The organism is Streptomyces sp. DT190 (genome assembly GCF_049846985.1).
GTDB lineage: Bacteria > Actinomycetota > Actinomycetes > Streptomycetales > Streptomycetaceae > Streptomyces.
Window position 1 is genome coordinate 111,808 of sequence record NZ_JBNCNM010000012.1, and the last position, 57,671, is coordinate 169,478.

Genomic DNA, 57,671 nt, shown 5'->3' on the forward strand with positions numbered 1-57,671 from the left:
GGGCCCGCGACCTGCTCATCGAGGCCGGCCTGCCCGCCGAGGTCTTCCAGGTCGTCCTCGGCGAGGGTCCGGTCGTCGGCCCCGAGGTGGTCCGCCACGCCGACTACGTCTCCTTCACCGGCTCCACCCGCACCGGCCGCGAGGTCGCCCAGGGCGCCGCCGCCCGGCTGGTCGGGGTCTCCCTCGAACTCGGCGGCAAGAACGCCATGCTGGTGCTGGAGGACGCCGACGTGGAGAAGGCCGCGGCCGGTGCCGTCCGCGCCTGCTTCTCCTCCGCCGGCCAGCTGTGCATCTCCATCGAACGGCTCTTCGTCCACGAGTCGATCGCGGACGCCTTCCTGGAGCGCTTCGCCGCCCGGACCAGGGCGATGCGCCTCGGCACGTCCCTGGCGTACGGGGCCGACATGGGCTCCCTGGTCGGCGAGCGCCAACTGGAGACCGTCACGCGGCACGTGGCGGAGGCCGTCGCGAAGGGCGCGAAGGTGGTGGCGGGCGGTGTGGCCCGGCCCGACATCGGCCCCTACTTCTTCGAGCCCACCATCCTCGACGAAGTCGGCACGGACATGTCCGTGTGCGCGGAGGAGACCTTCGGCCCGGTCGTCTCGGTCTACCGCTTCAGCAGCGAGGACGAGGCGATCGAGCGCGCCAACGCCACCGCGTACGGCCTCAACTCCTCGGTGTGGACGAAGAGCGGCCGCCGCGGCCAGGAGGTCGCCGCCCGCCTGCGCACCGGCACGGTCAACATCAACGAGGGCTACGCGCCCGCCTACGGCAGCGTCCAGTCGCCCATGGGCGGCATGAAGGACTCCGGCCTCGGCCGGCGCCACGGCTCCGAGGGCATCCTCAAGTACACGGAGGCCCAGACGGTCGCCCACCAGCGGGTCCTGCCGATGGCCCCGTCCCTGGGCATGGACGACGAGAAGTACGCCCGGTTCATGAGCCGGAGCCTGCGCCTGATGAAGGCGTTCGGGTTCCGGTAGGCACCGGCAGACGCCCCTTCGCGACCCCGCACGGACACTCGACGAGGAGAACACGTGCCTCAGGACACTCACGACTACGACGTCATCGTCGTAGGTTCCGGCTTCGGCGGCTCGGTGACCGCCCTGCGCCTCACCGAGAAGGGCTACCGCGTAGGTGTCCTGGAGGCAGGCCGCCGCTTCACCCGCGAGACCCTCCCGAAGAACTCCTGGGACCTGAAGAACTACCTCTGGGCCCCCAAGCTCGGCATGTACGGCATCCAGCGCATCCACCTGCTGGGCAACGTCATGGTCCTGGCGGGCGCGGGCGTCGGCGGCGGCTCCCTCAACTACGCCAACACCCTCTACGTCCCCCCGAAGCAGTTCTTCGAGGACCCCCAGTGGCGTGACATCACCGACTGGCAGGACGAGCTCACGCCCTACTACGACCAGGCCCGCCGCATGCTGGGCGTCCGGACCAACCCGACCATGACGCCCTCCGACGTGCACCTGAAGGCCGCCGCCGAGCGGATGGGCTGCGGCGACACCTTCCACCTCGCCCCCGTCGGCGTCTTCTTCGGCGACGGCCGGGACGCCGACGGCTCGGTCAGGGCGAAGCCCGGCCAGGAGGTGCCCGACCCCTACTTCGGCGGGGTGGGCCCGGCCCGCAAGGCCTGCGCGGAGTGCGGCGAGTGCATGACCGGCTGCCGCCACGGCGCGAAGAACACCCTCAACGAGAACTACCTGCACCTGGCCGAGAAGGCCGGCGCGGTCGTCCATCCCCTGACCACGGTCGTCTCGGTCACCGACGACTCGCGCGGCGGCTACGCGGTCGCCACCCTGCCCACCGACGGCCGCCGCAAGGCCGAGGGCCGCACCTACACGGCCCGCCACGTCGTCCTCGCCGCCGGCACGTACGGCACCCAGACGCTCCTGCACCGCATGAAGGCCGGAGGCCAGCTGCCGCACCTCTCGGACCGGCTGGGCGAGCTGACCCGCACCAACTCCGAGGCCCTGGTCGGCGCGCAGACCGACGACCGGCGCTACCGCAAGGCCCACGGCGCGCCCAGGGCCGACTTCACGCGCGGCGTGGCCATCACGTCCTCGATCCATCCCGACGCCAACACCCACGTCGAGCCGGTCCGCTACGGCAAGGGCTCCAACTCGATGGGCAGCCTGTCCATCCTGCAGGTCCCCTTCTCCGGGCGGAACTCGGGCACCTCACGGGTCCTGGGCTTCCTCGGCCACGCGGCCCGCCACCCCGTCCTCGTGCTGCGCTCGCTGTCCAACCGCCGCTGGTCGGAGCGGACCATCATCGGCCTGGTGATGCAGTCGCTGGACAACTCCCTGACGACGTACCTGAAGCCGTCGGGGGTGGGCCGCGGCCTGCTCACCGCACGCCAGGGCCACGGCGCCCCCAACCCGAAGCAGATCAAGGCGGCCAGCGAGAGCGCCTCGGCACTCGCCGCCGAGATCAACGGCTTCGCCGGCTCCAACGTCGGCGAGCTGATGGGCACTCCGCTCACCGCGCACTTCCTGGGCGGCTGCCCCATCGGCGACTCCCGCGAGACCGGCGTGATCGACCCGTACCACCGCCTCTACGGCCACCCGGGCATCTCCGTCGTGGACGGCGCCGCGGTCTCCGCCAACCTGGGTGTGAACCCGTCGCTCACCATCACGGCCCAGGCCGAGCGGGCCATGTCGTTCTGGCCCAACAAGGGCGAGCCCGACCCGCGCCCGCAGCAGGGCGCCGCCTACGAGCGGTTGAAGCCGGTCGAGCCGAAGTCCCCGGCGGTCCCGGCGGAGGCCTTCGGGGCCCTGCGGCTGCCGTTCCTCGGGATGCCGGCCGTACCTCCCAGGAAGTAGCCGCATCCGGAGCCCGCACGGGCACACGGAAGAGGGACCTGCGCCCCCCTCCGAGCGCAGGTCCCTCTTCTGCTTGTGGCGCGGCGGCCGGACGGCCGCTGTGGCGCTTACGCCTCGACGCCGGCCTTGCGGCGACGGACCACGAAGATCGCACCGGCACCGGCGACGACCGCGGCACCGCCGACCAGGCTGATCATCGGCAGGGCGGAGCTGGAGCCGGTCTCGGCGAGGCTGCCGGTGACCTCCGGCGTGTTGCCGCTGGGCTTCTCGTCGGTGACGGGCGCCTTGCCGCCTTCCTGCGGCTTGGTGCCACCGGTGTCCGTACCGGCGGAGACGATCTGGAACTTGTACGACACGTCACCGAAGCCGGTGCACTCGGCGTCGTTGTCGCCGTAGATCGTCGCGCCGAGCGAGAAGCCGGCGCCGACCGGGGCGGACTTGCTCACGTTGAGGCGCAGCGGGATGTTGACCTCGTACTCGGGCTGCAGCTCGTCGGTGTAACCGACGTAACCGACCGCGTAGCCGCCCTCGTTGAGGTCGACCCAGATCTTGTCCTGGGGGTCCCAGGCCTGGAGCTGGACCTGCTTGCTGGAGAACAGCTCCTCGCCGTTCTTGTCGGGGGAGGCCCCGGCGAAGAAGTCGAGGTCGTTCAGCGTCGAGTCGGAGTTGTTCAGCACGTTCAGCGAGAACTTGTGCCAGCCGCTGCCCGCCGCGATCTTGCCGGGCAGGCCGGAGATGCTGACGTCGACCTTGGTGTCCTCGCAGATCGAGGGCTCGGGGTCGGGGGACTCCGACTCCTCGGGCTCCGACGTCGAGGGCGACGGGGAGGACTCGGTCGCGGACGCGCTCGGCGAGCTCGACGTCTCGGGCGCGGACTCGCTCACGGACGTGCTGGGCGACGGCGAGGTCTCGGGCGTGGTCTCGGACGCCGACGGCGAGGGAGACGTCTCGGGAGCGGACTCGCTCACCGACGCGCTCGGCGTGGGCGTGGTTTCGTCGGTCGCGTACGCGGCCGGTGCCGCGAGCAGTGCCACCGGGGCTATGACCGCCGTGGCGGCCGCTGCTGCCATGGCGCGGCGAAGCTTCATGAAGACCTCGGAAAGTCCGGCGTACCGCGGGGTGCGGTACGAACGTTGGGGGAGGCCTCCGCGTGTGGGGCGCGGGAGTGGCCCTTGGTTCGGCAGGTTTGATCCGTGAAACCTGTGAAAGGTTGCGTCGGCATTCACAGAATTCTTATGTGGGCTGCGTCACAGCGGGAACCTTCTTGTGAAGGCGCTTTCCACCCGCTTAGATCTATGGCTCGTGTCTGAAAAGCCGTCCGACGATCAACCGTCGGCCTCGGAAATCCCCGACGACGTCTGGGAACAGTTCACCCGCGACACCGAGCGGGACATCCGTGCCTCGGCCCCGAAGGAGCCGTCCGCGCGGGCGCGCATGGTGACCGAGCGGCTGCGCCGGCAGGAGGAGCGGGGCGAACTGCCTCCCGGCTGGCGCACCGGCCCCGACCCGCTGGAGGCGAACCGGCGCGTGGGGCGGCGCCGCAAGCTGTGGGCCGTGCTCGGGGTGCCGGTCGCCGCCGCCGTGGTGCTGGTGGCCCTCAAGCCCTCCCTGCTGCCCGGCGACCCCTTCGGCTCGGACGGACCGGGGGCCGCCGCGGCCTCCCCGCTGCCCGCCGAGACGGCGGCGCCGACCGCGCCGCCCGCCGGGTCGGCGCCGCGGACCCCCACCCTGGACGAGCCGTTCGCCGGCTCCCCGGCCCTGCGCTGGGCCGACGGCGAGGCCGGCATCGTGCTGCCCGAGGCGAAGGCCGTCGGCCCGGTCCCGGAAGAACGCGTCGCCCAGGCGCTGGAGCTGACCAAGCGGCTGCTGGTGGCCGCCAACCTCGATCCGCGGACGGTGCGCGGCGCCCGTCCCGAGGCCGCGTTCGCCGTGCTCGACCCGAAGCAGCCGGAGCTGCTCGACGACCTGGACACCGCCCTGCGCTCCCCGAGCGAGCGGAACGACCCCCTGACGATGTTCAGCCGGTTCGACCCCGACGAGATCCGGCCGGTCGGCGACGTCGTCAAGACGCGCGGCCGTATGACCTTCGAGCAGGGCTCGCGGGCGGGCGTGGTGGTGCACGCCGACTACACCTTCGTCTACCCGGTCACCCGCGCCGACGGACGCCCCGAGGTCGCCCGCACCATCGTGCGGCGGGTCATCGACGTCGAGCTCCCCGACCCCACCCGCTACCGGGTCACCCCGGGCCGGCTCAGCGTCAAGAAGTACGACGAGGAGATCGGCAATTCCGCCTGCGACGTCCACGACGGCTACCTGCACCCGCGGTTCGGGTCCGACGACGACCGGGGCCGCGAGCCCACGGGCCCGAAGATCGACCCCTACGACCGCAGCCGGGGCATCGACGAGGGCGGCCCCTGCGGGACGGTGACGCGCACCTGACCGGCGGCCGGAGGGCGCGGCGCGGAGGCGGACGCGCAGAGCCAAGGCGAAGGTGGAGGCGGACGCGCAGAGCGAAGGGCCCCGCGGGGCGGAGCCGCGGGGCCCTTCTTCCCGTCAGCACCGACGTCAGGGCAGCGCCGGTGCCTGGAAGCGGCGCCGGGGGGTTGCGCCGCTGGTCTTCACCTCTGGCAGTGGGGCAATGCCGTTGCCCGCGAGGGGACGTGGGGCTGTGTACGCATCGTGCTGGATGAGCGCGGCGCCCGCAACCGGCCGACCCAGCCCTGTGTGCATCCGTGCGATGTCCCGCCGGCCGGCCCCGGGCGTCCCCGGAGCCGGCCGTTCTCTTGGGTGACCGGGCTGCTGTCCCCTGCCGTCCGGTCACTTCCCTGGAGCGAGGTCCCACGACGCACGGCACGATCCGTGCGTCTCATCGCTCCAGTGAGCCACGCGTGGTTCTCTCGGGCCCGCGCCTGGCTGGCACGGACACCGGGACCAACGAGACCGCCCGGGGGCGGTCACGCGCCGTACGGGTGAGGAGGATGCGCACGTCTGTCCCGCGAACGCGGATTCCTCGCGCGGGTCAGATCCTGCCGCGGCACAGCTCCAGCAGCGTCATCGCGAGCGTCGTGCCCGGCTTGCCCAGGGCCTGCCTGTAGTGGCCGAGGACCTCCATCTCGCGCGAGAGGTTCACGCGCCGGCCGCCGGAGCCGATCCGCGCTTCCTGGATGACGGCCGAGACGGCCGCCCGTTCCAGGATCAGGCCGATGATCCGGTCGTCGAGCGCGTCGATCCGCTCGCGGGCGCCGGTGATCACGTCGGCGGCCTCGGCGGTACGGGCACCGGTCACGTCGGTGGCGGTCATGAGGGGCTCCTCGTCGTCAAGGGGTGCCCCGGTCCGGCAAGGCCCCGACGACGGCAGACGCCCCGGGCCTTGTCGGCCCGGGGCGCCTGGGAAGTCGCTTGTCAGTTGCTCAAGCAGCACGACCATGGCAGCCGGCGGGCCGGGTGCCATAGGTAAAGACGAAGGTCGTGTGCGCGTGCATGGGGCCAGTATGCCCCCGGGCGCAGGGGCGTCCAAACGGGTTCGCATCCTGAGACGGCCGGCCGGCGGCCCGCTTCGCACCGTGGGCGGGACACCCGCGGCGAGCACCTCGGTAGAATCGGGTGGCACAAGACCCCCGCCCCACCGCCGGAAGGCACCCCGTGTCATCAGCGACTCCCGCTGCCAACGCCGCCGACACCGTCCTGGTCGTCGACTTCGGCGCGCAGTACGCCCAGCTCATCGCCCGTCGCGTCCGCGAGGCGCGGGTCTACAGCGAGATCGTGCCGAGCACGATGCCGGTCGAGGAGATCCTCGCCAAGAACCCCGCGGCGATCATCCTCTCCGGCGGCCCCTCGTCGGTCTACGAGGAGGGCGCCCCCCGCCTCGACCGCGCGCTCTTCGAGGCCGGCGTCCCCGTCTTCGGCATGTGCTACGGCTTCCAGCTGATGGCGCAGACCCTCGGCGGCACCGTCGACAACACCGGCGCTCGCGAGTACGGCCGCACCGACCTGCACGTCTCCAAGGTCTCCTCCACCCTCTTCGAGGGCACCCCCGCCGAGCAGGCGGTCTGGATGTCCCACGGCGACGCCTGCTCCGCCGCCCCCGAGGGCTTCTCCGTCACGGCCTCCACGGACGTCGTCCCGGTCGCCGCCTTCGAGAACGACGAGAAGAAGCTCTACGGCGTCCAGTACCACCCCGAGGTGATGCACTCCACGCACGGGCAGCAGGTGCTGGAGCACTTCCTCTACCGGGGCGCGGGCCTGACCCCCTCCTGGACCACGGGCAACGTGATCGAGGAGCAGGTCGCCGCGATCCGCGAGCAGGTCGGCGACAAGCGCGCCATCTGCGGGCTGTCCGGCGGCGTGGACTCCGCGGTCGCCGCGGCCCTCGTGCAGAAGGCCATCGGCTCCCAGCTGACCTGCGTCTACGTCGACCACGGCCTGATGCGCAAGGGCGAGACCGAGCAGGTCGAGAAGGACTTCGTGGCCGCGACCGGCGTGCAGCTGAAGGTCGTGGACGCCGAGGAGCGGTTCCTCAAGGCGCTCGCCGGGGTCTCCGACCCCGAGGAGAAGCGGAAGATCATCGGCCGCGAGTTCATCCGGGTCTTCGAGCAGGCCCAGGCCGAGATCATCGCCGACGAGGGCCCGGCCGTGGAGTTCCTCGTCCAGGGCACGCTCTACCCGGACGTCGTCGAGTCCGGCGGCGGCACCGGCACCGCCAACATCAAGTCCCACCACAACGTCGGCGGCCTGCCCGAGGACCTCGAGTTCCAGCTGATCGAGCCGCTGCGCAAGCTGTTCAAGGACGAGGTCCGCATGGTCGGCCAGGAGCTCGGCCTGCCGGAGGAGATCGTCCAGCGCCAGCCCTTCCCCGGCCCCGGCCTCGGCATCCGCATCGTCGGCGAGGTCACCAGGGAGCGTCTGGACCTGCTGCGCGAGGCCGACGCCATCGCCCGCGAGGAGCTCACGGCGGCCGGCCTCGACCGGGACATCTGGCAGTGCCCGGTGGTCCTGCTCGCGGACGTCCGCAGCGTCGGCGTCCAGGGCGACGGCCGCACCTACGGCCACCCCATCGTGCTGCGTCCCGTCTCCTCCGAGGACGCCATGACGGCCGACTGGTCGCGCCTGCCGTACGACGTCCTCGCGCGGATCTCCACCCGCATCACCAACGAGGTACGCGACGTCAACCGCGTCGTCCTCGACGTGACCTCGAAGCCCCCGGGCACCATCGAGTGGGAGTGAGCACTCCCCGGGTGACTCCTACGTGCGCTTGATCGTGCGCAGGGGGGCGCCGGGCGTCCAGACCTGGACGACGAGGTAGGTGTCGTCCTCGACGCAGGTCCGCACGACCTCCGTCAGCTCGGTGCGGAAGAGGTGGAACGGCTCCGGCGGTTCCACCTCTTCGACGTATCCGGCCTTGGTCTCCACGTCGTCGACCTCGATCGCCCGGCCGCTGATCCGCACGTCGCCGCCGCCCATACCCGTGCCCTCCCCGGGGTTCGCCTGGAGCGCGAAGCGCGGGTCGCGGCGCAGGTCACGGGCCTTGAGTGAGTCCGGCATCATGCCGAGCCACAGCTCGCCGCCGAGGAAGCGCACCTCCAGGCCGCTGGTGCGGGGCGAGCCGTCCCTGCGGAGCGTGGCGAGGACGTGATGGGTGTAGGCGCCGAAGCGCTGCTCGACCGTGTGGGCCAGATCCGGTTCGGCGGTGGTGAATGCCGCCCAGTTCGCTGTCATACGCAGAGTGTGGCGCCGAAAACCGACATCTTCTGTCAGGTATCGGTCCCGGCGCCGGCGGTGTCACACGGCTCGGTGTGCCACCGGACGTACGTACCTCTCCACCCCGTCCTCGTCCCGGACCGGAGCGCACCCGGCGTCCCTCAGCCGCTGGGCCAGCCGTGCGCGCTTGGCCGCGTTGACGCGCAGCGCGACCATCAGGAGCGCCGGCACCAGCACGGCCAGGGGGAGCAGCACGGCGTACGCGCCGGTCACCGGAGCCAGCAGCAGGAACAGGGCCGCGCAGCCCCAGGCCATGACGTGCAGCTGCCTCGGGTCGGCTGCGGCGAGGGCGCGGTCGTACGCGATGAGCGTGCCGAGCAGGTCGACGTCCGCCTTCGCCTCCGGCACCGGCGTCAGCGAACCCAGGTACATCCCGGGCACCGGCCGGTCCTTGCCCGGGTCCGGGAACGCGGTCAGGTTGGCCGCCGCCCGCTGCTGCGCCGCCGGACCGGTGTCCCGGGCCAGCCGGACGTGCAGCAGCTTGTACCGGCCGACCAGGCGTACCCCCGCGTACCGGAAGCCGTAGCACTCGGCGACATAGGCCAGGGCAGCCGCCACGTCGGTGTCGTCGGGGGCGATGATCTCGATCACGTCCTGGGTCGCGATCTGCCGCATGAGGGGCCTGAGGTGGCGGTCGATGCTCAAGGAGGGCTCCGATGGTGCTGTGCCGCGCCGGCCGGAACCGGACGCCGCATTCGTCGTTCCGGACACCAGACCCACGGGGCCCCGCAAGGGTTGCGCGCGTCATCTTTACGGAACATGTCTGTTCACCCCACCTCACCGGCGGTAACTTCCGCCCCTAGAGCAACCCAGTGCCGGAGGACACATGCACGGGCCCACGCCGCCTCTCCCGGTCCCCACCGACCGCCTGCAGTTCGCGATGCCGCCGATGCACGAGTCGGTCGAGGACGAGCGCCGGCACCGCAAGGAACGCCTCGCGGGCGCCCTCCGGATCTTCGGCCGCCTCGGCTACGAGGACGGTGTCTCCGGGCACATCACCGCCCGCGACCCGGAGTACTCCGACTGCTTCTGGGTCAACCCCTTCGGGCTGCCCTTCCGGCACGTCACCGTGAGCGACCTGGTGCTCGCCAACCAGGACGGCCAGGTCGTCGAGGGCCGCTACCACGTCAACCAGGCCGCCTTCACCGTGCACGCCCAGGTCCACGCCGCCCGCCCCGACGTGGTGGCCGTCGCCCACTGCCACTCGGTGCACGGCCGGGCGCTCGCCGCCCTCGGTGACCTCCTGGAGCCGATCACCCAGGAGAGCTGCGCCTTCTACGAGGACCACGCCCTGTACGACACCTACACCGGTGTCGCCGTCGACGCCGAGGAGGGCCGGCGCATCGCGGGCGTGCTCGGCTCCCGCAAGGCGCTCGTGCTGCGCAACCACGGGCTGCTGACCGTCGGGGACTCGGTGGACGCGGCGGCCTGGTGGTTCGTGTCGATGGAGCGGTCCTGCCAGGTGCAGCTGACCGCCCAGGCGGCCGGGCGGCCGGTCCGGATCGACCACCGGATGGCCGTGGCCACGCGCGAGCAGCTCGGCGGCGACCTGGTGGCGTGGATCAACTACCAGCCGATGTGGCAGGACATCAGCCGGCGTGAGCCGGACCTGCTGGACTAGGCGCCGGCCTCGCCGGCCCTCATCGGAAGCCGCGCAGTACCGCCGCCTTGGTCATCGCGAACTCCTCGTCCGTGAGGACGCCGTCGTGGTGCAGCCGCCCCAGCTCGCGCAGGCGGCGCAGCAGTACGTCATGGTGGTCGGGGCCGCCCGGCGGCAGCGGAGGGGCGGACGCGGGCCGCGCTTCGGCGCCGTCGAACCCCTCGGCCCCCTCGGTCCCGTCCGTCCCCCCGGGTTCTTCGGCGGGCCGGGTGGACGGGTGCGGCAGGCGGGCGGTGACCGCCGTCGCGACCAGCGCGGTCAGCAGGTCCCGGCGCTTGCTGCCCCACAGGTCCAGGGCGTAGGGGTCCTTCTCCGGCGGCAGCTTCGAGAGCACCGTCTCGTGGGTCACGAAGCGCAGGAAGCCGTCCTCCTGGCTGGTGTTCGGCAGCCACTCCACCCGCACCAGCTCGCCCAGGCCGATGATCCGCGGACCGGTGGCGCGTTTGACCCGCTCGGAGGTGTCGGACCAGTCGATCCGCACCTGCGAGCCGTCGAAGGAGACCGTTCCGTCCGAGGAGCGCACCGAGACCGGAACGGGCGGGCCGGGCAGCAGATACGCCTTCGAGGGTTCCTTCGGCACCCGGTCCAGCAGCAGCGCGCGGCGGATCTCCTCGGCGAGGTACTCGGCGACCGCCGTCCGGTCGGCGTCCACCGTCAGCCGGTACGGATCGGCCGCGTCCGGCAGCCGCCCGCCGGTCGCCTGGAGCAGCGGATCGGCACCCTCGCGCAGCCGCAACCGGAGCCGCCCGCCCTTGCGTTCGGGCTCCAGGACGACCCCCGCCACGGCCTCCAGGGGCACCGCGATCTCACCGTACGTCTGCCGGAACAGCGGCACGGAGCGGTGCAGACCGGGAGTGATCCGGATGGTGCCGCCGTCGAAGGCCCAGGTTCCGTCGCGCTGGCTGATCTCGGCCATAGGGGAATTCTCGCAGCCCGGTCAACAAGGCAGGCCGAACTTCACCCGTGTTGACGAGGCGGGGCGGACGCGGACCGGGTGGTATAGGGCACAATTCGTCCTCGTCGCACGGGAGTTGCACAGCGGTGTTTCCGGGGTCCGGAAGACCGGCGGTGGTTGGGTCGCGGGAAGGCGGGCGTCGGGCGTGACGGTGCGCGAGGCGGGGCAGGGCGGCGGGGACGCGGGCGGGTACGCAGGGGCGTACGCGAACCCGCGCACACCCCCGCACACGAGTGTCCGGGACGGTGCGGCCGCGGGCGCGTACACCGGTGGACACGCGAGCGGATACGCGGGTGGACACGTGGGCGGACACGGCGGCGGTTATCCCGGGGGCTACGGCGACCGCCGCACGGGCGGCGATGACGGCGGGCCCGGCCACGGGGGCGGGTGCGCCTGCGGGGACTGTCCCCACGGTGCCCGGGAGGGGCATCGGCGGGCCGTCGCCGCGTTCCTGCGCAGACGCGACGAGTTCGCGGCCGGGCACGGGCTGCCGGCCGCGGTCGCCCACTCCGCCTCGGCCTCCCGCCAATGGGTCTCCGAGGAACTGGCGCAGTCCGCGGGACTCGTCGCCGAGCGGGGGCGTGCCGAGGGGCAGGCGTGGCTCGCCGGGCTGTGGCGCCGCACCGCCGTCGCCGTGTGGGCGGGCGTCGTCCTGCTGCTGCTCGGGCAGGCCCTCACCGCGGTCGGCGCGGGCTGGACGTCGGCCCGTACGGCCGGGCTGGCCGCCGCGCTGGTGGTCGCCGGGGCGCTGACCGCCGCGTCGTGGTTCCACCGGGCGAAGGGCGGTGCGCTGGCGCCCCTGATCGGTGAGGACAACCGGCTGTCGACGTCCCGTACCGTCGCCGCGGTGTGGGTGCTCTTCGTGGCCTACTCGGTGCTCGTGCTGGCCGGGCGGCTCGCGGCCGCCTCCCGGCACGCGGAGCGGGACGCGTTGATCTCCGGGCTGTACCTCGCCCGGGGCGCCGGTGTCGTGACCGTGCTGGCCGTGGTGTGCGGGATCGCCGTGCTCGTGCGGCGGGTGGTCGGGCTGCGGGTGCTGGGGCAGCGGCTGCAGAAGGTGCGCGCCGACCGGCCCCGCGCGGCCGACCTGCTGACCGACGACTCCGGGCACGGGACCTTCGCGGACATCCAGTACGTCGTGATCAGCGGCGTCGCCCTGGTGTTCGCGGCGGTGCGGCTGGCCAGGCGGCCGGAGCAGCTGCCGGACCTGCCGTGGGGGCTGGCGGTGGTGGTGCTGGTGTCGGCGGCGACGTACCTGGCCGGGAAGTACGCGGAGGGCGGGCGGCCGGTCATCCTCTCCGTGGTCCGGGCCCGGGAGGCGGGGGACCTGGACGCGCCGATCCGGACCGGGGACGACATCGAGATCCGGGGTGCGGGGTTCGTCCCGCCGGGTGCGCGCGGGGCGGACCGGCTGGCGCGGATGGTCGTGCGGGTGGGGACGGTGCATGTCCATGTGCCGCTGGTGCCGGTCCCGGGCGGGTTCCGGAACCCGACGGACACGCTGCTGACCGTGCCGGTGCCGGCGGATGTGGAGCCGGGGCGGGTGGAGGTGCAGGTCGTCACCGCCGCGGGGGTGGAGACGAATCGGTATGCGGTGGATGTGACGGAGTAGTGGAGGGCGCGCCTTCTTCGCCTTACGGGGGTGGGGCGGGGCCGTGCCGGCAGGTGTCCGTCCTCGGAACGGGGCGATGGGGTTGCGTGCCGACTGACTGTTGGCTGACGCGCCAACCGCTGCGGGCGGACACCCCCCCGGCACTGCCCCTTGCGCCGTCCGGCGGGTGCGGGTCGTCGTCCGCCTCGCTCGCCGACCGTCGTGCCGCTGCCGTGGGACGGACACGGGGAGGCGCAGCGGGGCCGGGTCAGAAAAGCCCGGTCCGCAGGATTGAGCCGGGGCTGATTGTCGTACGTATGGTCTGTTGAGGGGGTCTCGGCACCGGCGGGCGAGAGGCGGCTAGGCAGCGATGACTCACGGTATGAGAACGGACACGCACACGCCCTATCCCGGCGGCAGGGGAGACTGGCGGGACACCGGCGTCCGGTACGCCCTGCTGCCTCTGCGGATCTTCCTGGGCGTCACTTTCGTCTACGCAGGCCTGGACAAACTCACCGACAGCGCCTTCATGAAGGAAGCCGGTTCCGGGTCGATCGGCGACATGATGCGGGCCGTCCGGGACTCCTCCGCGATTCCGGCCCTGGTGGACCTCTCCCTGAAGAACCCCGTCGGGTTCGGCTACGCCATCGCCTTCGGAGAACTGGCCGTCGGCATCGGCACCCTGCTCGGCCTCTTCGCCCGGCTGGCCGCACTGGGCGGCGCGCTCATCTCCCTCAGCCTCTGGCTCACCGTGAGCTGGGCCTCCGACCCGTACTACTACGGCAACGACCTCGCCTACCTCATGGCCTGGATCCCTCTCGTCCTGGCGGGCGCCCCCCTGCTGTCCGTGGACGCCGCCTTGCGGGCCCGGCGACGGCAGCGGAGGGGCGAGTACTGACCACGCCGCACTGCCGGCGGGTGCGCCCCGCCGTCATGTCGCCATGTCCGGGCCGGTTCCGTCCGCGGGGGTGCGGACGGAGCGGCGGCGCCGGCGGATCCGGCCCGTCACCAAGGCGACCGCGCCGGCGAGGAACAGCCCGCCCGTGACGAGGGGGATCGCCACGAACCACGGAGTCTCCCAGGCGCCGTCGGCGTCACCGGCGTAGAGGACGCCGACCAGGAGGAGAACCGCGCCGGCGACGAGCTTTCCGGGCTGGAGTTCATGACGCAGCACGGGTCACCTCCGCCTGTCCCACGCCGACCTGGAGGTCCAGGTCGACGGTGCCGGACTTCTTGACGCCCTGCGCGGGGGAGAGGGTGGTCTCCTGGTGCCGGCCCGGCTTCACGTCCACGTCCTTCTTGTCGTCGCCCGGCAGCTGGAGGTCGCCCATCCCCACGTCGACGCTCAGCCGCACGGTCACGTCCTCGGGCACGAGCACCCGTATGCGGCCCACGCCGACGTCGGCGCGGGTGGTCACGGTCTGGTCCGCTGCCAGGTCCAGGCGGGTCAGGTCCAGCGTGCCGACGCCGGTGCCCAGGTCGTACCGCGGGCGTATGTCCGCCGCCGTCGCGGGCTGCCAGGTGGTGCGGTTCCACTGGGTGCCGATGTCCTTGGGCACGGCCGCCGAGGCGGTGAGCAGGCCGGCCGTGATGATCGCCAGGAGGAGGGAGCCCGCCCCGGTCCGGCCGAGGAAGGCGCTGACCGCGATGCCCAGGCCGAAGACGGCCAGGGCGCAGGACAGGCCGGTCTGCAGGCTGGTGCCGAGCGGGTGGGTGTCCCAGGTCCGGCTCGTGCCCAGGGCGCCCGCGAGCAGGGCCAGCAGGAAGATCCAGCCGCCGATCCAGCGGGGCCCGCGCGGCCCGGGCGGCCGGATGCGCGGGGCGGGTATGTCCTCGCGGTCCCGCGGGCGCGTGCCGAGGCTGATGTTGACGGCTGCCGCCACGTCGAGGTCGCGGGTGTCGCGAGGGCCCCACAGGTAGCCCGTCCCCCCGATGTGCGTGCCGTCCTTGACGATGGGGTCGCGCCACCACGAGGGATAGGTGGCCAGGACGGGCGGCGCCTGCGGCTCCGGCGGGGCGTCGGCGGCCGCCTGGGCGGCCAGCGGGTCGGGGCTGGGGGCGCCGCGCTGACGGGACCAGTAGCCGGCGCCGGCCAGGAGGAGCGAGAGGACGACGGCGAAGGTCAGCACCCCGCCGTTCCTCAGCATCGTCAGGAACACGCCGCAGCCGACCAGCGCGAACAGCACGGCCGTCAGGGCCTGGCCGTCGACGCGGCCGGTGAGCAGCTTGCGCACCTCGTTCTCGTCCTCGTCGTCGTAGGGGACGAAGAGCCAGGCGAAGCCGTAGAAGAGGAGGCCGATGCCGCCGGTGGCGGAGAGCACCGCGAGGGTGATCCGGAAGATGACCGGGTCCATGTCGCACTGCCGCCCGAGGCCGGCGCAGACTCCCGCCAGGGTCTTGTGGCGGCGGTCGCGGCGGAAGATGTGGGGCGGTCCGGGCGGGACGGACTCCCCGGCCGGGCCGGCCGGGTCGGTGCCTCCCGGTCCGTCCGCGCCCGCGTGCCCGGGAGCACGCGGGGGCCGGGGGGAGCCCGCGGCGGGCGCGGCATCCTGCGGCCCGGCACCCGGAGCGGGGCGCGGGCCGGAGCCGGGTCCCGGACCCGTCGCGGCGTGCTCGTGATCGGTCATGGGTCCATGGTGACGGGCGCGGCGCCGCGGCGGCAGTCGGAACGACCCTGGCCGGACCCTGATATCGGCCCTGAGGGACGGCCCGGGAAGCGTTCGACGGGCCGGTCGGGGAGATCAGGGGAGTCTCCGGGGCGGACCCTGATGCTCCGGCCTTCCGCACGTGTGACCATCGATGGCATGTCGGAAGCCGCAGCAGCGCCACTCGCCGAGCCGCGGCCGCCGCGCAAGCTCTACCGCAGCAGCGACGGGCGCTGGCTGGGGGGCGTGGCGCGGGGGCTCGCCGGGCACCTCGGGCTGCCCGTGATCTGGGTGCGGCTCGTCTTCATCGGCCTGTTCATGGCCGACGGCCTCGGCGCGCTGCTGTACGCCGCGTTCTGGTTCTTCGTCCCGCTCGGAGTCGGCGGGGTCGACGCGCAGAAGCCGCCCTCGCTGGTCACCACGGAGACCTCCCCCGACGGCCGGCGCAAGCTCGTCACGCGCAGGCCCGACAAGGGCCAGCTGGTGGCCCTGCTCCTCATGGTCGTCGTGGCCATGGTCTTCGTGGGCAACGTGAACCTCAGCGGCGGCGCCCGGGCCTATCTCTGGCCCATGGTCCTCGTCGGCGCCGGCGTCGCCCTGGTCTGGCGGCAGGCGGACAACGCCCGCCGCGCCCGCTGGGCCGAGGTCGGCCGCCGCCGGCGCACGGTGACGCTGCTGCGCTCGGTCGGCGGTGTGCTGCTGGTGACGGCCGGCGTCTCGGGCATCTTCGTCCTGCAGGGCTCCGCCGCCCACCTCGGCTCCGTCCTGCAGGCGGCCCTCGCGGTCCTCGTGGGGATAACGCTGCTGGCGGGCCCGTATCTCGTCCGTATGACGCAGGACCTCTCCGAGGAGCGGCTGATGCGCATCCGTGCCCAGGAGCGCGCGGAGGTCGCCGCCCATGTGCACGACTCGGTGCTGCACACGCTCACCTTGATCCAGCGCAACGCGGAGAACGCGGGCGAGGTGCGCCGCCTCGCCCGCGCCCAGGAGCGCGACCTGCGCACCTGGCTCTACAAGCCGGAGGGCACGGGCAAGGACGAGGCCGACGAGCCCACGACCCTCGCCGACGCGGTGCGGCGCAACGCGGCCGAGGTGGAGGACAAGCACGGCGTCCCCATCGAGGTCGTGGTGGTGGGGGACTGCCCGCTCGACGAGCGAGTCGCCGCGCAGATGCAGGCCGCGCGCGAAGCAATGGTGAACGCCGCCAAGTACGGTGGCGAGGGAGGAGCCGTACAGGTCTACGCAGAGGTCGAGGGGAAGACGGTCTTCGTGTCCGTCCGGGACCGCGGACCCGGCTTCGACCTCGACTCGATACCCGCCGACCGGATGGGTGTCAGAGAATCGATCATCGGCCGCATGGAGCGGAACGGCGGTACGGCGCGGTTGCGCGCGGTGCCGGACGGCGGCACGGAGGTCGAGCTGGAGATGGAGAGGGCGGAGAAGACGTCATGAGCGACCCGACCGAGGCGAACGGTACGGCGGGAGCGGCGGAGGCGGCCGGGCCCGCGGAGTCGGGTGGGCGTCGCGTGCGCGTGGTCCTCGTCGACGACCACCGCATGTTCCGTACGGGAGTCCAGGCCGAGATCGGGCAGACCGAGCAGACCGGCGTCGAGGTCGTCGGCGAGGCGGCGGACGTCGACCAGGCGGTCACGGTCATCACCGCGACCCGGCCCGAGGTGGTCCTCCTCGACGTGCACCTGCCGGGGGGCGGCGGGGTGGAAGTCCTGCGGCGCTGCGCCCCGTTGATGGGCGACTCCGAGCGGCCGGTCCGCTTCCTGGCGCTGTCCGTGTCGGACGCGGCGGAGGACGTGATCGGCGTGATCCGCGGCGGGGCCCGCGGATACGTCACCAAGACGATCACCGGCACGGACCTCGTGGACTCCATCTTCCGCGTCCAGGAGGGCGACGCGGTGTTCTCGCCGAGGCTGGCCGGCTTCGTCCTGGACGCCTTCGCCTCCACGGACGCGCCGCCGGTCGACGAGGACCTGGACCGGCTGACCCAGCGCGAGCGCGAGGTGCTGCGGCTGATCGCCCGGGGATACGCGTACAAGGAGATCGCCAAGCAGCTGTTCATCTCCGTGAAGACGGTCGAGTCGCACGTCTCGGCGGTCCTGCGCAAGCTCCAGCTGTCCAACCGGCACGAGCTGACGCGCTGGGCGACGGCCCGCCGGCTGGTGTGACGCCGGCGCGGTCAGACCACCCGGGTGGCGCCCGCGTACGGCATCTCGTCGAGCGGGGCGACCCGGACGGGGGCTGCGGAGTTGGGGGCGTGGATCATGCGGCCGCCGCCCACGTAGATGCCGACGTGGCTGATGCCGGCGTAGAAGAACACCAGGTCCCCCGGGAGCAGTTCGGAGCGGGAGACCCGGCGGCCCGCGTCGATCTGGGAGTAGGTCGTGCGCGGCAGGGAGACACCGGCGGAGCGGTACGCGGCCTGGACGAGGCCCGAGCAGTCGAAGGCGTTCGGGCCGGTGGCTCCCCAGACGTACGGGCTGCCGAGCTTCTGGTAGGCGTAGGAGACGGCCGCGGCCGCGCGGGCGTTGGGAGCCTGGGAGGTGGCGGAGCCGGGCGCCGCCGGCGTGTCCCGCGCCCCGGAGGCCCGGGAGGCGCGCGGGGACGCGCCGAGCCGGGTGCGCTCCTCGGCGGTCAGCCGGGAGAGCAGTTGCCGTGCCGACCCCAGCTTGCCGGTGACCGTCTTCTTGTGGCGTTTCAGCTCCGACTGCCGTGACTTCAGGGAGGCCAGTTCGATGTGCGCGGCGCCGCGCAGCTGCTCGATCTCCCGGAGCTGCTTGCGGACGCCCGCGACGGCGGACTGCTGCCGGTTGCCGGCCCGCTCGACGAACTCGGCGTTCTGCAGGTAGCGGTCGGGGTCGTCGGACAGGGCGAGTTGCAGTGCGGGATCCAGGCCGCCGCCGCGGTACTGGGCGGACGCGACCGTTCCGAGGGCCTCACGGGCCGTGTGGAGCCGCTCCTCCTTGCGGGCCGCCTGGTCCTGGAGCGCCTTCAGCCGCTGCCCGGCCGCCTCGGCCTTCTCCTTCGCGCCGTTGTACTTCTCGGTGGCGACCTCCGCCTCCTGGTACAGCTTGTCCACCTTGGCCTTGACCTGGCCGGGGGTGAGCTGCGGTTCGGCGTGTCCGGTCCCGTCGAAGCCCGTCGCCGTCGCCGCGCCCGCGAGGGCGATGGTGGCGGCCGTGCGGGCCTTGCTGCCACCTGTCGGGCGCTGTCGGGGCTTGCGGTGCGCTGCCACTCGGAGGCCACGTCCTTTCCTCGACCGCCGGCGGGTGCGTACGGCCGTCGGGGGAGCGGACAGCGGCCTGTGCGCGCCCGGCGACGGCCCGCACAGGGGAAGCGGACCGCCGCCGGACCTTCTCGGCGGTGGTGTCCGACTGCCGCCCCTGGCCCGGGCGGCGGTGGGGAGCCGGTCACCTGCTGCAGGACGCTAAACCTCGGCGTCCGGGGCCGGGGGCGGGTGCGCGGAAGTGTCCCGAGAGGACCGGCGGTGACCGTATGCGACCGTGCCGACTTCCCGCCGCCGTCCACTTCACTCAGCGTGATGACCGATGCGCCGATATCCCGGGCGGGTGACGGTGATCGGGTGCTATGGGGCGCATATATGCAGCGGCGGGCCGGTGTCCGGGGGTCCGGGGGCCCTTAATAGGCTCCGGCCTCATGGACGTACTCATCCACCTCTTCGTCGGCCTCCACATCATCGGCATCGCCGCGCTCCTGGGCGGTTTCCTCACCCAGATGAAGGCGATGGGCCAGGGCGCCGCCCGCTACACCCCCGCGATGCTGCACGGCGCTCTGACGATGCTGGTCACCGGTGTGATCCTGGTCGGCCTCAACCAGGCCGACGACCAGTCCGTGAACAACATCAAGATCGGCGTGAAGCTCGCCCTGCTGATCGTGATCCTCGGCCTGGTCTACGTGAAAAGGGACGACGAGAAGGTCGACAAGGGCCTGTTCGGCCTGGTCGGGCTGCTGACCACGGCGAACGTCTTCATCGCCGTGCTCTGGACCTGACCGCGGCGGGCCGGGTCCCGGCCCGGGCCGCCGCGGCCGCCCGGGCGGTGCACGCGAGCCACAGGGCCACCGCGATCCACAGCAGTGCCTCCCCGGCGGCGTCGAGCCAGGGAACGTCCAGGGCGGCGGCGACGGCCAGCGCCGCGGCCGCCGTCACGGCCGCGCCGAACACCCCGGCCCAGCGGCGCACGTCGTAACCGTGCCGGGGCCACATGAGCGCGGCGGTCAGCAGGGCGACCCAGCACACCAGGGTGAGCACCAGCAGGGCGACGGTGACCCTGGTGAGGACGGCGTGGTCGTCGTCGTTCCACAGGTACAGGCGGCTGCTGTCGGCGCCGAGGAGGCGCGCCCCGGCCAGTGCCGAGACGGCGAGCGCCCCGCCCGCGAGCCACTGCTCCCCGCGCCCCTCGGTGATCTCGCGCGGGGCGAAGCGGAACAGGGCGAGGCAGTAGAGGACCAGCCCCAGCCAGAACAGCACCAGGGCCGCGTGGGCGAGCCAGGCCGCCGACTCGGCCGCGGCGAGCGTCGCACCGAGCACGGCGAGCGCCTCGGTGGCCACGCAGCGCAGGAACACGGTCCCGTCGCGGGCCGGGCCTCCGGCGGCGAGCAGCAGTGTCCAGAGCAGTGCGGCGAGCGCCAGCAGGGCCGCGGCCGACCGCTGCAGGCCGGCCGCCGAGAGGCCGGCGCCGATCAGCGCGGTCGCCGCGGTGAACGTGAGGGCCGCCGGCGTCTGGGCCCGCCACACCGCCCGCGGCAGCCGCCACACGGCGTGGGCCACCGCCACCAGCCAGGCCGCGCAGGCCGGGACGAGCGCGATGCGGGAGAGGACCTCGTACCCCGCCGAGTCGAGACCGCCCGACAGGGCGCCGGTCGTCAGCGCGTAGGTCGCCCACAACGTGACGGACGGGGAGGGGCCGGACATAGCGCCGATGCTAGGCAGCGGCGCGTGCGATCCGAGAGGGGCACGCGCGCGTGCCCCTCAAAAACGTACGAGCACCTCAGGCCGGGCGCACCACGCTGTGGATGGCCGACTCGCCGTCGTAGTAGATCGACTCCTCGCGCACATAGGTGCCCGGCTTCGGTGCGTGGATCATCATGCCGTTGCCGATGTAGAGGCCGACATGGGTGATGTCGTCGTAGAAGAAGACCAGGTCACCGGGTCGGGCGTCGGCCAGGGGGACCGTCGTGCCGGCGTCGACCTGGTCGTAGGTCGTGCGCGGCAGGGTCACCCCGGCGGCCTTCCAGGCGGCCTGGGTGAGGCCGGAGCAGTCGTACGAGCCGGGGCCGACGGCGCCCCACACGTACGGCTTGCCGATCTGGGCGCGGGCGAAGGCGAGCGCCTTCTCCGCCTTGGTGGCGTACGAGGAGTCGGCCGGGGTCGTGGCGGTGGAGCCGGTGCCCGCCGACGCGGTGCCGGCGCTCTCCTGCTGTTGGGCGGCCTCCTCCCGGGCCTGTTCCCGCGCCCGTTCCTGCGCCGCCTGCTCGCGGGCCAGCTCGGCGGCCTTGCGGGCGGCCTCCTCCTGCTTCTGCTTCTCGATCGCCGCGAGCCGCGCCTTCTCCTCGGCGGTCAGCTGCGACAGCAGGGCGCGGGCGTCGGCGAGCTTGCGCTGGACGGTGGCCTTGGCCGTCTTCAGGTCGCTCTGCGACTCGGTGAGCGTCCGGAGGCTCTCGCTGGCCTCCCGGCGCTTCTCCATCGTCGCGGACTGCTGTGTGACGTAGTCGTCGACCGCCGCCTTCTGGCGTCCGGTCATCCGGTCCATCAGCTGGGACTGGTCGAAGTAGTCCTGCGGGGTGTCCGCGAGCAGGAACGTGGCGGTGTCCGGGGCGGCGGTGCCGGTGCGGTACTGGGCCGCGGCGAAGGAACCCAGCTTCTCGCGCGCCTCGTTGAGCTTCCCGGTGCGCTGGGCGACGTCGTCGAGGAGGGTGTCGACGCGCTTGCGCTGCTTCGCGGTCCTCTCCTTGGCCGCGTTGTACTTCTCGGTCGCCGACTCGGCCTGCCGGTACAGGTCGTCGACCTTCTTCTCGACTTCCTCGAGGCTGGGCTTGTCGTCGGCCTCGGGGGCGGCGTTGGCCGACTGGGACAGCAGGGCCACGGAGGTGAGGGCCGCCGTTGCGAGGGCGGGGGTCCGTATGCCTGCCACGCGCGTACCCGAAGGACGCGACTTACGGTGCGACGCCAAGGGAGGCGACTCCTTCCAAAGTTCCGCCTACCGGGTTAGCTGTCGGGTTCGGGCGGGTGGTTCGGAAGGGTTGCCCTACGGCCTTCCCGGGGAGGGAGTCGGGCCGATTCACCCCAAGGTCTCGGTGGGTCCCCGGCTCCGGCTGCCACTGCGGCACACCGGACTCGGCGGAGGCCGCGCGGCCCGGCGACGTTCGCCGGTGGGGGTCGTACGGCCCGGTCGCACGGTAGCCAACTGGTGTGGCCCCTGTGAAGGTTGATGGGTGATATGCCCGATACATTTTCGTGACCTTCTTGCGGAAACCCGTCGGGCCGGACGGGAGGAGGGCTTTGGTCACGAGTCGTCCGGGAATGGGCGGGGTGTCGCACGCTGTGATCAGGCCATTCCGCAGGGCGATCATGGGGTGGTGGCCGGTCGCGGGAGACTCTTCTCACGGCGATGTTCTCAGGGCGGCGGCAGGCTGTCAGTGGGGCGCCCTAGACTCGGAGAGCGATGAGCAGCCTCTTTGACGACAACTTCCTGGCGAGCCTCCAGGCCCAGCGGGGCCCCGCGGACGAGCCCCCGCCGCCACCCGAGGACGATCACGTTCCGGAGTCGATCCCGGACGATCTGTTCGGCGGGAAGTTCGACCTGCCGCCGGACCGGGACACCCACTACCGGGACGGCGCCCCGCGCCCGGTCGTGGACACGGCCACCCTGCTCCAGGGGCTGAACGACAACCAGCGCGCCGCGGTCGTCCACTCCGGCTCCCCGCTGCTCATCGTCGCCGGCGCCGGTTCCGGCAAGACCCGCGTGCTCACCCACCGCATCGCCCACCTGCTCGCCGAGCGGAACGTGCATCCGGGCCAGATCCTCGCGATCACCTTCACCAACAAGGCCGCCGGTGAGATGAAGGAGCGCGTCGAGCAGCTCGTGGGCCCGCGCGCGAACGCCATGTGGGTCATGACGTTCCACAGCGCCTGCGTGCGCATCCTGCGGCGCGAGAGCAAGCGGCTCGGCTTCACGTCCTCCTTCTCGATCTACGACGCCGCCGACTCCAAGCGCCTGATGGCCCTGGTCTGCCGCGACCTGGACCTCGACCCCAAGCGCTTCCCGCCGAAGTCCTTCAGCGCCAAGATCAGCAACCTGAAGAACGAGCTGATCGACGAGGAGGACTTCGCCGCGCAGGCCACCGACGGCTTCGAGAAGACCCTCGCCCAGGCCTACGCCCTCTACCAGTCGCGGCTGCGCGAGGCGAACGCCCTGGACTTCGACGACCTGATCATGACGACGGTCAACCTGCTGCGCGCCTTCCCGGACGTCGCCGAGCACTACCGCCGCCGCTTCCGGCACGTCCTGGTCGACGAGTACCAGGACACCAACCACGCCCAGTACGCCCTGGTCCGCGAGCTGGTCGGCACCTCCGAGCACCCCGTCGACGTGCCGCCCGAGGCCGAGATCCCGCCCGCCGAGCTGTGCGTGGTGGGCGACGCCGACCAGTCGATCTACGCCTTCCGCGGCGCGACGATCCGCAACATCCTCCAGTTCGAGGAGGACTACCCGGACGCGACGACGATCCTGCTGGAGCAGAACTACCGCTCCACGCAGACGATCCTCAGCGCCGCCAACGCGGTCATCGAGCGCAACGAGTCCCGCCGCCCCAAGAACCTGTGGACCAACGCGGGCACGGGCGCGCTGATCACCGGCTACGTCGCCGACACCGAGCACGACGAGGCCCAGTTCGTCGCCGACGAGATAGACCGCCTCACGGACGCCGGCGAGGCGAAGGCGGGGGACGTCGCGGTCTTCTACCGCACCAACGCCCAGTCCCGTGTCTTCGAAGAGGTCTTCATCCGCGTCGGCCTGCCCTACAAGGTCGTCGGCGGCGTCCGCTTCTACGAGCGCAAGGAGGTCCGGGACGTCCTGGCCTACCTGCGCGTGCTGGCCAACCCCGAGGACTCGGTGCCGCTGCGCCGGATCCTCAACGTGCCCAAGCGGGGCATCGGCGACCGCGCCGAGGCCATGATCGACGCCCTCTCCCAGCGCGAGAAGATCAGCTTCCCGCAGGCGCTCAAGCGCGTCGACGAGGCGTACGGCATGGCCGCGCGCTCCACCAACGCCGTCAAGCGGTTCAACGCGCTGATGGAGGAGCTCCGCACGATCGTCGAGTCCGGCGCCGGACCCGCCACGGTGCTGGAGGCGGTCCTGGAGCGCACCGGCTACCTCGCCGAACTCCAGGCCTCCACGGACCCGCAGGACGAGACCCGGATCGAGAACCTTCAGGAACTCGCCGCGGTCGCCATGGAGTTCGAGCAGGAGCGCGGCGAGGACGAGCAGAGCACGCTGGCGGACTTCCTGGAACAGGTCGCGCTGGTCGCCGACTCCGACCAGATCCCCGACGAGGAGGACGGCGACGGCGTCATCACGCTCATGACGCTGCACACCGCCAAGGGCCTGGAGTTCCCGGTCGTCTTCCTCACCGGCATGGAGGACGGCGTCTTCCCGCACATGCGCGCCCTCGGCCAGGCCAAGGAGCTGGAGGAGGAGCGGCGCCTGGCCTACGTGGGCATCACCCGCGCGCGGGAGCGGCTGTACCTGACCCGCTCCACCCTGCGCAGCGCCTGGGGCCAGCCCTCGTACAACCCGCCCTCCCGGTTCCTGGAGGAGATCCCGCCGGCCCACGTGGAGTGGAAGCGCACGGGAGGGACCGCCCCGGCGTCCTCCGGCCCGGTCTCCGCCGTGGCGGCGTCGCTGTCGTCGTCCCGCTCCCGCTCGTCCGCCTCGGGCGCGTCCGGCTTCGCCACCCGCCGTACGTCCGAGAAGCCGGTGGTGTCGCTGGCGGTCGGGGACCGGGTCACACACGACCAGTTCGGTCTCGGGACGGTGGTGGCGGTGAAGGGCACGGGCGCGAACGCCGAGGCGACGATCGACTTCGGCGACACCAAGCCCAAGCGCCTGCTGCTGCGGTACGCGCCGGTGGAGAAGCTGTAGTCCGCTGAGCCGGGCCGTTGACGGCCTCCGCCGGCCCGGCCGGCGGGGGCCGCCGTGCTTCCCGCCCCGCCCGCGGGGCCCGTGCGGCGTTACGCCGGGTCGACGCCGTGGCTGCGCAGCCACGACAGGGGGTCGATCGCCGAGCCGCCGGCGGGACGCACCTCGAAGTGCAGGTGCGGGCCGGTCGAGTTGCCGGAGTTGCCGGAGCGCGCGATGGGGTCCCCGGCCTTCACGCTCGTGCCCGAAGGGACCGTGTACGTGGAGAGGTGGCAGTACCACGTCTCCGTGCCGTCCTTCGCGGTCACGATCATCATGTTGCCGTACGCGCTGTTCCACTGCGTGCGCACGGTGCCGTCGGTCGCGGCCATCACGGTCGTGCCGTACGCGACGGGGAAGTCGATGCCGGTGTGCAGCGACATCCAGTTGATGCCCGACTGGCCGTAGTAGGCGCTCAGCCCGTGCTGCGCGACCGGCAGGGCGAACTTCGGACGCAGCCGCTCCTTGCGGGCCGCTTCCTCCGCCGCCCGCTTCCGCTCGGCGGCCTGCTGGGCCTTGAGGTCGATGCGCTCCTGCGTCCGGCTGGCCCGGTCGGCGAAGTCGTCGGCGCCGGCGGCGAGGCTCTGCAACTGCGTGTCGAGCTTGTTGTTGGCCGCGGCCGGCTTCACCGGCTGCACGTCCGCCGCGGTGGTGTGCGCCTCGGCCGCGCTGTCCTCGGTGAGGCTGCCCACGGAGGCGGCCGCGATCCCGGCCACGCCCATCACGCAGGCCGAGGGCACCGCGATGGTCATCAGCGCCGAGCGCTTGGGCGGGGTACGGCGGCGGGAGCGGGAGCCGGCGCGCGCGGCCGCCCGGGAACCGGGGGGCGCGACCTCTTCCTGGCCGTCCAGGAGCGGGGCGACGGTGGGCAGTTCGCCGGTGTCGGCCGGTTCCTGGGCGTCCGCGTCGTGGTAGCCGGCCCCGTCGGACTCGTCGTAGGCGACCTGCTCGAACGTCGCCGTCTCGTGCTGCTCGAAGGCGCCCGTGTCGTGCTGCTCGAAGGTTTCGCCGTGCTGCTCGTAGGCGTCCGGGGCGGGGGCCGCGGTGCCGTCGGAGTTCCACTGCGTGGCGTCGAAAGCACCCGTGTCGAAGGCCTGCGTGCCCCATTCCCACTGCTGGGTCCGGTCGGCCGGGTTGCCTGACTGGTCGGGCTGGGCCCAACCGCCCGTCTCCCACTGCCCGGTGGCGTCGGGGGAGGGCGCCTGCGGCGGGATCGCCGACAGCGGCTGCTGCTCGGCGTGCCAGGCGGTGGTGTCGTAACCGCCGGTGTCGTAGGCGGCGTGGTGCTGGGCCGCGTACGCGTCGTAGTGCGGGTTCTCGTGCCCGCCCGTGGGCCAGTGGCCGCTGTCGTACGTGCCCGTGTCCTGGCCGCTGCCCGGCATGTCGCCGAAGAGGGGGTCGGTCGCGAAGCTCGCGGTGGTGTGGCCGGTGGCGTCGAACCCGGCGCCGTCCGTGCCGGTGGCGTCAAAACCGGTGGCGGCGTAGTCGCCGTACGTGGTGAGGTCGCCGTACTGGGCTTCCTGGGTGCCGTACGACGCGTAGTGCGCCGAGGCGGCGTCGGAAGCCGGAGCCGGGGTCATGGTCCCCGACGGGTGACGGTCGTTCACCAACTTCTCTTTCGCCTCGACAACAGGGGCTGCCAGAGCAGTGCGGCGACTGTACCCGGCGGTACGCGGGCACGACAATCTTCGGCAGGTTTCGCGCGCGCAGGAAACGGGCATTCGGCCGTGTTTTGGCGGACTGCGGACGCGAGTTTGGCTCTGTGTTCGAAGTTTGTTCGAGGCTGTTGGGTGAAGTGGCGCTGTGTGTCATCTGTATGACGAGTCCGGGCGCCGGGTGTGACGGCCGCGGGCCGACTGTCGCCCGACCGTGTGGTGGGCGACCGTCGGGCGGACCTCTTTCAGGCCACCGTGAGACCTCCGGCGCGGCCGGTGGTCGGCTCGCCCGGCCGGGCCGTGTCGAGGATCTGCCGTATGCCGTCGGCGACGGCGGGGTGCACGGGCAGGGCGAGGTGGCCGATGCCGGTGACCCGCACGTTCTGTGCCGTCAGATCGGGGTGGTCGATGCAGGCCGACTCCAGCGGATCCATCACATGGTCGAGATCGCTCCAGAAGCTCACGAAGTGCGTACGGCAGCCGGGGGCGGGCCGAGTGAGCTCCTCGAGCACCGGTGAGCCGGGGCGCATCTGGCGCACGATGGGGTGCGCGTTGGCCAGGGGCGCCACCCGGGTGCCCGCGTGCGGCGTGCCGAGGGTGACCAGGGTCCGCACGCGCGTGTCGCCGCCGAGCCGCTGCACGTAGTAACGCGCTATCAGTCCGCCCAGGCTGTGCCCGACGACATCGACCTGCGGGGCGCCCGTGCGCTCGCAGATCTCCTCGATGTGCCGGCCGAGCAACTCGGCGGCGGCGCGTATGTCACAGGTCAGCGGCGAGTAGTTGAGGGACTCGATCTGCTGCCTGCCGTGCTGGGCGAGGCTGCGGCGCAGCAGGACGAAGACCGAGCGGTTGTCGATGAAGCCGTGCAGCAGGACGACCGGGGGCTTGGCCTCCGTCGGCAGCTGGGCCGCGCCGTCCGCGGGCAGCGCCGGGGCGGGGGCGCGCCGCTCCTGCGCGATGCCGGAAGGGTAGAGCAGGAGGTGCCCGGCCAGGATCGCGATCTCCAGGGCGGTGGCCTTCAGCAGAGCCATGGAGAGTCCTGTCAGCCGGCTCGGCAGCAGGCGCTGGCAGAACGGAAGAAAGGGCAGAGCAGCCCCCGTGACCTTCATGGCCGACCTCCTGTCGGCACGCGGGAGGACGGCGTCGTCCCCCGTGTGCACTCGTGGAAAGCAGCAGCGAAGACGGCCGACGACGAGCGGGCGGGCGGCGTGAGCCGCATGAGGCGCGTGAGCTGCGGGGAGTGTGCGCGACGTGTGGCATGGGTGATGCCGGTGGTGCGGCGGGGTCCCCGGTCGGTGCGGTGACCGGGCTCCCCGCTGGTGCGCCGTGCCTGCCCTGCGTGTGGTGCTTGCCCTGTGTGCGGTGCGTGGCCTGTGTGTGGTGCTCGCCCTGTGTGCGGTGCTTGCCCGTGCCTTCGCCGAAGTGGCGTACCGCCGCTGTGCGTGGTGGGTGGCGCGGCGGTGCGGCGACCTCCCTGCGGCTCCCCTTGCGCTTGTCCCACCGTGTGATTTCCCCCTCGGTCCGCACCGCGAAACTGCCGGTTGCGGGATGCTGGAGATAACGTTCGTTCACTTCCCCGGGCGGTTCGGGGCGCGTCCGGGTCATGGTGACGTGTACGGCGTGCCGGATGTGTGCGGTACTTGTCCCTACGGATGGATGCAGTCGCTTCATGGAGGCAGTGATGGGTGTGGCAGCCGGTCCGATCCGCGTGGTGGTGGCCAAGCCGGGGCTCGACGGCCACGATCGCGGGGCCAAGGTGATCGCGCGGGCCCTGCGCGACGCCGGTATGGAGGTCATCTACACCGGCCTTCACCAGACTCCCGAGCAGATCGTCGACACGGCGATCCAGGAGGACGCCGACGCGATCGGGCTGTCCATCCTCTCCGGGGCGCACAACACGCTCTTCGCTGCGGTGATCGACCTGCTCCGGGAGCGGGACGCGGCGGACATCCTGGTCTTCGGCGGCGGGATCATCCCCGAGGCGGACATCGCCCCGCTGAAGGAGAAGGGCGTCGCGGAGATCTTCACCCCCGGTGCGACGACGCAGTCGATCGTGGACTGGGTCCGGGCGAACGTACGCCAGCCGGCTGCCTCCGGCGGCTGATCCGGGGCGGTAGGGCGCGCCGGGGGTGCCGGCGTGGCCGTGCTCCGCGTTGCCCTTGTGGTCGGCGTCCTGGCCGTGGTCCGGGTTGTAGTGGTCTTGGCCCCATGTCCCGGTCGTACTCGGGCCGGCGCGATCGTGGCCCGGACTGTCATGGTCGTGGCTCGGGCTGCCGTGGGCGTGGCACGGGTCGTCGCCCGTGTGCTTGCGGTGGCCGTTGCCCGCGTCGTTCCGGCGGCCGTCGGCCGCACGATTCCGGTCGCCGGGGGCGTGGACCGCACCCTCGTGGTGGGCCGTGTCCCCGGGGCCGTGGTCCACGGTGTCCCCGCGCAGGGCTAGGGCGCGACGTCCTGCCCCCGCGGGCCCAGTTCCTCGATCATCGCCGCGCGCAGGCGCAGGGTCGTGACCAGGCGCTGGAAGGCCTCCGCCCAGTAGCCGCCCGCCCCCGGGGACGCGTCCTCCGGCTCGTCCGGCACGGCCAGCAGGGCGTCGAGACGGCTGGACTCCGACGGGTCGAGGCAGCGCTCGGCCAGCCCCATGACTCCACTGAAACTCCATGGATAACTCCCCGCGTCCCGCGCGATGTTGAGCGCGTCCACCACGGCACGGCCGAGCGGCGGGGCCCACGGCACCGCGCACACGCCGAGCAACTGAAAGGCTTCCGACAGGCCGTGCGCCGCGATGAAGCCGGCCACCCACTCGGCCCGTTCGGCGGCGCCCAGCGTGCCGAGCAGCTTGGCCCGTTCGGCCAGGGACACCGCGCCCGGGCCGCCCGCCTCCGGTGCCGAGGGCTCGCCGAGCAGGGCGCGCGACCACTCGGCGTCACCCTGGCGCACCGCCGCCCGGCACCACGCCGCGTGCAGTTCGCCCTGCCAGTCGTCCGCCACCGGCAGCGCCACGATCTCCCGGGCGGTCCGGCCGCCCAGCCGTCGCGACCAGGTGCCGAGCGGTGCCGCCTCCACCAGCTGACCGAACCACCAGGACCGTTCGCCCCGTCCGGCCGGGGCCTTGGGCACGACGCCGTCGCGCTCCATGTCCGCGTCGCACTCGTGCGGCGCCTCGACGACGATCGTGGGAGTGGGGGACGCCCCCGCGGCCTGCGTGGCCCGCATGTGGTCGATGGCCACGCACGCCGCCGCCCGGACCGCCATCCGCGCGGCGAGCGCCGAGCCGGGCAGCGCCGACAGCAGTTCCGCCGCCGTCGCCCGGACGTTGCGGCTGCGGTCGGCCAGGGCCTGCTCCAGGAACGGCTCGTCGTCCGGGCCGAGGCCGGTGCGCAGCGAGTCGAGGAACATCAGCCGGTCCTCGGCCCGCTCCGTCGCCCAGGTCGTCGCGAGCAGTTCGCGCGCCGCGGCCGGTTCCCGGTGGCGCAGGGCCGACAGGAGGGCGACCCGCTCGGCGAACAGGCCCTCCTGCCACAACTGCCGCGTCCGGTCGTCGTCCTGAGAGTGCGGCAGGGCCGCCCCACCGCCCGGGGCCGCGCGCAGCGCGAACCGCCAGTCCGGGTTCAGGCGGGCCAGCCACAGGGCCCGCGGCCCCGCGAACTCCAGCGCCGCCGGTCGCAGGTCCGTCCGCCCCCGGGCCGCGTCCAGCAGTGCCGGCAGCACCTGCGGAGGCGGGGCGAACCCCCGGGCGTTCGCGGCCGCCAGCCACTGCGGCAGCAGTTCCACCAGGTCGGGTGCCGTGCCGCGGCGGCCGCCGCCGGAGGTGCCGGGCCGGTCGGCCAGCAGCATCGCGAGTCTGCGGGCGGCAGCGGCGGGCAGGGGCGGACGCCGGTCCTCCGGGGCCGGTTGCGGCCGCTGCGCCGCCCGGGCCGGACGCAGACCGGCCCGCCGTCGCACGGTCTCCACGGCCGCCGCGTCCAGCAGGGCCACCGGGGCGTCCTGTCCCGGGGCGGTGCCCGGCGGTGTGCGGCGGTCGGTGCCCAGCAGTGCCGTCGTGACGAGCCCCTCCCAGGCACCCGTGCCGGGCGCGTCCGCGGGAGCGGAGGTCCTGGTCATGCGCTTCCTTTCCGTGGGGCGCCCGGAGTTGGTTGAAGGCTCGCCCTTACCGGTTGTCCCGTGATGCCTGAAAGATTCATGAATCGGTGAGAAGGGTGGGTCCTGCCGACGCGGTGGGACCCGGGCCGGCGGCTCCCTCCATGGAGGCCGGTCGGGTGTCCTCGCCGCGGAGGCCGGGTGGGCGTCGTCCTCCGCCGCGGGGGCCGGGTGGGCGTCGCTCTCCGCTGCGGAGCCCGGTCGGGCGTCTTCCGCCACGGAAGCCGGGAAGGCGTTCTCCGGTCAGCACAGGGACACGACGTCCTCCGGTCAGCACAGGGGCACGACGTCCTCCGGTCAGCACAGGGACACGGCGTCGCCCGGGCCCTCGGGCCAGGCCGTCAGCGGGGTGAAGCCCTGGTGGCCGCACTCGCCGAACACCGTGACCGGGGCACCGCCCGAGAGGGCGACCAGCCGCCACAGCCCCGGCCGCGACCTCGCTGCGGGAGTCAGTGGCAGCGCCGCGTCCTCGTCGGCGTCCGCCAGCTGCCACGCGTCCCCGTCCGGGACCGGGACGACCCGGCCCAGCGTCACCGGGACGGACTCCAGCCACGGGTCGTCCCGCAGGGCGTCGCCGTAACGGCCGGCCGCCTCGGAGGTCGTCACGCCGGGTGGGCGCGTCGCCGCCGGTGCCGCGGGAGCGAACTGCTCGCCCAGCGCCACCCGCAGCTGCCCGGCGCCCGGGTAGGGGGTCACCTCGGCGTCCATGGACAGCCCCACGGGCAGCGCCAGCTCCGGGGCGCGGCCCGCGGCACCGTAGGACAGGAGCAGCGCCGTACGGTGCGAATCGGCGCCGTACAGCCAGATGCGGCGCGTCGTCAGGCGTGAGTCGGCCGTGTCGTACTGGGCCAGCACCAGCCAGCGGTCCCGCACCGGCTTGCCGTCCGCGGAGGCCGGCAGGCCCATACGGGAGCGGACCGTGGCGGCGAGGCCGTCCGGGAGCCGCTCGCGGCGCAGCCAGCCCTGACCGAGCAGATGCAGCAGCGCGCACTCCTCCAGCAGCCGCACCGGCCAGCCGGGCCCCGTGGACGGGATCCCCCCCAACTCCCGCACCCGGGCGGCCAGACCCTGCGCCTGGGCGTCGACCATGCGGGCCGCCGTCTCCTCCCACAGGCCGTACCCCGACTGCTCCGCCGTCGCCAGGCCGCCGCGCAGCAGGTCCGCCAGACGCTGCTCCAGCTCCATCGCGCCCGCCGTGACCCGCTCGGCCCGGCGTTCGGCCCGGCGCCGCGCAGCCTCCGGGTCAGCCGACGCGGACGCCGCCCCCGCGCCCTCGCCGCTCCGCTTCTCCTCCGCGCGCCGGCGCCGCCCCGCTATCCACTGCCCGGCCCACTCCGGCGCCTCGCCCCGCGGCACCGCCGCGTCGTCGCCCGCCCAGAGCAGCAGCAGCCCCAGCGCGTGCTTGCACGGGAACTTGCGGCTCGGGCAAGTGCACTTGTACGCGGGCCCGGAGGCGTCCGCGATGTCGACGACCGTCTGATACGGCTTGCTCCCGCTGCCCTTGCACAGCCCCCACACCGTCCCCTCGTCGGAACTGCCCGCCTCGGACCACGGCCCCGCCGCGCCGAGTTTGCTTCCCGCTTTGCGTGACGAGGCGTCAGGCGCCAAGGCCAGCACCTGGTCCGCGGTCCAGCGCACCCCCTGCTGAGTCATGCCATCGAAGGTAGATCCCCCCACTGACAATCGGGTCCGCGAGCCGCCCCGGCATAGCATTTCCGCAGGTCAGAACGGATTGTCAGTGGTGTGGTGCAACGTTGGTGCCAGATCCGAACCGGCCGAGCTGGAGGGGGCCTCAGCCATGACTGTGTCTGTTGAACCGACGACCGTGGAACCGCAGCGGGGAGAGTCGTCGGAGGCGTTGCGGCCGCACGCGGAGAACGCCTTCGCGCACGAACTCGCCGCGCTCGCCGCGCAGGACGACCGCCCGCGCCCGGCCCGCTGGAAGCTGTCGCCGTGGGCCGTCGCGACGTACCTGCTCGGCGGCACCCTGCCGGACGGCACGGTGATCACGCCGAAGTACGTCGGCCCGCGCCGCATCGTCGAGGTCGCCGTCACCACCCTCGCCACCGACCGCGCCCTGCTCCTGCTCGGCGTGCCCGGCACGGCGAAGACGTGGGTGTCGGAACACCTGGCCGCGGCGGTCAGCGGCGACTCCACGCTGCTGGTGCAGGGCACCGCCGGCACGCCGGAGGAGGCCATCCGCTACGGCTGGAACTACGCGCAGCTGCTCGCCCACGGCCCGAGCAGGGACGCTCTCGTGCCCAGCCCGGTCATGCGGGCCATGGCCGAGGGCATGACCGCCCGCGTCGAGGAGCTGACGCGCATCCCGGCCGACGTGCAGGACACGCTGATCACGATCCTGTCGGAGAAGACGCTGCCGATACCGGAGCTGGGCCAGGAGGTGCAGGCGGTCCGCGGCTTCAACCTGATCGCCACGGCCAACGACCGCGACCGCGGGGTCAACGACCTGTCCAGCGCCCTGCGCCGCCGCTTCAACACGGTGGTGCTGCCGCTTCCGGAGACCCCCGAGGCCGAGGTCGACATCGTCTCGCGCCGCGTCGACCAGATCGGGCGGTCCCTGGACCTGCCGGCCGCGCCCGAGGGGCTCGACGAGATCCGCCGGGTCGTCACGGTCTTCCGCGAGCTGCGCGACGGGGTGACGGCCGACGGCCGCACGAAGCTGAAGTCGCCCAGCGGCACGCTGTCCACGGCCGAGGCCATCTCCGTCGTCACCAACGGCCTCGCCCTGGCCGCCCACTTCGGGGACGGAGTGCTGCGGCCGGGCGATGTCGCCGCGGGCATCCTCGGCGCGGTGGTCCGCGACCCGGCGGCCGACCGCGTGATCTGGCAGGAGTACCTGGAGACGGTCGTCCGCGAGCGCGACGGCTGGAAGGACTTCTACCGGGCCTGCCGCGAGGTGAGCGTGTGAGCGACGGGGGCGGGGAGCGCTCGGGGGACCGGACAGGGGATGGGAGGGGACGACATGACGGCTGAGGAGAGGCCGACGGGCAGCAGGACCGGGGCGGGACCGGTGCTGCTCGGGGTGCGGCACCACGGGCCGGGCTCGGCGCGGGCGGTGCGCGCGGCGCTGGACGAGGCCGCACCGGGGGTCGTGCTGATCGAGGGACCGCCCGAGGCCGACGCCCTGATCCCGCTCGCCGCCGACGAGGAGATGCGGCCGCCGGTCGCCCTGCTCGCCCATGCCGTGGACGAGCCCGGCCGCTCGGCGTTCTGGCCGCTGGCCGAGTTCTCCCCGGAGTGGGTCGCCATCCGCTGGGCTCTGGAGCACGGCGTCCCGGCCCGCTTCATCGACCTGCCGGCCACGCACACGCTGGCCTGGGGGCAGGGGGAGGATGAGGCGGAGGCTCAGGAGGAGGCACCGCTGGACACCGGGACGGCGGAGACGGCGGACGGCGACACCGCCCCGGGCACCGCCCCCGGCTCCGAGCGTGATCCCGGCCCCGCGGCGGACCGGGGCCCCGAAGGTGGCCACGGTCCCGCCGAGGTGCGGATCGACCCACTCCGGGTGCTCGCCGACGCCGCCGGGTACGACGACCCGGAGCGGTGGTGGGAGGACGTCGTCGAGCACCGGGGCGCCGGGCAGGGGGACGCGCTCGCGCCGTTCACCGCGCTGGAGGAGGCCATGGGGGCCCTGCGCGAGGCCTACGGCAGCGGAGGCCACGACCGGGACCTGGTGCGGGAGGCGTACATGCGGCTCCAGCTGCGTTCCGCGCAGCGGGAGTTCGAGGACGGCGTGGCCGTCGTCTGCGGCGCCTGGCACGTGCCCGCCCTGCGGCAGAAGACGACCGTCACCGCCGACAAGGCACTGCTCAAGGGCCTGCCCAAGGTCAAGACGGACATGACCTGGGTCCCGTGGACCCACCGCAGGCTCTCCCGGGTCAGCGGATACGGGGCCGGCATCGACTCGCCGGGCTGGTACGGGCACCTGTTCAGCGCCCCGGACCGGCCGGTCGAGCGTTGGATGACGAAGGTGGCGGGGCTGCTGCGCGCCGAGGACCGGATCGTCTCCTCCGCGCACGTCATCGAGGCGGTGCGGCTGGCCGAGACGCTCGCCGCGATGCGCGGCCGTCCGCTGCCGGGCCTGAGCGAGTCCACCGACGCGGTGCGGGCGGTCATGTGCGACGGCTCGGACGTGCCGCTGGCCCTGGTGCACGACCGGCTGGTCGTGGGGGACGTGCTGGGGGAGGTGCCGTCGAGCGCCCCGGCGGTGCCGTTGCAGCGGGACCTCGCCCGGCTGCAGCGCCGGCTGCGGTTGAAGCCGGAGGCGCTGGAGCGGGAGCTGGAACTCGACCTGCGCAAGGAGAACGACGCTGAACGCAGCAGACTGCTGCACCGGCTGCGGCTGCTCGGCATCGCCTGGGGCGAACCGGCCGCCTCACGCGGCAGCACGGGTACGTTCCGGGAGACGTGGCGGCTGCGCTGGGAGCCCGAGCTGGCCGTGCGGGTCGCCGAGGCGGGCGTGTGGGGGACGACCGTGCTGTCCGCCGCGACCGCCAAGGCCGAGACCGACGCCGTCGCAGCCGGGGGCCTGGCCGACGTCACCGCGCTCGCCGAGCGCTGTCTGCTGGCCGAACTGCCCGACGCGCTGCCGACGGTGATGCGGATCCTCGCCGACCGGGCGGCCCTCGACTCGGACGTCGGCCATCTCGCCCAGGCGCTGCCCGCCCTGGTCCGATCGCTGCGTTACGGCGACGTCCGCGGCACCGACACCGGCGCCCTCGGCGAGGTCGCCGCGGGGCTGGCCGAGCGGGTCTTCGTCGGACTGCCCCCGGCCTGCGCCGCGCTCGACGCCGACGCGGCGGAGGAGATGCGCCGCCACGTGGACGCGGTGCACGGGGCCGTCGGGCTCCTGGGCGACGGCCCGGCAGCCGGACACGGTCACCTCAGGACGCGCTGGCAGTCGGTGCTGCGGGTGCTGACCGGGCGGGACACCGTGCCGGGAGTGATCCGCGGACGGGCCGTGCGGCTGCTGCTGGACGACGGGGAGCTGGCGCAGGACGAGGCCGCGCGGCTGATGGGACTCGTCCTGTCACCGGGCACGCCGCCCGCGGACGCGGCCGCGTGGATCGAGGGTTTCGTCGGCGGCGGCTCCGGCGGCGGCATGCTCCTGGTGCACGACGAGCGGCTGCTCGGGCTGGTCGACGCGTGGCTGACCGGTGTGCCGGCGGAGGCCTTCACGGACGTGCTGCCCCTGCTGCGGCGGACGTTCTCGGCCTACGAACCCGGGGTGCGCCGCACCCTCGGCGAACTGGTGCGGCGCGGACCGGCCGCCGGGGGCGGCGCGGCGGCCACCGGCTCCGCGGCACCCGGCTTCGCGGCGGAGTTCGACACAGCGCGCGCGGACGCCGTGCTGCCGGTCGTGCGGCTGCTGCTCGGCCTCGACGACATGAACACGCGGAACGACCTGGTGGGGGTGGAGGGATGACGACCGACGGACTGCGGGCGCCGACGCCGAGGACGGCGGAGAGGGGCACCACCGGGAACCGGCTCGCCGCGGAGGGCCGGCCCACGACGACCGTGCCGGTGATCCCGCTGTGGGAACGGCCGGGCAGGGGAGGACACCGATGACGGCCGAGATGACGGACCCGGCGCAGGAGCGGCTGCGGCGGTGGCGGCTCGTGCTCGGCGGAGACGCGGCGGACGGCATCGGACACGCGCTGTCCGGGCAGGACGCGGCGATGGACGGGGCGCTCACCGCGCTCTACGGCAGGAAGGACGGCAAGGGGCAGGCCGGCCGGGACCGTTCGGCGGGGCTCGGGGCGTCGGCGCCGTCCGTGGCGCGCTGGCTCGGCGACATCCGGACGTACTTCCCGTCCTCCGTCGTCCAGGTCATGCAGCGCGACGCCATCGACCGGCTCGGCCTCGCCACGCTCCTGCTGGAGCCGGAGATGCTCGAGGCGGTGGAGGCCGACGTGCACCTGGTCGGCACGCTGCTGTCGCTGAACAAGGCGATGCCAGAGACGACGAAGGAGACGGCGCGGGCCGTCGTGCGCAAGGTCGTCGAGGATCTGGAGAAGCGGCTCGCCACCCGTACCCGGGCCACCCTCACCGGCGCGCTCGACCGCAGCGCCCGGATCAACCGGCCGCGTCACCACGACATCGACTGGAACCGCACCATCGCGGCCAACCTCAAGCACTACCTGCCCGAGTACCGCACGATCGTGCCGGAACGGCTCATCGGTTACGGGCGGGCGACCCAGTCCACGAAGAAGGAGGTCATCCTCTGTATCGATCAGTCGGGATCCATGGCGGCGTCGGTCGTGTACGCCTCGGTGTTCGGCGCGGTGCTCGCCTCGATGCGGACGATCTCCACGCGACTCGTCGTCTTCGACACGGCGGTCGTCGACCTCACGGACCAGCTCGACGACCCGGTGGACGTCCTGTTCGGCACGCAGCTGGGCGGCGGCACGGACATCAACCGGGCTCTCGCCTACTGCCAGTCGCAGATCACCCGGCCCGCGGAGACCGTGGTCGTCCTCATCAGTGACCTCTACGAAGGCGGCATCCGCAACGAGATGCTCAAACGGGTCTCGGCGATGAAGGCGTCGGGGGTGCAGTTCGTGACGCTGCTGGCGCTCTCGGACGAGGGAGCACCGGCGTACGACCGGGAACACGCGGCCGCGCTGGCGGCGTTGGGGGCGCCGGCGTTCGCCTGCACGCCCGATCTGTTCCCGGAGATCATGGCGGCGGCGATCGAGAAGCGCCCGCTGCCGATACCGGACGCGGCCTGACGGAGGCCGGGGCGAGGGCTTGCGCAACCTCCGCACTCCCGTGCGAGGATCGGCGCCTGCCCGGCGGTGGCTCGCGCTGTACCGGGCGGTATCGCGTCGAGCCGACTCGTCGCCGGTGACCCGTCGGACGTGTCGCGATACGCGTGATGCGTCATCGTGTCATCGCGTCATGCGTGACCCCGTGATGCGTCATGCGTTCCGCGCTTGTCCCGTCCCATGGAGGAACTCTCCCCGTTGACCTGGTCCGCAGCCCTGTCCGGTGCCGCGCCGCGCGAGTTGCGCGCGGTGGCCGGACGGCGTGCGCTCCACGTGGTCCTGCTGCTGGGTGGGTTGCTGGTCGTCGGGCTGTTGTGGGGGGAGCGCGCGGCGGCGCTGGACGGCGCGGTGGGGCGGATCGCCGGTGAGCAGGCGTCGCCCTTCCGCGTCGGCGAGGGGTCGGGAGCAGCGCCGTCCGAGGAGCCGTCGCGGCGCACTCCTCCGTCTGAGGTTCCGGATCTCTCGGCCCCGGCCGCGTCTTCGTCGACACGGCCCGGGGACTGGGCGGACGTGCAGTCGCCTGGGGCGCCGTCCCGACCCGGGCGGGTCGCACCGGCGCGGCCCGAGCAGCCCGCCGCGCTTCCGGAAACACCCGAGCTCCCCGAAGTCCCCGGTGTCCCCGAAGCCCCCGGTGTCCCCGAAGCCCCCGAGCTCTCCGGCATCCCCGAAGTCCCCGAGATCCCCCGCGTCCTCGAAGTCCCCCGCGTCCCTGAAGTTCCCGAGCTCCCCGCTGTCCCCGAGCTCTCCGGAGTTCCCGAACTCCTCGAAGTCCCCATCCTCCCTGGCCTCCCCGAAACTCCCGCCGTCCCCGGCTCCCCCACCCTCCCCGGAACCCCCGCCAGCCCCGAAACCCCCACCGCCCCCGACCTTCCCCGCGTTCCCCAGCTCCCCGCTGACCCGGTCCTGCCCGGCCGGCTGCTCCCCGCGCCGGTCACGGCCGTTCCGCGGCCGGGCGGGGTTGCGGTGCCGTCGGGCGAGGTAGCGCTGCCGCCCGGCGGAGTCGCGCTGCCGTCCGGTGGCGTGTCCGGCTCCGACGGGCGGACGGTCACGGCGGAGTCCGCCAGCGCCGGGTCGGACGACTCGCCCCGCGCCGGTGACCAGCGCGCCGTCCACACGGTCCGGGCAAGTGGCTGGCCCGCGCATCCGCCTCGGCCATCCGCCGAGCGTGCCGCGCCACCCGCCCGCGACGCCCGCGACGGGCAGGGGCAGGGACACGCGCCGGCCGACGAGGCCCCCGCCGACCGTCCCGACGGCACGCTCGGCAACCGTTCCTCGGCCGACAGCGGCAGCCCGCGGCACGGTGACGCGTACGCCGTCACGTTGACCCACAGGGCCCCGCTGCGGCTCGTGCCCGGTACCTCGGCCCGCTGCGAGACGGCCGGTACGCGGGACAGCCGGCGCGACGTGCAGCTCTTCCCCGGCTAGTCCACCGGCCGGGCCCTCGCGCGCCCTTCGTCCCGGATCAGACCGCTCCTTGCCGGCCCAAGAGCCGCCGCTGCCGCTCCGCCGGCGGCGCTGGGGAAGACCCGGAGATCACGCGCAGGTGACCCGCCGCCTCCAAGGCCCCCACAGGAATCCACCCGGCCGGTCGAAAGCCGTCGACCCCCCGGGAACCGATGTCCCGTGGGCAGGGAAGGTCGTCCCCCAGGGGTGGGGAACGACCGGCCCGCACCCCCGGGGAGTCGCAGGCCCGACCAGGCCCTTCGTGCTCCTCCGGAGGTGTTCCGCGGGCCTCACCGGGTCGACCCCAACCCGGTGAGGCCCCTCACCCCCGGCACGCGGTGCCAGAGAGGGCGGCATCATGTGACAGGTATCACCGCTCAGGTGTGACCCTCGATTTAGAGGCCTCCCGGAAGCAGCGATAACCTGCGAGACGGACATGCCGCGCGCTCGGACACCGTGTGCGCCTCCCTTGTGACAGACAGCGGACGTCACGTTGCCCTCGCGGCACGCCCACGCAGACAACGAACCGCGAGATCACTGATAGGGACGGAAGCGCGTGGACCTGTTCGAGTACCAGGCGAGGGACCTCTTCGCCAAGCACGATGTACCGGTGCTGGCCGGTGAAGTCATCGACACGCCTGAGGCGGCCCGCGCAGCCACCGAGCGCCTCGGTGGCAAGTCCGTCGTCAAGGCCCAGGTGAAGGTCGGCGGCCGTGGCAAGGCCGGCGGCGTCAAGCTCGCCGCCACCCCCGACGAGGCGGTCGAGCACGCGACCAACATCCTCGGCATGGACATCAAGGGCCACACGGTCCACAAGGTGATGATCGCCGAGACGGCCCCGGAGATCGTGGAGGAGTACTACGTCTCCTTCCTCCTGGACCGTGCCAACCGCACCTTCCTCTCCATCGCGTCCGTCGAGGGCGGCATGGAGATCGAGGAGGTGGCGGCCACCCGCCCCGAGGCCGTCGCCAAGACGCCGATCGACGCCAACGAGGGCGTGACCGAGGAGAAGGCCCGCGAGATCGTCGCGGCCGCCAAGTTCCCGGCCGAGGTCGCCGACAAGGTCGTGAACGTCCTGGTCAAGCTGTGGGACACCTTCATCAAGGAGGACGCCCTCCTGGTCGAGGTCAACCCGCTGGCCAAGGTCGCCTCCGGTGACGTCATCGCCCTGGACGGCAAGGTCTCCCTGGACGAGAACGCCGAGTTCCGCCAGCCGGAGCACGAGGCCCTCCAGGACAAGGACGCGGCCAACCCGCTCGAGGCCGCCGCCAAGGCCAAGAACCTCAACTACGTCAAGCTCGACGGCGAGGTCGGCATCATCGGCAACGGCGCGGGTCTCGTCATGAGCACCCTCGACGTCGTCGCGTACGCCGGTGAGAAGCACGGTGGCGTCAAGCCCGCCAACTTCCTCGACATCGGTGGCGGCGCCTCCGCCGCCGTCATGGCGAACGGCCTGGAGATCATCCTCGGCGACCCGGACGTCAAGTCCGTGTTCGTCAACGTCTTCGGCGGCATCACCGCCTGTGACGAGGTCGCCAACGGCATCGTCCAGGCGCTGCAGCTGCTCAAGGACAAGGGCGAGGACGTCACCAAGCCGCTCGTCGTCCGTCTGGACGGCAACAACGCCGAGCTGGGTCGCAAGATCCTCTCCGACGCCAACCACCCGCTGGTCCAGCGCGTGGACACCATGGACGGCGCGGCCGACAAGGCCGCCGAGCTCGCGGCTGCTGCGAAGTAAGGGACGAGGGACTACACAGCCATGGCTATCTTCCTCAACAAGGACAGCAAGGTCATCGTCCAGGGCATGACCGGTGCCACGGGCATGAAGCACACCAAGCTCATGCTGGCCGACGGCACGAACATCGTCGGTGGCGTGAACCCGCGCAAGGCCGGCACGACCGTCGACGTCGACGGCACCGAGATCCCGGTCTTCGGCACGGTCGCCGAGGCGATCGAGAAGACGGGCGCCAACGTGTCCGTCCTCTTCGTCCCGCCGGCCTTCGCCAAGGCCGCCGTGGTCGAGGCCATCGACGCCGAGATCCCGCTCGCGGTCGTCATCACCGAGGGCATCGCCGTCCACGACTCGGCCGCGTTCTACGCCTACGCCGTGTCCAAGGGCAACAAGACCCGGATCATCGGCCCGAACTGCCCCGGTCTCATCACCCCGGGCCAGTCCAACGCCGGCATCATCCCGGGCGACATCACCAAGCCGGGCCGCATCGGCCTGGTCTCGAAGTCCGGCACGCTGACGTACCAGATGATGTACGAGCTGCGCGACATCGGCTTCTCCTCCGCCGTCGGCATCGGTGGCGACCCGGTCATCGGCACCACGCACATCGACGCCCTGGCCGCGTTCGAGGCGGACCCCGACACCGACCTGATCGTCATGATCGGTGAGATCGGCGGCGACGCCGAGGAGCGGGCCGCGGCCTTCATCAAGGAGAACGTGACCAAGCCGGTCGTCGGCTACGTCGCGGGCTTCACCGCGCCCGAGGGCAAGACCATGGGCCACGCCGGCGCCATCGTCTCCGGCTCCTCCGGCACGGCCGCCGCCAAGAAGGAGGCCCTCGAGGCCGCCGGCGTCAAGGTCGGCAAGACGCCGACCGAGACGGCGAAGCTGGCGCGCGAGATCCTCGCCGGCTGACGCACTCCGGACGCAGTCCGACGGTGGGCCCGCTCCCTGACGGGGGCGGGCCCACCGCCGTTTTTCGTCCGTCCGTTCTCCGCAGGCCGTCACCGGGGCTGTGGCAGCAGCCGCTCCGGCCCCTTCAGCGGCTGCTTGCGCAGCTTCGCACGCAGTTCGCGTTCCGACTCCGACAGCGGACCGGGCGCGACCGGGGGCGGGACGCCCTGGACGGTCTCGCCCGGCGGTACGGGCGGCTCGTAGTGGGTGGGGGCCGTGCGGACCGTGAGGGCCGTGGTGCCGATCAGGACGACGGTGAAGGCGATGGCGGCACGGGTCCAGAAGCGGGCCCGGCGTTCCCCGCTCCTGCGGACGACCTGGGGCTTGGCGGCCCGCAGCCGCTCGGTGGAGGCCAGTTCGACCAGCCGCCAGTGCAGGGTCTCCGGGTCCGCCAGCTCCGGCAGCCGTTCGGCGACCGTCTCCCGGGCGTGCACCAGCCGGTTCACGGCCGCGCGGGTGCTGGCCTCCGTCTCCGCGGCCGTCTCCGGCAGGCCGAGCCCCACGCCGTCGTGGAGCAGCAGCGTGCGGCGGTACGACGGCGGCAGCTTGAGCAGGGTGTCCATCAGGGCGCGGTCGAGCGCGTCCGGGGGTGGCGGCTCGGGGTGCCGGTAGCGCGGGCGGAGCCGCTGCCAGGGGGAGAGCGCGCACTCGTACGCCATCGCGCGCACCCAGCTCGCGGGATCACGGTCCCGGGCCACCTCGGGCCAGCGCTGCCAGGCGATCTGGAACGCCCGTTCGACCGACTCCCGGGCCAGCTCACGGCTCCCGGTCAGCAGGTAGGTCTGCCGGACGAGGGCGGGGGCGCAGAAGGCGTAGAGCGCGTCGAAGGCCTGGTCGGGGGTGAGGGCGGCGGTGGCGTCGTCCGGCAGGTAGGTCCGCGTCGGACGGGCGGCGGGCGCGGATCGCCGGTCCAACGTCGGCACCCGGCCCCGACCGGGCGCCCCGCCCCGTTCTAGCACCGGCGCGCCGTCCCGTTCGAGAACCAGCGCCCCGTCCTGTTCGAGCACCGGCGCCCGGTCCTGTTCGAGCACCGGCGCCCGGTCGTGTTCGAGCACCGGCGCTTCATCCCGGTCGGGGACCGAAGCACCTCCCCGATCGGCGACCGAAGCGCCTCCCCGCTCGGCGACCGACGCACCGCCCCGATCGGTTCCGCGCGCACCGCCCCGGTCGGGGACCGAAGCACCTCCCCGCTCGGCGACCGACGCACCTCCCCGATCGGCGACCCGGACACGGCCCCGGTCGTGCGCCCGGTCGTGCAAACGCTCGTGCGCCCGGTCGGGAGCCGTGTGCTGGCTTCGGTCGGGAGCGGTGGGGTGACCCCGGTCGGAGGCAGGGGAGTGGGGCCTCTCGGGGGCGGGGCCGCGGGAGCGGTCCGTGGCCGAGGCCCGCCCGCGGCCCTGGTCGGCGGAGCCGGCGCGGCGTCTGTCCTTGGCCGGGACCCGGCCCCGTTCACTCCCGGCGACGGCAGTCGGGGCGGAGGCTGCGGAGGCCCGTGCGCGGCCCGAGGCGGAAGCCCGGCCCCGCCCGCTCGCCCGGGCCGTCTCCGCACGGTGAACGGCCTCCCCCTCCCGCGCCTCCCCGCTCGCCCGAGTCGCCCGAGTCGCCCGAGTCGCCCGAGTCGCCTGAGTCGCCTGAGGAGGCGTCATCTCACCCTCCCCGCCGAGCGAGTTCAGCATCCTCGCGTACTTCTCCCCTTTCCGGCCGCGCGGTGTCGAACGGCCGGTCTCCCATCCGCGCACCGTCTCACTGGTCACGCCCACCCGGGAGGCCAGTTGAGCCCGCGTCAGCGAGGCGGCCTCACGCAGGCGTCGGCGCTCCTTCGGCGGGGGGAGCGGCATGGCAGGGCTCTGTGTCACAGCACGCCCCTCCGAACAGAAAAGTACATAAACGTATATTGAGCGACACAGCGGTGGTTCGCCTGTTACGACGGGAAAGCGCGTGTCGTTGGGAGCATGGCGGGCGTGATCGAGATGACCGCTCGCCGACGTCCGCCGTCGCCCCTGCTCGTCCGGCTGCGCGACCGTTCGCCCGGACTGGTCGGCGGCCTGATGGGGGGTGCGGTCGCGGCCGGTCTGGGGCTCGCCTCGTTCGCCGTGCTGGTGACGCTGCTGTGGATCAGTTCGCCCTACCCCGACAGCGGCCCCGGCGGTGCCCTGCACGTCGCCGCGGCCCTGTGGCTGCTGGCCCACGGGGCCGAACTGGTCCGCGTCGACACGCTCTCCGGCGGCGCCGCCCCCATGGGCGTACCGCCGCTGCTGTTGCTGATCCTGCCCGTGTACCTGCTGCACCGCGCGGCTCGGGACGCCACGGACGGCGGTCCGGGGAGCGGGGACGACCCGGGTGACGCGTACGGCGTCGTCGAGCTGGGCGCCGAGCCGCCCCTGGTCCCGGCCCGCACCGCCTGGGCGGGTGTCGTCCTCGGCTACCTCGCCGTCGCAGCCCCCGCCGCCCTGTACGCGACCGGCGGTGTGCTGCGTCCCTCATGGGTGTCGGCGGTGCTGTGCGTGCCCTCGGTGGCCGTCGTGGCGGCGGGGCTGGGGGTGTGGTCGGCCCATGGCCGTCCGGGCGGGCCGCTGCGGCGGCTGCTCGGCGTGCTGCCCGGGGGAGTGCGGCCCCTGCTGCTCGCCCCGGACGGGCGCCCGGGTGTCGCGACCCGGGCCGCTGCCGCCGGGCTGACGGTGCTGCTCGGTGGCGGGGCGCTGCTGGTGGCCGTGTCGCTGGTGGGGCACGGGGCGGCGGCACAGTCGTCGCTGCTCGGGCTGACCGAGGGCTGGTCGGGGCGGTGCGCGGTGCTGCTGCTGTGCGCGGCCCTGGTGCCGAACGCGGCGGTGTGGGGTGCCGCCTACGCCCTGGGGCCCGGGTTCGCCCTGGGCGCCGGGCATGCCGTCGGGCCGCTGTCGTCCGCGCCGGCGCCGTCCCTGCCGCCGTTCCCGCTGCTGGCGGCGGTGCCGGAGGCGGGGGCGGGGACCCCGGTGCACTGGGCGGCCGGGCTGGTGCCGCTGGTCGCCGGGGTGATGGTGGGCAGGTGGGTGGCGAAGGCGGCGGCCGCAGCGGAACGGGGCGGGACGCGGCCGGGTGGCCGGCCGGCCGTGGTCTGGTCGGCCGGGCGCACCGCCCGTGCGGCCGGCCTGGCGGCCGGGCTGTGCGCGGTCGTGCTGGCGGGCCTCGCCGCGCTGGCGGGCGGCCCGCTCGGGGTGTCCGTGCTGGCCCGCTTCGGCCCGGTGTGGTGGCAGGTCGGCCTGGCGGCGCTGGCGTGGCTGGCGCTGGCGGCGATCCCGACGGCCCTGGCCGTACGGTCCCGGCGCTGCCGGCCGACGGGCGACGCCGAGCCGAGGATCGGCCGGCAGCGGGACGACCAGGCCGAGGACGATCGCGGGAAGCGGGGCGGGCGGCTGTGGAAGAGGCCGGGCAGGTCCGCACGCCCGACGGAACCCGGCACGGCCGGGGGAGCGGCGGGCGCGGCGACCGCCGAGGGCGTCGCCGAAGCGGCCGGCTCGGTGTGGGACGACGACGAGGACCTGGGCGCGATGTGGGCCGCCGGGACTCCCGGCGACTCGGACCCCTTCCCGGCGGACGGGGAGTGGGGGAGGCCGTGGGGAACGGAAGCCACCGCGCGTGACCCGTTCCCGCCGGACGAGGCCCGGTCCACCGCATGGGCGGCAGGGCCGACCAGGGGACCCGGAAGTGCCACCCTCCCCGACGAGGCCGACGAGGCCGACGAGGCCGACGAGGCCGACGAGGCCGTCGAGACCGACCACGCCCCCGAGCGCGACGGCCGGTCGCCGTACGGCAACCGGCCACCCCACGGCGACCCGCCGCCCGAGTCCGAGTCCGAGTCCGAGATCGCCTGACCACGCCCCGCCCGGGGTCTGGTCAGCCGTCTCTGCGTCAGCCGTCCGTGCCCAGGAATCCGCGCAGCTCCTCCGGCAGAAGCTGGGAGCAGGACTGCTTCGCCTCGTTGGTCAGGGCGTCGTTCGTGCACGTGTAGTAGTCGCGGTAGACCAGCTGGGCCGCGAAGGACGCGGCGACCAGGGCGATGGCCAGGGACGCCGTCACCAGACCGCTCACCGCGGCCGTCGTCTGCGGGCGGCCCTGCTGCTCGGGGGCCGGGGCGTCCGGGTCGGGCCTGCCGGGCTTGGCGCGCAGGGAGCTGATGGCCCAGTACAGGGCCAGCGCGCCGAGCAGCAGCGCCACGTACGGCCAGCTGAACAAGGCGAAGAAGAACGCCCACATGCCCGACAGCAGCGCGTAGCGCGCGCGGCGCTGGGCGGGGTCCGTCGGGTCCCAGCGCGGGGTGGGGCCGCCGCCCTGGGGACCGCCCGGGCCCTCGGGGCCGCCGCGCGGGCGCTCACCGAAGCCGCCGGGGGAGCGGCCGGGCTGCCGGTCGCTCCACTGACTGCCCCACGGCGAGCGGTCACGCTCCCCGCCGTCCCGGCCCTCGTCACCGGACGGGCGCCGCGGCTGCCAGGGCCGGTCCGGCGTGCCCTCGGGCGGCGGGGCGAAGGGATTGTCCTCCTGGGACCCGCGCCCCCGGCCGCCCCGGTCGCCGCCGTCCGACGGCGCCTCGGGCGGTGAGCCGGGGCGCTCCCGCAGCAGCACGGCGCCGCGCTCCCCTCCCTGCGGCGACAGCTGGGGGAACGTGAGGAGTCGCTGGCTGCGGTCCGGCATCAAGTGAGCGTCTTCCCGTTGGTGAGTAGGACTGGCTGGTCAGGACTGGACGGTGTCGGAACCGGGTCCGTCACCCCCTGAACGCTCCGCGTCCGGACGGCGTTCCCGAACCAGCCCCGCCCAGACGCTACCTTCCGGCCACGCCCCCGTCCCGTGGGGGCCGTCCGGTGTGCCGGTATCGTTGCTGACGGTCGGCCGGTTCGTAGGCTTCCCCGTATTCGGGGGCCCGAAGCATTCGTATGAATGCACAAACGGCCAGAGGCCGGCCGCCTGGACAGACGCTCCCCCGAGAAAGGCCCACCACCGTGGCCGCCAAGCCCGTGGCCCCGCGCGCCAAGCGCCTCGTCGTGCTGGTCTCCGGATCCGGCACCAACCTGCAGGCGCTGCTCGACGAGATCGCCGCCACCGGCACGCAGGAGTACGGGGCCGAGATCGTCGCCGTCGGCGCCGACCGCGAGGGCATCGAGGGGCTGGCCCGCGCCGAGCGCGCCGGGCTGCCGACCTTTGTGCGCAAGGTCAGGGACTACGGCAGCCGCGAGGAGTGGGACGCGGCGCTCGCCGAGGCCGTCGCCGCCTTCGAACCCGACCTCGTCGTCTCCGCCGGGTTCATGAAGATCGTCGGCAAGGAGTTCCTCGCCCGGTTCGGCGGGCGGTTCGTCAACACCCACCCCGCCCTGCTGCCCAGTTTCCCGGGGGCCCACGGCGTGCGGGACGCCCTCGCGTACGGCGCCAGGGTCACCGGCTGCACCGTCCACTTCGTCGACGACGGCGTCGACACCGGGCCGATCATCGCGCAGGGCGTGGTGGAGGTCCGGGACGAGGACGACGAGAGCGCTCTGCACGAGCGCATCAAGGAAGTCGAGCGAAGGCTGCTCGTCGAGGTCGTGGGCCGGCTCGCCCGCCACGGCTATCGCATTGAGGGACGAAAGGTAGTTATCCAGTGACCGCCGAGAGCAACAAGCGGCCCCTTCGCCGGGCGCTCGTCAGCGTCTACGACAAGACCGGGCTCGAGGACCTCGCGCGCGGGCTCCACGAGGCCGGGGTCGAGCTCGTCTCCACCGGCTCCACCGCCGCGAAGATCGCCGCTGCCGGCGTCCCCGTCACCAAGGTCGAGGAGCTCACCGGCTTCCCCGAGTGCCTGGACGGCCGGGTGAAGACGCTGCACCCGCGCGTGCACGCCGGCATCCTCGCCGACCTGCGCCTGGACAGCCACCGCGAGCAGCTCGCCGAGCTGGAGGTCGAGCCGTTCGACCTCGTCGTCGTCAACCTCTACCCGTTCCGGGAGACCGTCGCCTCCGGCGCCTCCCCGGACGAGTGCGTCGAGCAGATCGACATCGGCGGCCCCTCGATGGTCCGCGCCGCCGCCAAGAACCACCCCTCGGTCGCGGTCGTCACCAGCCCGGCCCGTTACGCCGACGTGCTCGAGGCCGTGCAGAGCGGCGGCTTCGACCTCGCCGCCCGCAAGCGGCTCGCCGCCGAGGCCTTCCAGCACACGGCCGCCTACGACGTGGCCGTCGCCTCCTGGTTCGCCTCCTCCTACGCGCCCGTCGACGAGTCGCGGTTCCCCGACTTCCTCGGCGCCACCTGGGAGCGCGAGCACACCCTGCGCTACGGCGAGAACCCGCACCAGCCGGCCGCGCTCTACGTCTCCCCGGAGGGCGGCGGTCTCGCCCAGGCCGAGCAGCTGCACGGCAAGGAGATGTCGTACAACAACTACACGGACACGGACGCCGCCCGCCGTGCCGCGTACGACCACGCCGAGCCCTGTGTCGCGATCATCAAGCACGCCAACCCCTGCGGCATCGCGATCGGCGCGGACGTCGCCGAGGCGCACCGCAAGGCGCACGCCTGCGACCCGCTGTCGGCGTTCGGCGGTGTGATCGCGGTCAACCGCCCGGTCAGCAAGGAGATGGCCGAGCAGGTCGCGGAGATCTTCACCGAGGTCATCGTCGCGCCCGGCTACGAGGACGGCGCACTGGAGGCGCTCACCAAGAAGAAGAACATCCGCGTGCTGCGCTGCGCCGACGGCCCCTCCGCCCCGGTCGAGGTCAAGCCGATCGACGGGGGCGCGCTGCTCCAGGTCACCGACCGGCTCCAGGCCGACGGCGACGACCCGGCCAACTGGACGCTGGCCACCGGTGAGGCGCTGGACGAGGCCGCGCTGGCCGAGCTGGCCTTCGCCTGGAAGGCCTGCCGCGCGGTGAAGTCCAACGCGATCCTGCTCGCCAAGGACGGCGCCTCGGTCGGTGTCGGCATGGGGCAGGTCAACCGCGTCGACTCCGCGAAGCTCGCCGTGGAGCGGGCCGGTGCCGAGCGCGCGGCGGGTTCCTACGCCGCCTCCGACGCCTTCTTCCCCTTCCCGGACGGCCTGGAGATCCTCACCGCGGCCGGTGTGAAGGCCGTGGTCCAGCCCGGCGGTTCGGTCCGCGACGAGCTCGTCGTCGAGGCCGCGAAGAAGGCGGGCGTCACGATGTACTTCACGGGCACGCGGCACTTCTTCCACTGATCACACGTCCCGTTGATCACGTCCCGCTGATCACGCCGTGACACGCGAAGGCCCCGCCGGTGACCACCGGCGGGGCCTTCGCGCGCTGCGGGGCCCCCGCCTCACCTGCGGCCCTCGGGCGTGTACGCGGCGAGGTAGCGGGCGATGCCGTCGGCGTACCCGCGCACGTCCGGGGGCACCCCGCCCGCCTTGTTCACCGTCCGGTACGACGTGCGGTACGCGGCGGCGATGAGGACCCGGCGGTCGCCCGGCAGGTCCTCGTGCAGGCGCGGCGCGATCCAGCACAGGTAACGGCCCATCGCCGGGATGGACTCGGCCGGCGGGAACGGCGGCTGGGGAACGGTCTCCCCGGGGGTGCCGTCCTCGTTCATCCACCAGCGCAGCACGCGCGGGGTCCAGCGGGCGATGCCGTACTCGTCGTTGGCCGGGTCGGAGAGGTCCGGGTCGAAGTCGCTCTCCACCTTCAGCATGGCGGCGATCAGGGCCGGGGTGACGTCCCGCTGGTCGCAGTCGTGCGCCGTCTCGACGATCAGCAGCCGGTAGGCGGGCGGGATGCCCCGGTCGGTGCGCAGGTCCGAGGCGCCGTACACCGCGGCGGAGACGTCCGCCGAGGCCCCCGGGGCGCCGCCGCCCCTGCGCGCGCCGTCGCCCCAGACGCTGACGCCGTAGGCGAGGGCCGCGACGGCGGTGACGGCGGCGGCCGTGGCCGCCACGACGGACCCGGGGCGCGGACGGCGGGCGGGGCGCAGGCGCGGCAGCCGGAAGGGCCGGTGCCCGGTGCCGGCGGCCGCCCGGACGCGGCGCAGCAGTGCCTCGCCGGTGATGCGGTGGTCGTGGGTGCGGGTCAGGCAGGCGGAGATGATCTGCCGCCACTCCTCCGTCAGCCGGGGCGACAGACGAAGGTCGTCGGTGCCGCGGGCGTAGGCGGCGGCCGCGTCGCGGCGGGCCGCCGGGGTGGCCCCGGGCAGCGGGAAGGAGTCCGTCAGGACGAGGTGGGCGAGGACGCCGAAGGCCCAGACGTCGGCGGACTTGCGGATGCGGCGGCCCCGTTCGCCGATCTCGGTCCACAGCAGCTCGGGCGGTGTGTAGTCGGGGGTGGAGAAGGCCGGTGTGTAGGCGTGGGTGCCCTCCAGCTCGGCGGCCATGTTGAAGTCGGCCAGCCGGACCGAACCGTCCCCCATCAGCAGGACGTTGGCCGGTTTCAGGTCGCCGTGCACCCAGCCGGCGCCGTGCAGCTGGACCAGGCCCTCGCAGATCTGCGCGAGCAGGGCGGGACCGGCGGCGGGCCGGGGCGTGGCGCCGAGCAGGGCGGACAGCGAGCCCTCGGCCCGTTCCAGGACGAGGACGGTGGCGCCGTCCAGTTGCGGGTGGTCCGGGTCGTCCACGGTCAGCGTCTCGTACATCCGCACCAGCCGCGGATGCCGCAGCCGCCGGTACAGCTCGACCTCCCGCTCGATCAACTCCCGCAGATGCGCGAGCCGTCGGGGCGTCGCGGTGCCGGTGGGCAGGAACTTCAGGGCGGCCGTGGGCGGCAGTGCGGTGCTGCCGCCGATCCGCCGGGCCGTGTACACACTGCCGAAGGCCCCGGTCGCCAGGGGCTCGCGCACCTCCCAGACGCCGACCCGGTAGCCCTTCGGTACGGGTACGGCGTAGGGCTCGGTCACCGGGCCACCCCGCCCGGTGGGGCGGCCGGTCCGGTCTCGTGCGCGGGGTGGAAGGGGTGGGCAACGTTGTCGGTGGCGGACCGGCCGGAGCTGGGGCGGGTGCCGGGCGCGCGTCGGATGGGGGATCGGTCTCGCTCGTCCTCCGTGGTCGGCGGAGGTACCACGATGATGCTGTACAAGGTGCTCTCCCCGTGCCTGAACAGCTACCACCGTCAGACTAGGGCGACGCACCAGGGCCGTGCCCCCCTCGTACGGGTGAGACACGGCCCTTGGGTGTGATTGGCGTGAAGTGGTCCGCTCGACCGGGTCCGCTCAGTAGCGGGGGCGGTTGAACCAGGCCTTGCCGGCCGCGTTGCCGACGAACACCGCCACCAGGACGGCGAGGATCGTGTGCACCAGGCCGACGATGACGAAGGGGTAGATGCCGAGGACGGCCGTGATGATGGCGAAGACCAGGATCGTGACCCGGGCGCCGTTGCCGCCGTTCTTGAACTTCGTCGCCAGCACGGCGGCGAACACCAGCCAGGCCAGGCCGAACACCACATAGCCCCAGATCACGCCGGTCGAGTCACCGACCAGGTCCTGGAAGGCGGTGTTGTCCTTGAGGGACTCGTCGTCCTTGGCGGCGTTCAGCGCGATGGCGGAGAACGCGAAGATGGCCACGCCGAGCACCTGCAGACCGACGATCACCCACAGCATCACGCGGGCCGCGCTCACCGAGCCGGGCATCGTCGTCGGGGCGGCGGGGCCGCCGCCGTAGGGGGAGACCGGAGGGGCCTGCGGGTAGCCGTAGCCGGGCGCCTGTCCCTGCTGCTGCGGGTAGCCGTAGCCCTGCTGCTGGGGCTGCTGCCCCTGGGGCGGGCCATAGGGGTTGTTCGGGTCGCCGAAGCTCATGGCGGACTTTCCTCCGTTGTTCCGAGTGCGGGGACGACGCGTGCCGTCCGTACGGAGGAGAGCTCTTCAGATTGCGACCGTCCCCCCGTTGAACTGCCCGCGGCACTTGTCATGTCATCGTTCTGCACCACTGACCGGCTTGTCCAGCCGCATTCCCGATGTGTTGTGCAAGTGCAACATCGCTGATCATGGGCGGATACGGGTGGAGCGCACCCCCGGTGCCCGGATTGCGGCCGGATTGGAACGACGGCGGGGTCATCCGCGAGGATGGGGTCATGACCGCCCAGATTCTCGATGGCAAGGCCACCGCAGCCGCGATCAAGTCCGATCTGACCGCCCGCGTGGCGGCGCTGAAGGAGAAGGGCGTCACGCCCGGCCTCGGCACGATCCTCGTCGGGGACGACCCCGGCAGCCAGAAGTACGTCGCCGGCAAGCACCGCGACTGCGCGCAGGTCGGCATCGCCTCCATCCAGCGCCAGCTGCCCGCCACCGCCACGCAGGAGGAGATCGAGGCGGTCGTGCGCGAGCTGAACGAGGACCCGGCCTGCACCGGGTACATCGTGCAACTCCCGCTGCCCAAGGGCATCGACGAGAACCGGATCCTGGAGCTGATGGACCCGGACAAGGACGCCGACGGCCTGCACCCGATGAACCTCGGCCGCCTCGTGCTCAACGAGCCGGCGCCCCTGCCCTGCACGCCCAACGGTGTGCTGACCCTGCTGCGGCAGTACGGCGTGGAGATCAAGGGCGCCGAGGTCGTGGTCGTCGGACGCGGTGTGACCATCGGCCGGCCGATGCCGCTGCTGCTCACCCGCCGCAGCGAGAACGCGACCGTGACGCAGTGCCACACCGGCACGCGTGACCTGTCGGCGCACCTCCGGCGCGCGGACATCATCGTCGCCGCGGCCGGTTCCGCCCATCTGATCCGCGCCGAGGACGTCAAGCCGGGCGCGGCCGTCCTCGACGTCGGCGTCTCCCGCAGCGCCGAGGGCAAGATCGTGGGTGACGTCCACCCCGACGTGGCCGAGGTCGCCGGGTTCATCTCCCCGAACCCCGGCGGGGTGGGCCCGATGACCCGCGCCCAGCTGCTGGTGAACGTGGTCGAGGCGGCGGAGCGCAGTGCCGGCTGACCGCAACGCAGCGAGCGCGCCGCGCGCCGCGGCCGGTGCCGGTCCGGTCCCCGAGGGCGCCGAGGACGCCCCCGGGGCGCGGGCCGGCGGCCCGCGCAGCGCGGAGCCCGGCCGGGCCCCCGGCGACCACGACGCTCAGGACGGCCCCGACAGCCGGGCCGGCCACGAAGAGCACGGTCGGCGCGACACTCTGGACGGTCACGGCGAGCGCGGTGAGCACGGCGCCCGGGACGGGCACGGTGCGCTCGAGCAGCCCGGCGCGCAGGACGGGCACGGTGAGCGTGAGCAGCGCGGCGCCCGGGACGGGCGCGGACGGCGTGGCGACCACGACGCTCAGGACGGCCCGGCCGGTGCCGGTGAGGGCGACGGCGAGGACGAGTTCACCGTCCGGGATCCGGTCAGCGCTCCCGACGCCGAGGGGCGGCCGCGGCGGGTCACCCGCCGGTTCCCGCTGTTCACCAAGGACACCGCGCGGCCCGAGGGCGGTGGCCGCGCCGCGTCCGGTGACGCGCCCGCGCCGGCCCGGCAGTGGCCCGTGCTCGCCGTGCTCGGCGTCGCCGGGCTCGGGCTGCTGATCACCGCGTTCGACCAGTTCCGTTTCGGCACGCTGCTGATCGGCGTCGCCCTGCTGGGCGGCGGCGTGCTGCGCTGGCTGCTCCCGGACGTCGGCATGCTCGCCGTCCGCTCCCGCTTCACGGACATCGTCACGTACGGCGTGCTGGGCACCGTGATCGTCCTGCTGGCGCTGATGGCGCAGCCGCATCCGCTGCTGCAGATCCCGTTCCTGAAGGACACCCTGCACTTCACGGTCACCAGCGAATGACCGGACGACGGCCCGTCCTCTCCCCCGAGGAAGGACGGGCCGCCGCCGCGATCCACCCTGGTGCACCCCGAACGGCCTGTTCAACGCCTGTCAGTACGCTGTGGCACGGAAGTGACAGTTCCGGTACGTCCCGCTTCCGATTCCGCACGAAGTGGTGCGACGCCGGGGTTGGCGTGGACAATCAGGACGGTCCGGGGGGTATCGCGCGCGGGCACCATGCTTCCGTGCGCCCCCCGTCGCGGAACTGAGATCCTCGCTGGGCGCATCCCTGTGGGTAGCCACAACGGGGATCGGCCGAGGCCGCCACGCGCGGGGCGAACAGCGCGGGAAAGAACAGCACGTACCGGGGGGAAGAGGGTGGGAAGCAATGCCTCGTTGGAAGGCCTTGCCGGATGAGCTCGATCCGCAGATCAGGGAGTTCACCAGCCAGCTGCGCAGACTCGTGGACCGCAGCGGTCTGAGCATCGCGTCGGTGGCGGACCGCACGGGCTACAGCAAGACGTCGTGGGAGCGTTACCTGAACGGCCGGCTGCTCGCGCCCAAGGGCGCGATCGTGGCCCTGGCCGAGGTCACCGGGACCAACCCGGTGCACCTCACCACCATGTGGGAGCTCGCCGAGCGCGCCTGGAGCCGCTCGGAGATGCGGCACGACATGACGATGGAGGCCATCCGGATCTCCCAGGCGCGCGCCGCGCTCGGCGAGTTCGGCGGCCAGGACTTCGGCGCCTCCGCGGCCGGCTCCGCCGGCTCCAAGGAGGACGGCAGATCCGCAGGCAGAGCGCCCCGCCGCAGCGGCAGTGCCACGGTCACGCCGGGCATCGCGGGCCCGGCCGGTGTCGTCCCGTCCGTGCCGCCGCAGCCGACGGCGCCCGAGGTCCAGGACTCCACCGGCGCCGGCCTGCGGGAGGACCGCAGCGAGGTCAACTCGTGGGGGCTGGCCGGATACAAGGGCCCGGCGCCCACGGGGACCGGTGCGGGCGGACGTGCCTCCGGCACGGGCTCCCGGCCCGGCGCGGCCTCCGGGACCGCGCCCGGAGCGCCCGGCGGGACCACCCGGACCCCGGCCGTGGGCGCGTCCGGCGCGTCGCCGCAGGACGCCGGGCCTGCCGCCGGTGGCGGTGGCCGGGCCGGTGGCCGCGGCCGGGCGGGGGGCCCGGGCCGCAAGGGCGGTGCCGCGGGCAAGCGGCGGACCGGGACGTTCCTCGCGGGTGCCGTGGGTGTGCTCGTGGTGATCGCCGGTGCCTTCTACCTCACCGGCGGCGGTGGTGACGACGAGGCCAAGGGCGGCGCCAAGTCGCCCTCGCCGAGCGCCAGCACGAACCCGGATCTGCCCCCGGGGGTGAAGTGCAGCGGCGACAGCTGCACCGGCAAGGACGCGGAGAACATGGGGTGCAGTGGTGACCTGGTGACCACCGCCCGGACCGCGACCGTCGGCACGACCGTCGTGGAGGTCCGCTACAGCGAGACCTGCAAGGCGGCCTGGGGCCGGATCACGCAGGCCGCGCAGGGCGACGAGGTCCAGATCAGCGCCGGCAAGGCGAAGCAGACCGGCAGCATCACCGCGGCCGGCGACAGCATCGCGTACACCCCGATGGTGGCCGTGAAGAGCGCCGGCGAGGCCAAGGCCTGCGCGACGCTCACGGCCGGCGGGCAGGGCTGCACGGAGTAAGGGGAGCGGGGCGCGGCGCGATCCGACGGGCCGGCGAAGAAATGCGCGCCGGGGGAGGCATGCCCGCCGGGATCGTGGGCACGCGAACCGTACCCCCACGGGAGTCCGGCATCGTCGGTATCCCCCTCAGGCGGCCGCCTCCGTCCTCCTCTCCCGGACGGGCGGCCGCCTCTTGCGTGACGGTGAGCGGGTTGTGGGCCGGGCCACACCGACCCGGCGGTCCGGGATCCCGGATGCGCGATAGCCTGACCGCTGGATCGATCTCTTGACGCCAAGAGATCGATCAAACGTCCGGGGCAGGGACCCCGCCCCTACCGCCAGCTGTCATACGGAGAACGCCATGACCCGCACTCCCGTGAACGTCACCGTCACCGGCGCGGCCGGCCAGATCGGTTACGCCCTGCTCTTCCGCATCGCCTCCGGTCAGCTGCTCGGCGCGGACGTGCCGGTGAAGCTGCGCCTCCTGGAGATCACGCCGGCGCTCAAGGCGGCCGAGGGCACGGCCATGGAGCTGGACGACTGCGCGTTCCCGCTCCTGCAGGGCATCGACATCACGGACGACCCGAACGTCGCCTTCGACGGCGCCAACGTCGGTCTGCTCGTCGGCGCCCGCCCGCGCACCAAGGGCATGGAGCGCGGCGACCTGCTGGAGGCCAACGGCGGCATCTTCAAGCCGCAGGGCCAGGCCATCAACGCCCACGCCGCGGACGACATCAAGGTCCTGGTCGTCGGCAACCCGGCCAACACCAACGCCCTGATCGCCCAGGCCGCCGCGCCGGACGTCCCGGCCGAGCGGTTCACGGCGATGACCCGCCTGGACCACAACCGCGCCCTGACCCAGCTGTCCAAGAAGACCGGCACCCCGGTCTCCGAGATCAAGAAGCTGACGATCTGGGGCAACCACTCCGCCACGCAGTACCCGGACATCTTCCACGCCACGGTCGCCGGCAAGAACGCCGCCGAGGTCGTCAACGACGAGAAGTGGCTCGCCGACGACTTCATCCCGACCGTCGCCAAGCGCGGTGCCGCCATCATCGAGGCCCGTGGCGCCTCGTCGGCCGCCTCCGCCGCCAACGCCGCCATCGACCACGTCTACTCGTGGGTCAACGGCACCGCCGAGGGCGACTGGGTCTCCATGGGCATCCCGTCGGACGGCTCCTACGGCGTCCCGGAGGGCCTGATCTCCTCCTTCCCGGTCACCTGCAAGGACGGCAGGTACGAGATCGTCCAGGGCCTGGACATCAACGAGTTCTCCCGCGCCCGCATCGACGCCTCCGTCAAGGAGCTCGAGGAGGAGCGCGAGGCGGTCCGCGGTCTCGGTCTCATCTGACCGGACCTTCACGCGACATCGTGCGCAGGCCCCGCACCGGTTCTCCGGTGCGGGGCCTGCGGGCTTTCCACGGCACGCCGAAACCCCGGATCTCCGTACCTTTTGTTCCTCTTTGTCCGCATCTCCCGTGACGCAGCGCACTTTCGGACACGCGGGCGCATGCATCCAGGGGTCTCGGGCAGGCGAACCCGGTCTCCTGGTGTCACCTCTGTGACACGGAGACGCTGATCAGGAACGGAAGGCGAAGAGCGATCATGGCGGAAAGTACCGAACTTCAGGCGAGTCAAACCATCCACGCGGGAGGAGAATGGCGCGCGGCCGTCTCCGGGGCCACCCGCGAGATCCTCGACCCCGCGGACGCCCTGCCCTTCGCCGTCGTCGCGGAGGGTGACGAGAAGGACGCCGACCTCGCCGTCGCCGCGGCCCGGCAGGCCTTCGACGAGGGCGCCTGGCCGCACACGCCCGCCGCCGAGCGGGCCGCGCTGCTGCGCCGCGTGGCCGACCTGCTCGTGCGCGACCGCGAGAAGCTCGGGCGGCTGGAGGCCCGGGACGCGGGCAAGACCGTCGAGGAGGGGCGCGTCGACATCGACTGCGTCGCCGACGCCTTCCGCTACTTCGCCGACCTGGTCGCCGCCGAGGCCCCGGGCCGGGTGGTGGACGCGGGCTCGCCCGACATCCACAGCGTGGTCGTGCACGAGCCCGTCGGCGTCTGCGCGATGATCACGCCCTGGAACTACCCGCTGCTGCAGGCCAGTTGGAAGATCGCCCCCGCCCTCGCCGCCGGCAACACCTTCGTCGTCAAGCCCAGCGAGATCACGCCGATGACGACCATCGCGCTGATCGACCTGCTCGTCGAGGCCGGACTGCCCGCCGGAGTCGCCAACATCGTCACCGGACCGGGCCACACGGTCGGCGCCCGGCTCTCCGAGCACCCCGACGTCGACCTGGTCTCCTTCACCGGCGGCCTGATCAGCGGCACCAAGGTGGCCCAGGCCGCCGCGCCCACCGTCAAGAAGGTCGCCCTCGAACTCGGCGGCAAGAACCCCAACGTCGTCTTCGCCGACGCCTGCGCCACCGAGGAGGGCTTCGACACCGCCGTCGACCAGGCCCTCAACGCCGCCTTCATCCACAGCGGCCAGGTCTGCTCGGCCGGTGCCCGCCTCATCGTCGAGGAGTCGGTGCGCGACCGGTTCGTCGCCGAACTCGCCCGCCGGGCCGGGAAGATCCGGCTGGGCCGCGGCACCGAGGACGGCGTCGAGTGCGGCCCGCTCGTCTCCGAGCAGCAGCGCGCCAAGGTCGAGAAGTACGTCGAGTCCGCCCTGGAGGAGGGCGCGGTGCTGCGCTGCGGCGGCAAGCGCCCCGAACCGTCCCCGCAGCGCCCGGAGAACGGCTACTTCTACGAGCCGACCGTCCTCGACCACTGCCACCGCGAGATGCGCGTCGTCCGGGAGGAGGTCTTCGGGCCGGTCCTCACCGTCGAGACCTTCCGCACCGAGGACGAGGCCGTCGCCCTGGCCAACGACACCGAGTACGGCCTCGCGGGCGGCGTCTGGACCGCCGACCCGGGCCGCGCCCGCCGGGTCGCCGGCCGGCTGCGCCACGGCACGGTCTGGATCAACGACTTCCACCCCTACCTGCCGCA

At 73.2% G+C, this 57,671-nt stretch carries 43 protein-coding genes, 3 pseudogenes and 1 riboswitch (2 of these 47 only partly in view); of the genes and pseudogenes, 26 read left to right on the plus strand and 20 right to left on the minus strand.

Features of this window, described 5'->3' with window-relative positions:
* On the plus strand, positions 1–980 hold the 3' portion of the coding sequence (locus ACPXCS_RS21775; RefSeq protein WP_425948458.1) for a succinic semialdehyde dehydrogenase. 658 nt of this gene lie to the left of the window's left edge; the window shows 980 of its 1,638 coding nt (coding positions 659–1,638); its start codon lies beyond the left edge, outside the window; it ends in the stop codon at positions 978–980.
* Between the two features lie 54 nt (positions 981–1,034).
* Positions 1,035–2,822 (plus strand): GMC family oxidoreductase N-terminal domain-containing protein, encoded by a 1,788-nt coding sequence (locus tag ACPXCS_RS21780; RefSeq protein WP_425948457.1) that lies wholly within the window; start codon positions 1,035–1,037, stop codon positions 2,820–2,822.
* 107 nt (positions 2,823–2,929) lie between these two features.
* Here ACPXCS_RS21780 and ACPXCS_RS21785 read toward each other — a convergent pair whose 3' ends face one another.
* Entirely contained in the window at positions 2,930–3,910 is a 981-nt protein-coding gene (locus tag ACPXCS_RS21785; RefSeq protein ID WP_425948456.1) for an LAETG motif-containing sortase-dependent surface protein, read from the minus strand.
* A 214-nt stretch (positions 3,911–4,124) separates the two neighbouring features.
* Between ACPXCS_RS21785 and ACPXCS_RS21790 the strand changes: the two genes are divergently transcribed.
* The gene (locus tag ACPXCS_RS21790) at positions 4,125–5,261 is read left to right on the plus strand and encodes a hypothetical protein (protein ID WP_425948455.1); all 1,137 of its coding nucleotides are present in this window, start codon (positions 4,125–4,127) and stop codon (positions 5,259–5,261) included.
* 580 nt (positions 5,262–5,841) lie between these two features.
* Here the strand turns inward: ACPXCS_RS21790 and ACPXCS_RS21795 are convergent.
* Positions 5,842–6,123: a chorismate mutase gene (locus tag ACPXCS_RS21795; RefSeq protein WP_425948453.1), complete on the minus strand. Its 282-nt coding sequence runs from the start codon at positions 6,121–6,123 to the stop codon at positions 5,842–5,844.
* A 341-nt stretch (positions 6,124–6,464) separates the two neighbouring features.
* On the opposite strand from ACPXCS_RS21795, the gene guaA reads away from it, so the two are divergent.
* Positions 6,465–8,045, plus strand: a complete 1,581-nt coding sequence (gene guaA / locus ACPXCS_RS21800; RefSeq protein ID WP_425948452.1) for a glutamine-hydrolyzing GMP synthase — start codon at positions 6,465–6,467, stop codon at positions 8,043–8,045.
* An 18-nt stretch (positions 8,046–8,063) separates the two neighbouring features.
* Here the strand turns inward: guaA and ACPXCS_RS21805 are convergent, their stop codons facing one another.
* Positions 8,064–8,537, minus strand: a complete 474-nt coding sequence (locus ACPXCS_RS21805) for a pyridoxamine 5'-phosphate oxidase family protein (RefSeq protein WP_425948450.1) — start codon at positions 8,535–8,537, stop codon at positions 8,064–8,066.
* A 63-nt stretch (positions 8,538–8,600) separates the two neighbouring features.
* Positions 8,601–9,224, minus strand: a complete 624-nt coding sequence (locus ACPXCS_RS21810; protein WP_425948448.1) for a hypothetical protein — start codon at positions 9,222–9,224, stop codon at positions 8,601–8,603.
* Positions 9,225–9,405: 181 nt separating this feature from the next.
* On the opposite strand from ACPXCS_RS21810, the gene ACPXCS_RS21815 reads away from it, so the two are divergent.
* Complete coding sequence (locus ACPXCS_RS21815) at positions 9,406–10,200, plus strand: class II aldolase/adducin family protein (protein ID WP_425948447.1); 795 nt, start codon at positions 9,406–9,408, stop codon at positions 10,198–10,200.
* 19 nt (positions 10,201–10,219) lie between these two features.
* On the opposite strand, the gene ACPXCS_RS21820 is transcribed toward ACPXCS_RS21815, so the two are convergent.
* On the minus strand, positions 10,220–11,155 hold the full coding sequence (locus ACPXCS_RS21820; RefSeq protein WP_425948446.1) for a DUF4429 domain-containing protein: 936 nt from the start codon (positions 11,153–11,155) through the stop codon (positions 10,220–10,222).
* 340 nt (positions 11,156–11,495) lie between these two features.
* Here ACPXCS_RS21820 and ACPXCS_RS21825 point away from each other — a divergent pair, with 340 nt between their 5' ends.
* Both ACPXCS_RS21825 and ACPXCS_RS21830 read left to right on the plus strand, forming a co-directional pair.
* Entirely contained in the window at positions 11,496–12,806 is a 1,311-nt protein-coding gene (locus tag ACPXCS_RS21825) for a hypothetical protein (protein ID WP_425948583.1), read from the plus strand.
* Between the two features lie 349 nt (positions 12,807–13,155).
* Positions 13,156–13,683: a DoxX family protein gene (locus tag ACPXCS_RS21830; protein ID WP_425948444.1), complete on the plus strand. Its 528-nt coding sequence runs from the start codon at positions 13,156–13,158 to the stop codon at positions 13,681–13,683.
* A gap of 33 nt (positions 13,684–13,716) precedes the next feature.
* On the opposite strand, the gene ACPXCS_RS21835 is transcribed toward ACPXCS_RS21830, so the two are convergent.
* Both ACPXCS_RS21835 and ACPXCS_RS21840 read right to left on the minus strand, forming a co-directional pair.
* Complete coding sequence (locus ACPXCS_RS21835) at positions 13,717–13,959, minus strand: hypothetical protein (RefSeq protein WP_425948442.1); 243 nt, start codon at positions 13,957–13,959, stop codon at positions 13,717–13,719.
* Positions 13,946–15,412 (minus strand): PspC domain-containing protein, encoded by a 1,467-nt coding sequence (locus ACPXCS_RS21840; protein WP_425948440.1) that lies wholly within the window; start codon positions 15,410–15,412, stop codon positions 13,946–13,948. Before ACPXCS_RS21840 ends, ACPXCS_RS21835 begins: the two co-directional genes overlap by 14 nt.
* Positions 15,413–15,589: 177 nt before the next feature.
* Between ACPXCS_RS21840 and ACPXCS_RS21845 the strand changes: the two genes are divergently transcribed.
* The gene (locus tag ACPXCS_RS21845; RefSeq protein WP_425948439.1) at positions 15,590–16,882 is read left to right on the plus strand and encodes a PspC domain-containing protein; all 1,293 of its coding nucleotides are present in this window, start codon (positions 15,590–15,592) and stop codon (positions 16,880–16,882) included.
* Positions 16,879–17,610, plus strand: a complete 732-nt coding sequence (locus ACPXCS_RS21850) for a LuxR C-terminal-related transcriptional regulator (RefSeq protein WP_425948438.1) — start codon at positions 16,879–16,881, stop codon at positions 17,608–17,610. The genes ACPXCS_RS21845 and ACPXCS_RS21850 overlap by 4 nt, the downstream gene beginning before the upstream one ends.
* 11 nt (positions 17,611–17,621) lie before the next feature.
* Here ACPXCS_RS21850 and ACPXCS_RS21855 read toward each other — a convergent pair whose 3' ends face one another.
* A complete protein-coding gene (locus ACPXCS_RS21855) occupies positions 17,622–18,677 on the minus strand; it encodes an NlpC/P60 family protein (RefSeq protein ID WP_425948437.1) in 1,056 nt (351 codons plus the stop codon).
* A gap of 422 nt (positions 18,678–19,099) precedes the next feature.
* Between ACPXCS_RS21855 and ACPXCS_RS21860 the strand changes: the two genes are divergently transcribed.
* Positions 19,100–19,453, plus strand: a complete 354-nt coding sequence (locus ACPXCS_RS21860) for a hypothetical protein (protein WP_425948436.1) — start codon at positions 19,100–19,102, stop codon at positions 19,451–19,453.
* Here the strand turns inward: ACPXCS_RS21860 and ACPXCS_RS21865 are convergent.
* Together ACPXCS_RS21865 and ACPXCS_RS21870 are read right to left on the minus strand one after the other, a co-directional pair.
* Positions 19,431–20,375 (minus strand): hypothetical protein, encoded by a 945-nt coding sequence (locus tag ACPXCS_RS21865; protein ID WP_425948435.1) that lies wholly within the window; start codon positions 20,373–20,375, stop codon positions 19,431–19,433. The genes ACPXCS_RS21860 and ACPXCS_RS21865 overlap by 23 nt on opposite strands.
* Before the next feature lie 76 nt (positions 20,376–20,451).
* A complete protein-coding gene (locus ACPXCS_RS21870; protein WP_425948434.1) occupies positions 20,452–21,633 on the minus strand; it encodes an NlpC/P60 family protein in 1,182 nt (393 codons plus the stop codon).
* 7 nt (positions 21,634–21,640) lie between these two features.
* Positions 21,641–21,813: riboswitch (cyclic di-AMP (ydaO/yuaA leader) on the minus strand.
* Between the two features lie 312 nt (positions 21,814–22,125).
* On the opposite strand from ACPXCS_RS21870, the gene pcrA reads away from it, so the two are divergent.
* Positions 22,126–24,603, plus strand: a complete 2,478-nt coding sequence (gene pcrA / locus ACPXCS_RS21875; RefSeq protein ID WP_425948432.1) for a DNA helicase PcrA — start codon at positions 22,126–22,128, stop codon at positions 24,601–24,603.
* Positions 24,604–24,692: 89 nt separating this feature from the next.
* On the opposite strand, the gene ACPXCS_RS21880 is transcribed toward pcrA, so the two are convergent.
* Both ACPXCS_RS21880 and ACPXCS_RS21885 read right to left on the minus strand, forming a co-directional pair.
* Positions 24,693–26,246 carry a M23 family metallopeptidase gene (locus tag ACPXCS_RS21880; protein ID WP_425948430.1) on the minus strand — a complete coding sequence of 518 codons (1,554 nt, stop codon included), beginning with the start codon at positions 26,244–26,246 and terminating at the stop codon, positions 24,693–24,695.
* Between the two features lie 293 nt (positions 26,247–26,539).
* On the minus strand, positions 26,540–27,403 hold the full coding sequence (locus ACPXCS_RS21885; protein ID WP_425948428.1) for an esterase/lipase family protein: 864 nt from the start codon (positions 27,401–27,403) through the stop codon (positions 26,540–26,542).
* 572 nt (positions 27,404–27,975) lie between these two features.
* On the opposite strand from ACPXCS_RS21885, the gene ACPXCS_RS21890 reads away from it, so the two are divergent.
* The gene (locus tag ACPXCS_RS21890) at positions 27,976–28,398 is read left to right on the plus strand and encodes a cobalamin B12-binding domain-containing protein (RefSeq protein ID WP_094054527.1); all 423 of its coding nucleotides are present in this window, start codon (positions 27,976–27,978) and stop codon (positions 28,396–28,398) included.
* Between the two features lie 332 nt (positions 28,399–28,730).
* Here ACPXCS_RS21890 and ACPXCS_RS21895 read toward each other — a convergent pair whose 3' ends face one another.
* Positions 28,731–30,395 carry a DUF5691 domain-containing protein gene (locus ACPXCS_RS21895; RefSeq protein WP_425948426.1) on the minus strand — a complete coding sequence of 555 codons (1,665 nt, stop codon included), beginning with the start codon at positions 30,393–30,395 and terminating at the stop codon, positions 28,731–28,733.
* 333 nt (positions 30,396–30,728) lie between these two features.
* Positions 30,729–32,084: an SWIM zinc finger family protein gene (locus tag ACPXCS_RS21900; protein ID WP_425948425.1), complete on the minus strand. Its 1,356-nt coding sequence runs from the start codon at positions 32,082–32,084 to the stop codon at positions 30,729–30,731.
* A gap of 145 nt (positions 32,085–32,229) precedes the next feature.
* Between ACPXCS_RS21900 and ACPXCS_RS21905 the strand changes: the two genes are divergently transcribed.
* The 6 genes from ACPXCS_RS21905 (at position 32,230) to sucD (ending at position 41,306) form a co-directional block, all read left to right on the plus strand.
* Entirely contained in the window at positions 32,230–33,360 is a 1,131-nt protein-coding gene (locus ACPXCS_RS21905; protein ID WP_425948423.1) for an ATP-binding protein, read from the plus strand.
* Between the two features lie 54 nt (positions 33,361–33,414).
* Complete coding sequence (locus ACPXCS_RS21910; RefSeq protein ID WP_425948422.1) at positions 33,415–35,877, plus strand: DUF5682 family protein; 2,463 nt, start codon at positions 33,415–33,417, stop codon at positions 35,875–35,877.
* A gap of 139 nt (positions 35,878–36,016) precedes the next feature.
* Positions 36,017–37,183: a VWA domain-containing protein gene (locus ACPXCS_RS21915; RefSeq protein ID WP_425948421.1), complete on the plus strand. Its 1,167-nt coding sequence runs from the start codon at positions 36,017–36,019 to the stop codon at positions 37,181–37,183.
* A gap of 234 nt (positions 37,184–37,417) precedes the next feature.
* The gene (locus ACPXCS_RS21920) at positions 37,418–38,644 is read left to right on the plus strand and encodes a hypothetical protein (RefSeq protein ID WP_425948419.1); all 1,227 of its coding nucleotides are present in this window, start codon (positions 37,418–37,420) and stop codon (positions 38,642–38,644) included.
* Positions 38,645–39,218: 574 nt separating this feature from the next.
* The gene (gene sucC, locus ACPXCS_RS21925; RefSeq protein ID WP_333932617.1) at positions 39,219–40,400 is read left to right on the plus strand and encodes an ADP-forming succinate--CoA ligase subunit beta; all 1,182 of its coding nucleotides are present in this window, start codon (positions 39,219–39,221) and stop codon (positions 40,398–40,400) included.
* A 21-nt stretch (positions 40,401–40,421) separates the two neighbouring features.
* Complete coding sequence (sucD, locus tag ACPXCS_RS21930; protein ID WP_309096114.1) at positions 40,422–41,306, plus strand: succinate--CoA ligase subunit alpha; 885 nt, start codon at positions 40,422–40,424, stop codon at positions 41,304–41,306.
* An 89-nt stretch (positions 41,307–41,395) separates the two neighbouring features.
* Here the strand turns inward: sucD and ACPXCS_RS21935 are convergent, their stop codons facing one another.
* Together ACPXCS_RS21935 and ACPXCS_RS21940 are read right to left on the minus strand one after the other, a co-directional pair.
* The gene (locus tag ACPXCS_RS21935) at positions 41,396–42,268 is read right to left on the minus strand and encodes a sigma factor-like helix-turn-helix DNA-binding protein (protein WP_425948581.1); all 873 of its coding nucleotides are present in this window, start codon (positions 42,266–42,268) and stop codon (positions 41,396–41,398) included.
* Between the two features lie 755 nt (positions 42,269–43,023).
* Positions 43,024–43,201 (minus strand): annotated as a pseudogene (locus ACPXCS_RS21940) (helix-turn-helix domain-containing protein); the annotation flags it as partial.
* Between the two features lie 96 nt (positions 43,202–43,297).
* On the opposite strand from ACPXCS_RS21940, the gene ACPXCS_RS21945 reads away from it, so the two are divergent.
* Complete coding sequence (locus ACPXCS_RS21945; RefSeq protein WP_425948417.1) at positions 43,298–45,196, plus strand: DUF6350 family protein; 1,899 nt, start codon at positions 43,298–43,300, stop codon at positions 45,194–45,196.
* A 37-nt stretch (positions 45,197–45,233) separates the two neighbouring features.
* Here the strand turns inward: ACPXCS_RS21945 and ACPXCS_RS21950 are convergent, their stop codons facing one another.
* On the minus strand, positions 45,234–46,013 hold the full coding sequence (locus tag ACPXCS_RS21950; protein ID WP_425948416.1) for a hypothetical protein: 780 nt from the start codon (positions 46,011–46,013) through the stop codon (positions 45,234–45,236).
* A gap of 305 nt (positions 46,014–46,318) precedes the next feature.
* On the opposite strand from ACPXCS_RS21950, the gene purN reads away from it, so the two are divergent.
* Positions 46,319–46,957, plus strand: coding sequence for a phosphoribosylglycinamide formyltransferase (gene purN, locus ACPXCS_RS21955; protein WP_425948415.1), 639 nt, complete (start codon positions 46,319–46,321; stop codon positions 46,955–46,957).
* Positions 46,954–48,519: a bifunctional phosphoribosylaminoimidazolecarboxamide formyltransferase/IMP cyclohydrolase gene (gene purH, locus ACPXCS_RS21960; protein WP_425948414.1), complete on the plus strand. Its 1,566-nt coding sequence runs from the start codon at positions 46,954–46,956 to the stop codon at positions 48,517–48,519. Before purN ends, purH begins: the two co-directional genes overlap by 4 nt.
* A gap of 101 nt (positions 48,520–48,620) precedes the next feature.
* On the opposite strand, the gene ACPXCS_RS21965 is transcribed toward purH, so the two are convergent.
* The 3 genes and pseudogenes from ACPXCS_RS21965 to ACPXCS_RS21975 all read right to left on the minus strand — a co-directional run bounded on the left by ACPXCS_RS21965 (position 48,621) and on the right by ACPXCS_RS21975 (position 51,077).
* Positions 48,621–50,183, minus strand: coding sequence for a protein kinase domain-containing protein (locus tag ACPXCS_RS21965; RefSeq protein WP_425948413.1), 1,563 nt, complete (start codon positions 50,181–50,183; stop codon positions 48,621–48,623).
* Between the two features lie 56 nt (positions 50,184–50,239).
* A pseudogene (locus ACPXCS_RS21970) lies at positions 50,240–50,362 on the minus strand (FHA domain-containing protein); the annotation flags it as partial.
* 133 nt (positions 50,363–50,495) lie between these two features.
* A complete protein-coding gene (locus tag ACPXCS_RS21975) occupies positions 50,496–51,077 on the minus strand; it encodes a hypothetical protein (protein WP_425948412.1) in 582 nt (193 codons plus the stop codon).
* Between the two features lie 275 nt (positions 51,078–51,352).
* On the opposite strand from ACPXCS_RS21975, the gene ACPXCS_RS21980 reads away from it, so the two are divergent.
* The 5 genes and pseudogenes from ACPXCS_RS21980 to ACPXCS_RS22000 form a co-directional block, all read left to right on the plus strand.
* Positions 51,353–52,207 carry a bifunctional methylenetetrahydrofolate dehydrogenase/methenyltetrahydrofolate cyclohydrolase gene (locus ACPXCS_RS21980; protein ID WP_425948410.1) on the plus strand — a complete coding sequence of 285 codons (855 nt, stop codon included), beginning with the start codon at positions 51,353–51,355 and terminating at the stop codon, positions 52,205–52,207.
* 373 nt (positions 52,208–52,580) lie between these two features.
* Positions 52,581–53,030: pseudogene (locus ACPXCS_RS21985) on the plus strand (DUF3017 domain-containing protein); the annotation flags it as partial.
* A gap of 367 nt (positions 53,031–53,397) precedes the next feature.
* On the plus strand, positions 53,398–54,699 hold the full coding sequence (locus ACPXCS_RS21990) for a DUF2690 domain-containing protein (protein ID WP_425948408.1): 1,302 nt from the start codon (positions 53,398–53,400) through the stop codon (positions 54,697–54,699).
* Between the two features lie 340 nt (positions 54,700–55,039).
* Positions 55,040–56,029: a malate dehydrogenase gene (locus ACPXCS_RS21995; RefSeq protein WP_425948406.1), complete on the plus strand. Its 990-nt coding sequence runs from the start codon at positions 55,040–55,042 to the stop codon at positions 56,027–56,029.
* A gap of 254 nt (positions 56,030–56,283) precedes the next feature.
* Positions 56,284–57,671 carry the 5' portion of an aldehyde dehydrogenase family protein gene (locus tag ACPXCS_RS22000; RefSeq protein WP_425948405.1) on the plus strand. The gene runs 133 nt beyond the window's last position, so 1,388 of the gene's 1,521 nt are visible here — the first part of the coding sequence; it begins with the start codon at positions 56,284–56,286; the stop codon falls past the right edge of the window.

Excerpts from the sequence above, each read along its gene's own strand:
- ACPXCS_RS21785 (WP_425948456.1), bottom strand. The coding sequence starts at position 3,910 with ATGAAGCTTCGCCGCGCCATGGCAGCAGCGGCCGCCACGGCGGTCATA.
- ACPXCS_RS21795 (WP_425948453.1), bottom strand. The coding sequence starts at position 6,123 with ATGACCGCCACCGACGTGACCGGTGCCCGTACCGCCGAGGCCGCCGAC.
- ACPXCS_RS21805 (WP_425948450.1), bottom strand. The coding sequence starts at position 8,537 with ATGACAGCGAACTGGGCGGCATTCACCACCGCCGAACCGGATCTGGCC.
- ACPXCS_RS21815 (WP_425948447.1), top strand. The coding sequence starts at position 9,406 with ATGCACGGGCCCACGCCGCCTCTCCCGGTCCCCACCGACCGCCTGCAG.
- ACPXCS_RS21820 (WP_425948446.1), bottom strand. The coding sequence starts at position 11,155 with ATGGCCGAGATCAGCCAGCGCGACGGAACCTGGGCCTTCGACGGCGGC.
- ACPXCS_RS21830 (WP_425948444.1), top strand. The coding sequence starts at position 13,156 with ATGACTCACGGTATGAGAACGGACACGCACACGCCCTATCCCGGCGGC.
- ACPXCS_RS21840 (WP_425948440.1), bottom strand. The coding sequence starts at position 15,412 with ATGACCGATCACGAGCACGCCGCGACGGGTCCGGGACCCGGCTCCGGC.
- ACPXCS_RS21845 (WP_425948439.1), top strand. The coding sequence starts at position 15,590 with ATGTCGGAAGCCGCAGCAGCGCCACTCGCCGAGCCGCGGCCGCCGCGC.
- ACPXCS_RS21850 (WP_425948438.1), top strand. The coding sequence starts at position 16,879 with ATGAGCGACCCGACCGAGGCGAACGGTACGGCGGGAGCGGCGGAGGCG.
- ACPXCS_RS21860 (WP_425948436.1), top strand. The coding sequence starts at position 19,100 with ATGGACGTACTCATCCACCTCTTCGTCGGCCTCCACATCATCGGCATC.
- ACPXCS_RS21865 (WP_425948435.1), bottom strand. The coding sequence starts at position 20,375 with ATGTCCGGCCCCTCCCCGTCCGTCACGTTGTGGGCGACCTACGCGCTG.
- pcrA (WP_425948432.1), top strand. The coding sequence starts at position 22,126 with ATGAGCAGCCTCTTTGACGACAACTTCCTGGCGAGCCTCCAGGCCCAG.
- ACPXCS_RS21885 (WP_425948428.1), bottom strand. The coding sequence starts at position 27,403 with ATGAAGGTCACGGGGGCTGCTCTGCCCTTTCTTCCGTTCTGCCAGCGC.
- ACPXCS_RS21890 (WP_094054527.1), top strand. The coding sequence starts at position 27,976 with ATGGGTGTGGCAGCCGGTCCGATCCGCGTGGTGGTGGCCAAGCCGGGG.
- ACPXCS_RS21895 (WP_425948426.1), bottom strand. The coding sequence starts at position 30,395 with ATGACCAGGACCTCCGCTCCCGCGGACGCGCCCGGCACGGGTGCCTGG.
- ACPXCS_RS21900 (WP_425948425.1), bottom strand. The coding sequence starts at position 32,084 with ATGACTCAGCAGGGGGTGCGCTGGACCGCGGACCAGGTGCTGGCCTTG.
- ACPXCS_RS21905 (WP_425948423.1), top strand. The coding sequence starts at position 32,230 with ATGACTGTGTCTGTTGAACCGACGACCGTGGAACCGCAGCGGGGAGAG.
- ACPXCS_RS21910 (WP_425948422.1), top strand. The coding sequence starts at position 33,415 with ATGACGGCTGAGGAGAGGCCGACGGGCAGCAGGACCGGGGCGGGACCG.
- ACPXCS_RS21915 (WP_425948421.1), top strand. The coding sequence starts at position 36,017 with ATGACGGCCGAGATGACGGACCCGGCGCAGGAGCGGCTGCGGCGGTGG.
- sucD (WP_309096114.1), top strand. The coding sequence starts at position 40,422 with ATGGCTATCTTCCTCAACAAGGACAGCAAGGTCATCGTCCAGGGCATG.
- ACPXCS_RS21945 (WP_425948417.1), top strand. The coding sequence starts at position 43,298 with ATGGCGGGCGTGATCGAGATGACCGCTCGCCGACGTCCGCCGTCGCCC.
- ACPXCS_RS21950 (WP_425948416.1), bottom strand. The coding sequence starts at position 46,013 with ATGCCGGACCGCAGCCAGCGACTCCTCACGTTCCCCCAGCTGTCGCCG.
- ACPXCS_RS21975 (WP_425948412.1), bottom strand. The coding sequence starts at position 51,077 with ATGAGCTTCGGCGACCCGAACAACCCCTATGGCCCGCCCCAGGGGCAG.
- ACPXCS_RS21980 (WP_425948410.1), top strand. The coding sequence starts at position 51,353 with ATGACCGCCCAGATTCTCGATGGCAAGGCCACCGCAGCCGCGATCAAG.
- ACPXCS_RS21990 (WP_425948408.1), top strand. The coding sequence starts at position 53,398 with ATGCCTCGTTGGAAGGCCTTGCCGGATGAGCTCGATCCGCAGATCAGG.
- ACPXCS_RS21995 (WP_425948406.1), top strand. The coding sequence starts at position 55,040 with ATGACCCGCACTCCCGTGAACGTCACCGTCACCGGCGCGGCCGGCCAG.